Raw genomic sequence first — 56701 nt, 5'->3', positions numbered from 1 at the left:
GCCAGAACCAAACGGGTCTTCTCCTCGGCGCTGACCTTCACCTTCCGCGATCTCGACATCTGACACTCCCTCTGGACGTGTCACCATCATTCTCCGGCGACCCTGCCAGAAAGTTTGAGTCAGTGGACCCGAGTAGACTCGAACACGTGTTCGATGATTGGTCCGATGGCGATCTGGTTGCCGTGGTCGATGATGCGCATCGTCAGGAGGCGGTGCTGATGGCCCGCAAGCTGGCCGCGATCGCTGAGCTGCTGGGCCGCCGCACCGAAGAGGAGCTGGCCGTCGAGGAGGACGCCGCCTCGGTGATGAGCGGGTTCCACCGCACGGCCGCCGAGGTGTCGGCCGCGCTGAACATGACCGCCGCGGGCGCCCGGGTCCTGGTCGGCCACGCCGAGACTCTCGCCGTGCGGCTCCCCGCTGTCGCCGCCGAGCTGGCCGCCGGTCACATCGACTGGCGCGCCACCGAATTGATCTGCACGCGCACCGCCCTGGTCACCGACGACGTGATCGGCGCGGTGGATGCCGCGCTGGCCGAGCAGATCGGCAGCTGGCGGTGCTGGTCGCGGGAGAAGCTGATCACCACGATCGACGCAGTGGTGACCTCGATGGACGCCGCTGCCGCCAAGGAACGCCGTACCGCGGCCTATGACCAGCGCCGGGTCGACGTGCGCCCTGACCTGGACGGGATGGCCCGGGTGCGGGCGAGTCTGTCACGCGCCGACGGCGCGGTGCTCGATCGACGCCTGGCGGCGATGGCCGACTCGGTGTGCCCGCGCGATCCGCGCACGCTGATGCAGCGTCGCGCGGATGCCCTCACCGCGCTCGGGCACGGTCGCCTCGAGTTGGCGTGTGCCTGCGGGACACCCGACTGCCCGGCCCGTGGCCGGGCGCCCGCCCCGGTCGTGCCAGTGGTGGTCAATATTGTGGCAGCCGCCGACACCGTCACCGGACGCAGTGATCAGCCCGGCTACCTCGCCGGGCACGGCATCATCGACGCCGAACTGGTGCGCGAACTGGCCCGCGACGCCACCCGCCGCCTGGTCGGCCTACCGCAGGTCAGCGCCGAGCAGGCGCTCCGGTACCGACCCGGCGCTGCGCTGGCCCGCTACATCCGCACCCGCGATCTGACCTGCCGGTTTCCCGGCTGCACCGTTCCCGCCGCGCGCTGCGACATCGACCACACCGAACCCTTCGACCACGCCGACCCCGCGGCCGGGGGGCAGACCGTGGCCGAGAATCTGGCCTGTTACTGCCGAGAACACCACCGCCGCAAGACCTTCGACGAGGGTTGGCGCGATCGGCAGGTGGCCGGCGGAGTCATCGTGTGGACCTCACCGAGCGGCCACACCTACACCACCTTCCCCGGCGGGGGCGCTCTGTTCCCCGATCTCACCGGTCGCCACCGCACCCCCGACCCGCACGCCCTCGTGGTGGCCCGCGAGCAGATGTGCACCACCCGTCACGCCAACACGATCAATCGCCACCGCAATCGCGCCGCCCGAGAAGAGATCCGAGTCCGGTGCTGGCGCAACCAATTCCGCCGATTCCGGGAGTTCTTCCACGGCGAACCCACCAGCGTGAAACCCAGCACCAGCCCGTTCGCCCGCTTCGTCAACGACCCCATCGAACGCGAAGAACTGGAACCGAATTGGCAGCCACCGCCACTACCCGCCACCGACCCCGAGCAACCACCGCCGTTCTAGGCGCACTCCTCGCGGCGGGTCAGCCGAACAGCGGGAAGGCACGCTTGCGCGCCAACGCGTCCATTCCGCTTTGGATGCTGTCCTGCACCTCGCGGTACTTCTTCTCGACGTAGGCCTCGTCGTCGGCGCGTGCGGGGTCGTGGTCCAGCTCGATCGCGGGCATCAGCCGGGTGCGGATCTTCGCCGGGAGCGGGAATTGCGGTAGCGCCGCGGGTGCGATGCCCCAGGGCAAGGACACCGCGAGCGGAAAGACCTTGAGCCGCAGCAGTTTGTCCAGCCGCAGGGCACGCGACAGCCCGTCCCCGCGGATCAGCACCGGCATCGCGTCCGCACCACCGACAGTGGCTATCGGCACGATCGGTACTCCCGCCTTGATAGCCATCTTCACAAACCCCGTGCGCCCGGCCAGATTGGCCTCATCGCGCTCCTTCCACGGCCGCAGCGAATCCACCTCACCGCCGGGCCACAACGCGACGTCACGGCCCTCCGCCAGAGCCGTCGCGATGGAGTCCGGGGCGGCGGGCAGCACGCCCATCGCGCGGAAGTACCTGCCGATCACCGGTATGGCCATCAGGGCGTCGTGCGCGGTGCCGTGCAATGGACGAGCCTGGCCGAAACGTCGCCACCACTGGACGCCCACGGTCCAGGCATCCCAGACGAACGGAGCGCCGGAGTGGATGCCGACGAGGAGCACCGGCGCCTCGGGAAGGTTCTCCCACCCGTCGAACTCCATCCGGAACCAGTGATCCACCAACGTGTTCCAGACGTACTTCTGGCGCTGCATCGTGGTCTCGTCCTGGCCGCTGAGATCCCAGTCTCCAGCGCGCTGGGCCACCCAACCGGACAACCCACCATCGTGTTCAGCCCGTTTGGCTGCCATCGCCTCACGAGCGCCGTCGGCGTGCTCGTGTGCTCGCCGACGTATGTCGTCGGGACGAGAATCGGAAGTCGCGGCCATCTCGCGGGGGTACCCGCAGAGTGTGCCGCGTCACACGCCGATTTCTAGGCGCGATCCTCGGCGTAACGGCCGGGATTGAACATCGAGGCGACGGCACCGATCAACATCATCGCCGCGGCCGCGAGGAACACCACCGTCAAACCGGAGTGGAAGGGCTCGGTGATGAGCTCCGGGAAGAACGTCTTGCCCGTCAACACGTCGGCGTTGACGCCCGGCTGCTGCAGCGCGTGCGATGGCTCGAGGAGTTCGGCGATCGGGTTGTAGCCGAGGAACGCGGCGAACAGACTGCCCACCGGCGGCAGGTTGGCCACGTCGTGGGCCACCGACGACGAGACGCCCTGCGCCTGCAGGCCATTGCTCAACGCCGACGGCAGGGTGTTGGCGAGCCCGACGATCATCAGCGAGAAGAACACCCCGATCGACAACGACGAGCCGGCGTTGAAGAACGTCGCGCGGACACCGGATGCAGCGCCTCGTTCGGACGACGGAACGCTCGACATGATCGCCGCGGTGTTGGGCGCGGTGAAGATGCCGCCGCCCAGCCCGTTGAGGAACACCAGCGCGGCGAACAACCAGTAGTCGAAGTTCACCGGGATCATCACCAGCGCCACGAACGTCGCCGCCATCAGCAGCATGCCGCCCACGGTGAACGGCCGGGCACCGAATCGGTCGGACAGCGATCCGGCCAGCGGGCCGGCGACCAGGAACCCGACCGTCATCGGCAGCATGTAGATGCCCGCCCACAACGGTGTGGATTCGAAGCTGTAGCCGTGCAGCGGCAGCCAGATGCCCTGCAGCCAGATGATCAGCATGAACTGCAGGCCGCCGCGGCCGACCGAGGACATCAACCCCGCGAGGTTGCCCATGCCGAACGACGCGGAGCGGAACAGCCGGATGTTGACCATCGGCTGCTTGACGCGTAACTCCACGATGCAGAACACGACGAGCAGCGCGAGCCCCAGCCCGATGGCGCCGAGAACGGCGGGACTGGTCCAGCCCGTCGTGGAGTCGCCGTAGGGCTGGATGCCGTAGGTGATGCCGATCAGCAGCACGGTCAGGCCGATGCCGAATGTCAGCGTGCCGGCCCAGTCGAGCCTGCCCGGGCTGCGCACACCCAGTTCCTTCAGCGAGCGCACGCTCCAGATGGTGCCCAGAATGCCGATCGGCACGCCGACCCAGAAGATCGCCTTCCAGTGCCACTCGGACAGGAAGCCACCGATCAACAGCCCGAGGAACGAGCCGGCGACGGCGGCCACCATGTTCACCCCGAGCGCCATGCCCCGCTGGTTGGCCGGGAACGCGTCGGTGAGGATCGCCGATGACGACGACATCAGCATCGCGCCGCCGACGCCCTGCACCACGCGCCACGCGATCAGCCAGATCGCCCCGCCGCCGAGCTGGAACGGGTCGAACGACAGCGCGATGGCCGCGACGGTGAACACCGCGAAACCCATGTTGTAGATCCGGACCCGGCCGAGCATGTCGCCGAGCCGGCCGAACGGCACCACGAGCACGGCGGTGACGACGAGGTAGCCCATCAGCATCCACAGCAGGTAGCTGACGTTGCCCGGGGCGAGCGGATTCAACCCGATACCGCGAAAGATCGCAGGCAGGGAGATCAGCACGATCGACGCGTTGATGGTGGCCAGCAGGACGCCCAACGTGGTGTTGGACAGCACGATCCACTTGTAGAAGGGGTGATCGTGATCCATCCGGGTGCGCCGGATCGTGGTCTCGCTCATGCCAGTCGTCGTCATGTCCAGCCGTCTTTTCGCAATCGGTTTCGTATCCCCAGCGTCGGCGCAGCACTGCGCCGAAAACGCATATGTTAGCTATATAAATCATCGTGGCCAAACCGTATTCCCCGTCCGGCTGCGTCAGGGGTTGGGCTATGTTGGGAACGTCCCCACGGGAGCACGCACCGAGCGCGCTGAGAGGACGGGTAGGCCCGTCGACCGTACGAACCTGACCGGGTAATGCCGGCGTAGGGAGTAGCGAAGATGGCTCATTTGTCGACCCCCGACCACCTGACCGTCACCACCGGGCCGATCACCGGGAGCAGCAAGGTCTACCTCGAGCAACCCGACGGGGCGCGGGTGCCGTTCCGCCGCGTGCACCTGAGCACCGGCGGCCACCTCGACCTCTACGACACCTCCGGGCCCTACACCGACCCCTCGGCCGTCGTCGATCTCGAGGCCGGGTTACCGGCGCGGGCCGGCGTGGTCACCGATCGCGGTACGCAAGTGCAGCGCGCCCGAGCCGGGGAGACCACCGCGGAGATGGCGTTCATCGCCGCGCGCGAAGGCGTGAGCCCTGAGCTGGTCCGCGCGGAGGTGGCGCGCGGCCGCGCCGTCATCCCCGCCAACCACCGCCATCCCGAGGCCGAGCCCATGATCATCGGCAAGGCGTTCGCGGTGAAAGTCAATGCCAATATCGGGAACTCGGCCGTCAGCTCGTCCATCGCGGAGGAAGTCGACAAGATGGTGTGGGCCACCCGCTGGGGCGCCGACACCATCATGGATCTGTCCACCGGCCGCGACATCCACACCACCCGCGAATGGATCCTCCGCAACTCGCCGGTGCCCGTCGGAACGGTGCCGATCTATCAGGCGCTCGAGAAGGTCGACGGCGATCCGACGCGGCTGACGTGGGAGTGCTACCGCGACACCGTGATCGAACAATGCGAACAGGGTGTCGATTACATGACGGTGCACGCCGGGGTGCTGGCTCGCCACATCCCGCTGACCGTGGACCGCGTCACCGGGATCGTGTCGCGGGGCGGGTCCATCATGGCGGCCTGGTGCCTGGCCCATCAGCGAGAGTCGTTCCTGTACACCAACTTCGACGAGCTGTGCGAGATCCTGGCCCGCTACGACGTGACGTTCTCCCTCGGCGACGGGCTGCGGCCGGGGTCGATCGCCGATGCCAACGATGCCGCCCAGTTCGCCGAGCTGCGCACCCTCGGCGAGCTCACCCAGGTGGCCCGCGGGTACGGCGTGCAGGTGATGATCGAGGGGCCCGGCCATGTGCCGATGCACAAGATCGTAGAGAACGTCCGCCTCGAGGAGGAGGTGTGCGACGAGGCGCCGTTCTACACGCTGGGACCATTGACCACCGACATCGCGCCCGCCTACGACCACATCACCTCTGCGATCGGCGCGGCGATCATCGCCCAGGCCGGCACCGCGATGCTGTGCTACGTGACGCCCAAGGAGCACCTCGGATTGCCGAACCGCCGAGACGTCAAGGACGGCGTGATCGCGTACAAGATCGCTGCCCACGCAGCTGACCTGGCCAAGGGGCACCCCCGCGCCCAGCAGCGCGACGACGCACTGTCGACGGCGCGCTTCGAGTTCCGGTGGGAGGACCAGTTCAACCTGTCACTGGATCCGGACACCGCGCGGGAGTATCACGACGAGACCCTGCCCGCGACGCCGGCGAAGACGGCACACTTCTGTTCCATGTGTGGCCCGAAGTTCTGCTCGATGCGCATCAGCCATGACGTGCGAGAGGCCCACCGCGACGCGATCCAGCTGCCGGTGGTGGGCGCGTGAACTTCCTGCCGCTGACGCCGCCGGGGCAGACCCCGCTCCGGGTGCTGACCATCGCCGGTTCCGACTCCGGCGGCGGCGCCGGTATCCAGGCCGACATGCGCACGCTCGCGCTGCTCGGCCTGCACAGTCTGGTCGCCGTGACGGCGGTGACGGTGCAGAACTCCGTCGGCGTCCAGGGATTCCACGAGATCCCGCTCGACGTCATCGCCGGACAGATCGACGCGGTGGTCACCGACATCGGCGCCCACGCCGCCAAGACCGGCATGCTCGCGTCGACGGAGATCATCGACACCGTCGCCGACACCTGGGTGCGGCTCGGGCTCGACGGCGCGGTGCCGCTGGTCGTGGACCCGGTCTGCGCGTCGATGCACGGGGACCCGCTGCTGCACCCCAGCGCGCTCGGCTCGCTGAAGGACCGGTTGTTCCCGCTGGCCACGCTCGTCACGCCGAACCTCGACGAGGTCCGGTTGATCACCGGCATCGACGTCGTCGACCCGGACAGCCAGCGGACCGCCGCGCGTGCGCTGCACGCCCTGGGACCACGGTGGGCGCTGGTCAAGGGCGGGCACCTGCGCGGCTCGTCGCACAGCCCCGACCTGCTGTTCGACGGCACCGACTTCCACGAGTACGACTCCACCCGCATCGACACTCCCCATGACCACGGCGCGGGCGACACCCTGGCCGCGACGACGGCCGCGGCGCTCGCGCACGGCTACCCGATGCCCGAGGCGGTGGCATTCGCCAAGGCATGGATCACCGAGTGCCTGCGCGCGGCCTACCCGCTGGGTCACGGCCACGGCCCGGTGTCCCCGCTGTTCCGGCTGACCGATGGATGAGATCGACGGCATCGCCCACTGGCCGCCGGGCACCCCTGCCGGCACCGTTGCCCTCACGCACGGCGCGGGCGGCAATCGGGACTCTCCGATGCTCGTCGCGGTCTGTGAGGAGTGGGCCCGGCGCGGCTGGCTGGCGGTTCGCTACAACCTGCCCTACCGGCGCCGCCGCCCCAAGGGTCCCCCGTCGGGGTCGGCGGCTGCCGATCTCGCCGGGATCGTCGAGGCGGTCGGCGCGGTGCGGGCACTGGCCGACGGCCCGGTGCTCGCCGGCGGCCACTCCTACGGCGGCCGGCTCACCTCGATGGCCGTCGCCGATCACGGGCTGACGCTGGACGTGCTGACCCTGTTCTCCTATCCCTTGCATCCGCCGGGCAAGCCCGAGAAGGCCCGCACCGAACACCTGCCGCGTATCACCATGCCGACGGTGTTCACCCACGGCAGCGCCGACCCGTTCGGCACGCTCGTCGAGCTCCGCTCGGCGGCCGCGTTGATCGCCGCACCGACGGCGATCGTGGAGGTCACCGGCGCCCGTCACGACCTGAGATCGAAGACGCTCGATGTGCCCGTTCTCGCTGTTGAAGCGGCACTGCGCCTGCTCGGCTGAGCTATCGTCGGCACGGTGAGCACTCCGCCCGGGCCGCCGCCGCCACCCCCGCCACCTCCGCCGTACGGCCCGCCACCGCAGGGCCCGGGCGAATACCAGCAGTACCCCCAATATCCGCAGTACCCGCCGCCGCCACCCATGCCCTACCAGGGCTATCCCGGCCAGTACCCGCCGCCGCAGAAGAAGAGCCGCGCGAAGTGGTGGTTGCTGGGCGGCCTCGCCGCGGTGCTGCTGCTCGTGGTCGTCGGTGGCGTGATCGTGTGGGGTGTGGCCAATTCGGGCAACGTCACGGCCACCGACGTCAAGGTCGGGGACTGCCTGTCGGAGATCCCCGCCGGGGACAAGGTGATGCGGGTGCAGACCACCGACTGCGCGCAGACCCACGCGGGCGAGGTGTTCGCGGTGCTGAACATGCCGGACGGAGATTTCCCGGGCCAGGCCGCCGTCGAGGCCTACAGCGAGAGGTGCGCTCCCGCGCTGGCCAGCTACTCCCCCGCCTCGATCACCGACAACAGTGTGCAGCTGTACGTGCTGTACCCCACGTCCGAGACGTGGGCGAGCGGCGATCGAGCGGTGACGTGCGTGGCGACGCTGAACCCGCCCCGCGCCGGTTCCATCAAGGGCTGATCCGGCGTTTGCCGGGACCTCTAGTACCGTCTAGCGCATGACTTCGGTGCAGTACGACGCGGTCATCGTAGGGGCCGGATTCGCTGGAATCGGGGCCGCCATCCAACTCAAGCGGATGGGCTACGAGAACTTCGTGATCCTCGACCGGGAAGACGACCTGGGCGGTACCTGGTACGTCAACCACTATCCCGGGCTGGCGGTCGACGTCCCGACCACCACCTACTCGTATTTCTTCGAGCCGAACCCGAACTGGTCGCGGCTGTTCTCCACGGGTGCGGAGATCAAGCAGTACGCCGACGACGTCGCCGACAAGTACGACGTGCGCCGCCACATGCGGTTCAACGTGGTGGTCGCGGGAGCCCGGTGGGACGAGGAAGCCGCGTGCTGGCAGGTGGCGCTGGCCGACGGAGAGACGATGTCGGCGCGCTACCTGTTCACCGCGACGGGGTTCCTGTCCCAGCCGCGCCTGCCCGAGATCCCCGGCATCGAGACGTTCGAGGGACGGGTGCTGCACACCACCGACTGGGACGACTCCTTCGACCCGGCCGGTCAGCGGGTCGCGGTGATCGGCACCGGTGCGACCGCGGTGCAGCTGATCCCCGAGCTGGCGAAGTCCGCCGCCGACCTGACCGTCTACCAGCGCACCCCGATCTGGGTGGCCCCCAAGCTCGACTTCCACATCTCCGAGCGCACCAAGCGGGTGTTCGCGCGAATCCCGTTGGCGCAGCGCATCGTCCGGGCGATCACCGACACCATCTACGAGATGATGATCAACGTCGGTGTGGTGCATTACAAGGTGCCGCTGTTCCGCCGGCTGAACATCTCCGCCATGGACCTGTGCAAGATCAACCAGTTCATCCAGGTGCGCGACAAGGAGTTGCGCCGCCGGCTCACCCCCGACTACGACATCGGCTGCAAGCGGCCGACGTTCTCCAACAGCTACTTCCGGACGTTCACCAAACCGCATGTGCACCTGCAGAGCGACGGAATCGACCATGTCACCGCCGACGGGATCGTCAACGCCGACGGCACCGAGACCGTCATCGACACCCTCGTGCTGGCCACCGGGTTCGACCTGTGGGAAGCCAACTTCCCCGCCATCGAAGTGATCGGCCGCGACGGTCGCAACCTCGGAAAGTGGTGGCGGGAGAACAGGTTCCAGGCCTACCAGGGCGTGTCGATGCCCTACTTCCCGAACTATCTGTCGCTGGCGAGCCCGTACGCGTTCCTCGGATTGAACTTCTTCAACACGATGGAATACCAGATGCGACTGATGGACCGGCTGTTCGGTGAGCTGAAGCGCCGCGGCGCCACGACGTTCGAGGTCACCGAGACCGCAAACGCCGAGTACCTGGACCGGATGACCGAGCTGCTGGGCGATTCGCTCTGGAAGCTGGGCAACTGCGCGAGCTCGCGCTCGTACTACTTCAACCCGCACGGCGAACCGAGCCTGCTGCGGCCGATGTCGACGCGCACCGCGATCCGGGAAGCGTCGGAATTCCCCTTGAGCGACTACCAGATCAGTTAGGACTGCTGTGCCGCAACAGAATTCCCCCGCCGCCAAGACCGCGGGCCTCGCCTTGGCTGCAACCGGCCTGTCACACTTCGTCGCCCCGCAGATCTACGAGGGCATGACCAAGGCCGCGTTCCCCGACAACACCCGCACTCACGTGTTCATCGACGGCGGCATCGAGACCGCCCTCGGACTGGGTATTGCCGCGCCCAAGACGCGCAAGCTCGCGCTGGTCGGGGCGCTCGTTTACCTGGCCTATCTGGCCGGGAATGTCATCCGCAAGAAGTAACGAGCCCGCGCTGCAGCGACGGCTCGGCACTCTCGACACCGTCGTGCTCGGGCTGGGCGCCATGATCGGCGCGGGCATCTTCGTCGCGCTCGCACCCGCCGCGGCCGTCGCCGGCACCGGGCTGCTGATCGGGCTGGCCATCGCCGCGGTCGTCGCGTGTTGCAATGCGCTGTCCTCGGCGTGGCTGGCCGCGCGCCATCCGCAGTCCGGCGGCACCTACGTGTACGGCCGCGAACGCCTGAGCCCGTTCTGGGGGCACACGGCCGGCTGGAGTTTCGTGGTCGGTAAGACGGCGTCGTGCGCCGCCATGGCGTTGACGGTGGGCCACTACGCGTGGCCCGCGCATGCGACCGCGGTGGCGGTGGCCTCGGTGGTGGCACTGACCGCGATCGGCTATGCGGGAGTGCAGAAGTCGGCGCTTCTGACCCGTGTGATCGTCGCCGCGGTGCTGGCGGTGCTGGTGCTCGTCGTCGTGCTGATCGTCAGCGGCGGCGATCCGCAGGCAGGCCGCCTGGCCGGTGACGATCCGTCGCCGTACGGCGTCCTGCAGGCCGCCGGGTTGTTGTTCTTCGCGTTCGCCGGGTACGCCCGGATCGCGACTTTGGGCGAGGAGGTGCGCGACCCGGCCCGCACCATTCCGCGGGCGGTGATGATCGCGCTGGGCATCACGCTGGTCGTGTACGCGGTGGTGGCCGTCGCGGTGCTCGCCGAGCTCGGCAGCGAACGGTTGGCCGCCGCGGATGCGCCGCTGTCGGAAGCGATCCGGTCGGCGGGCTTCGGTTCCCTGGCCCCGGTCGTCAGCGTCGCCGCGGCGATCAGCGCGCTGGGTGCACTGCTGGCCCTGATGCTCGGGGTGTCGCGCACGACGTTGGCGATGGCCCGCGACCGGCACCTGCCGCACGCGCTCGCCGCGGTGCATCCGCGCCACGGCACGCCGCACCGCGCCGAGTTGGCGGTCGGCGCCGTGGTCGCGGTCGTCACCGCGCTGGTCGATGTGCGCGGCGCGATCGGCTTCTCGTCGTTCGGCGTCCTGCTCTACTACGCGATCGCGAATGCGTCGGCGTTCACCCTGGGGCGGCGCCTGGTGCCGGCGGTCGGCCTGATCGGTTGTCTCACACTGGCTTTCACCCTGCCCCTGAGCTCGGTGGCGGCGGGCGCCGCGGTCGTGGCCGCCGGCATGGGCACCTACGCCGTGCAGCGGCTCAGGGCCGGAAGCGGTGACCCATCCCGGCTTCGGTGACCAGGTGCACCGGGTGCGCCGGGTCGTCTTCGAGTTTGCGGCGCAGCTGCGCCAGGTAGACCCGAAGATAGTGACTGGACTTCGCATACGTCGGTCCCCACACCTCGGTCAGGAGCTGCTCACGGGTGACGAGCTTGCCGCTGTTGCGGACCAGCAGTTCCAGAATCCCCCACTCAGTCGGTGTCAGATGTACCACCGCACCGTTCTTGGTGACTTCCTTAGTGGCCAGATCGACGGTGAACGAGGATGTCTCGACGACAGGATCGCTTCCGGGGCCCGTCGACGAGGAACGGCGGACAGCAGCCCGCAGCCTGGCCAGGAATTCGTCCATGCCGAAGGGTTTGGTGACGTAGTCGTCGGCGCCGGCGTCGAGTGCAGCCACCTTGTCCGACGAATCCGTACGCGCCGAGAGCACGATCACCGGCGCGGACAGCCAGCCGCGCAGCCCGCCGAGCACGTCGATGCCACTCATGTCGGGCAGGCCGAGGTCCAGCACGACGACGTCGGGCCGGAAGTCGGCGGCGGCGCGCAACGCTTCGGCTCCGGTAGCCGCGGTCCTGACGTCATATCCCCGTACCGACAGGTTGATTCGCAGCGCCCGCAGGATCTGGGGCTCGTCGTCGACGACGAGTACGCGGGTCACCGTGTCTCCTCCTGCGGGGCAGGGAGATCGATCTCGACGGTCAGACCGCCTCCGGGGGTGTCCGCGACGGAGATCGATCCGCCCATCGCCTCGACGAATCCCCGCGCGACCGAGAGGCCGAGGCCGACCCCGCTGCTGTTGTCCTGGTCCCCGAGGCGCTGGAAGGCGTCGAAGATCTGTTCCTCGCTGCCCCGGGAGATGCCCGGTCCTTCGTCGGCGACCGCGATCAGCACGCGATCGCCCACCTGGCCGGCGGTGATCCGGACCGGACCGTCGGGCGCGTAGCGCAGCGCGTTGTCGATCAGGTTCGCGAGCACACGTTCGAGCAGCCCGCCATCGGCCACCACGACCTGGTGTCCCACATCCACTTTCACCCGGTCGAGCTGCTCGGCCCGGCCGTATCCGGTCACCCCGCGGCTGATACCGACCAGCGCCCGCTGGACGGTCTCTTCCAGGTACACCCGGCTCAGCTGAGGGCGCACGACTCCGGCCGCGAGCCGGGACGAGTCGAGCAGATTCCCGACGAGCGCGGTGAGCTGATCGGTCGATTCCTCGATGGTGGCCAGGAGTTCGGCCGTGTCGTCCTCCGAGAACGCGATGTCGGTGCTGCGCAGACTGGACACCGCGGCCTTGGCGGCGGCCAGGGGCGTGCGCAGGTCGTGGCTGACGGCCGAGAGCAGCGAGCGGCGCAATTCGTCCGCGCGCGCGATAGATTCGGCCTCGCCCGCCTCTGCGGCCAGCTCGCGCTGCCGGACCAGGCCGGCGGCCTGTTTGGCGACGGCGGTCAGCACGCGTCGATCGCGGGCCGGCAGCGTCGCACCCGTGAGCATCAACCAGAACTCGTCGTCACCGACCTCGATCGCGGTGTCCGCACGTTCGACGTCGGCGCACGGGTCCGGACCGACACAGCCGACGATCTCGTCGACGCCGTCGCGCCGGCGCAGCAGACTGACCGACCGCTGCGAGTAGGTCTCCCGCACCTTGTCCAGCAGCGCGTCCAGGTCGGCGCCCCGCAGCACCGAGCCCGCGAACAGCGCCAACAGCTCGGCCTCCTGGGACGCGCGCCGGGCTTCTCGCCGGCGGTTGACCGAACTGTCCACCAGCGCAGCCACCGCGACGGCGACCAGCAACATGACCACCACGGTGACGGCGCTGTCGGGTTGGGCGATCGTGAAGGTGTGGCGGGGGGTGACCAGGAAGTAGTTCAGCAGCAAGCCCGACAGTGCCGCCGACAGCGCGGCCGGCAGGATGCCGCCGAGCAGCGCGACGATCAGCACCCCGATGAAGAACAGCGCGCTCTCACCGCCGACCTCGAGAAACGGGTCGAGGACACCGACGATCAGCGCACAGATGCTCGACGGGACGATCAGCGCGGCGAGCCAGGACGTGCCGTACCGGTTCCTCGGTGCGAGCGCCGACCACCGGAACCCCCGCGACGCCTCCGGGTGGGTCACCATGTGGACATCGATCTTCTCGGAGTCCTGAACCACCGTGGCGCCGATGCCCTCGTCGAAGATGCGCGCCCACCGGGACCGTCGGGAAGTGCCGAGCACGAGCTGGGTGGCGTTCATCTCGCGGGCGAAATCGAGCAGCGCGGCGGGCACGTCGTCGCCGACCACTGTGTGCAGCGTCGCGCCCAGGCTGGCCACGAGGTCGCGGACCTTGCCCATGTGCGAGGCCGACACCCCCGAGAGTCCGTCGCCGCGCACCACGTGCACGACCATCAGCTCCGCACTCGATTTCGAGGCGATCCGAGATGCCCTGCGCACCAACGTCTCCGACTCCGGACCGCCGGTCACCGCGACCACGACGCGCTCGCGCGCCTCCCAGGTCGCAGTGATGTCGTTCTCTTCGCGGTACTTCGCGAGCGCGGCATCGACCTGGTCGGCCAGCCACAGCAGCGCGAGCTCCCGCAGGGCCGTGAGATTTCCGCGGCGGAAGTAGTTGCTCAGCGCGGCGTCGATGCGTTCGGGGGCGTAGACGTTGCCGTGAGACAGCCGGCGCCGCAATGCTTCCGGGGTGATGTCGACGAGCTCGATCTGGTCGGCGGCGCGCACCACCTCGTCGGGCACCTTCTCCTGCTGTTCGATACCGGTGATCTGGGTGACGACGTCGTTGAGGCTCTCCAGGTGCTGCACGTTCACGGTGGTGACCACGGTGATCCCGGCGTCGAGGAGCTCCTGGATGTCCTGCCAGCGCTTGGTGTTCTTGCTGCCGGGGGTGTTGGTGTGCGCCATCTCGTCGACGAGCACCACCTGGGGTTTGCGCTCGAGGATCGCCGGGACGTCGAGTTCGGGGAATCGGCCGCCGCGGTACTCGACGTAGCGGGGCGGGACGACCTCGATGCCGTCGAGCAACTCGGCGGTCTTCTTGCGGCCGTGCGTCTCGACCACGCCGGCCACCAGGTCGGTGCCCCGTTCGAGGCGCCTATGGGCTTCGCCCAGCATCGCGAACGTCTTGCCGACGCCGGGAGCTGCGCCCAGATAGATGCGCAGCTCCCCGCGTTTCGGCTTGTGGCCGGGTGGAGTGGACGACTCCGGCACGCTGTCATCAGCTCCTGGCGGGATATTGCTCGTCGAGGGCCAGATTCAGTTCCAGCACGTTGACCCGCGGCTCACCGAGGAAACCGAGCGTACGCCCGGAGGTGTGCTCGGCGACCAGAGTCCGGATCTGACCGGCCGACACGCCTCGCGCCTGGGCGACCCGGTCGATCTGCAGGTCGGCGTAGGCCGGCGAGATGTGGGGGTCCAATCCGCTGCCACTGGCGGTCACCGCGTCGGCGGGCACCGCCGGGTCGGCGGGGGCGTCTCCACGGATCGGCACGATCTGGCCCGCGGCATAGTCCTCCCCGGGCTTTGCGCACTCGACGCGCACGCCCTCGTAGGTGTCGACGAACGGAGCGTCGACACTGCCACACCGCTCGTTGACGCTGACCACACGGGTCGGGTTCACGACGGTGCCGGTCAGGTCCCGCGGGCCGAACACCGACAGCACGGCGCCGACCCCACCGCTGGTGCAGAACGGGCGCGAGCCGTCGACGCCGTCGAGTTCACCGATGGCCTTGCTGCGCGAGCACACCCTGGTCAGCAGGCTCGGCGTGTCGGCGGCGTCCACGATGCTCTCCGGCCCGAGGTTGCTGGCGCCACTGCTCATCGGGTCGTAACCGTCACCGGCCGCTGAAGCTCGGCTCTGGAAGTACTGCGGCAGAGGGTTTCCGTCGGAGTCGGTGAACGACTGGCCGATGAGGCTGCTGCCGACCTGGCGGCCGTCGACGGTGAGGATCGAGCCGTCGGCCTTGCCGGACAGGCCGGGAATCTGGGCTACCAGCCAGATGACCACCGGGTAGACGAGGCCGAGGACCACCGTCAGGACGAGCAGCGCGCGGAGGGCCGCCCAGTGTTGCCGTACGAGGTTGGAGAGGGTCATGTCACATTCCTGGGAAGAGTTGGACGACGAGATCGATCAGCTTGATGCCGATGAACGGCGCGATGATCCCACCGAGCCCGTACAGGGACAGGTTGCGGCTCAACAGTTTCGATGCGCTACTCGGTGTGTAGCGCACGCCGCGCAAGGCCAGCGGAATCAGCGCGACGATCACGAGCGCGTTGAAGATCACCGCCGACAGGATCGCCGACTGCGGGCTGTGCAGCCGCATGATGTTGAGCAGGTCGAGTCCGGGGAACAGACCCACGAACAAGGCCGGGATGATCGCGAAGTACTTCGCGATGTCGTTGGCGATGGAGAACGTCGTGAGTGCACCGCGGGTGATGAGCAGCTGTTTGCCGATCTCGACGATCTCGATCAGCTTCGTCGGGTCCGAGTCGAGATCGACCATGTTGCCGGCCTCTTTGGCCGCTGACGTGCCGCTGTTCATCGCGACGCCGACGTCGGCCTGCGCCAGCGCGGGCGCGTCGTTGGTTCCGTCTCCGGTCATCGCGACCAGCTTGCCGCCGGCCTGCTCCTTCTTGATCAGCGCCATCTTGTCCTCGGGCGTGGCTTCGGCGAGGAAGTCGTCCACGCCCGCTTCATCGGCAATCGCTTTGGCGGTCAACGGGTTGTCGCCGGTGATCATGACCGTGCGGATGCCCATGCGACGCATCTCGTCGAAGCGCTCGCGCATGCCCTCCTTCACGACGTCCTTGAGATGGATGACGCCGAGCACGCGTGGGGTGCCGTCGCGGACCTCGCCGACGACCAGCGGCGTGCCACCGGCCGCGGAGATGCCGTCGACGGTGTCGCCGAGCTGCGTGGGCACCGAGCCGCCCTGTTCGCGGACCCACGCCGCGACCGAGCCGGCCGCACCCTTGCGGAGCTGATGCGCGTCGGTCCCGTCTTTCAGGTCGACGCCGGACATCCTTGTGGTGGCGGAGAATTCGATCCACGTGGCGTGGGTCAGCTCCCCCGGCGTGCGGGCGCGCAGGCCGTACTGCTGCTTGGCGAACACGACGATCGACCGGCCTTCCGGTGTCTCGTCGGCCAGGCTGGACAGCTGCGCCGCGTCGGCGAGTTCCTGCTCGTCGATCCCGCCGATCGGCACGAACGCTGCCGCCTGCCGGTTGCCGAGCGTGATGGTGCCGGTCTTGTCGAGCAGCAGCGTGTTGACGTCACCGGCCGCCTCGACGGCGCGGCCGGACATGGCCAGCACGTTGCGCTGTACCAGCCGATCCATGCCGGCGATGCCGATGGCCGACAGCAGCGCACCGATCGTGGTCGGGATCAGACAGACGAGCAGCGACACCATCACGACGCCGGTCACGCCATTGCTGTTCAGCGCCAGGCTGTCCGGGACACCGGGGTTGTTGGCCTTCGAGTAGATGGCCAACGGCTGCAGGGTCGCGACGGCGAAGACGAAGATGATGGTCAGCGACGCGAGCAGGATGTTCAGCGCGATCTCGTTGGGTGTCTTCTGCCGGTTGGCACCCTCCACCAGGGAGATCATCCGGTCGATGAAGCTCTCGCCCGGCTTCTGCGTGATGCGCACGACGATGCGGTCGGACAGCACCGTGGTGCCACCGGTGACCGCCGAGCGGTCGCCACCGGATTCCCGGATGACCGGAGCGGACTCCCCGGTGATGGCCGATTCGTCCACCGACGCAATGCCTTCCACCACGTCACCATCACCGGGGATCACCTGACCGGCTTCCACGACGACGACGTCGCCCTGCTGCAGCAGCGGTGCGGCGACAGGTTCCTCCCGCAGCGCGGCACCCGGCTGCCAGTCGACCAGCCGGCGGGCCATGGTCGAGGTCTTGGTCTTGCGCAGCGACTCCGCCTGCGCCTTGCCCCGCCCCTCGGCCACCGCCTCGGCGAGGTTTGCGAAAACCACCGTCAGCCAGAGCCATACGACGATCAGCCAGCCGAACCAGGTGGGATCGACGATGGCGAGCACCGTGGTCCATACCGCGCCGACCTCGACGATGAACATGACCGGGTTGCGCCACAGCGTGCGGGGATCGAGCTTTTTCACTGCGTCGGGCAGCGACGTCCACAGCATCGCCGGATCGAGCAGGCCGCCAGGGGCCGTGGTGACGGACATCAGTGGATTCCTTCAGCGAGGGGCCCGAGCGCGAGCGCGGGCAGGAAGGTCAGTGCGACCAGGATCAGGGTGACGCCGACGACCATGCCGACGAACTGCGGCCGATGGGTCGGCAACGTGCCGATCGACTCCGGTGTCCTGCCTTGCCGGGCGAACGAAGCGGCCAGTGCGAGGGCGACGATGATCGGCAGGAAGCGCCCGAAGACCATCGCCAGGCCGAGGGCGGTGTTGTACCACTCGGTGTTGACGCTGATGCCGGCGAACGCCGAGCCGTTGTTGTTGCCCGCCGAGGTGAACGCGTAGAGCACCTCGGACAGTCCGTGCGGTCCGGCGTTCAGCATGCCGGCACGCTGGCCGGGCATGGCCATCGCGACGGCGGTGCCGGTCAGCACGATCAACGGCGTGATGAGGAAATACGTTGCTGCGAGCTTGATCTCGCGCGGCGTGATCTTCTTGCCCAGGTACTCCGGCGTGCGCCCGACCATCAGGCCGGCGATGAACACGGTGATGACGGCGAGGATCAGCATGCCGTAGAGGCCCGAACCGACACCGCCGGGCGCCACTTCGCCGAGCTGCATGTTGAACAGCGTCATCATTCCGCCGAGGCTGGTGTAGGAGTCGTGGAACGAGTCCACCGCACCGGTGGACGTCAACGTCGTGGACGCGGCGAAGATCGCCGAATCGGCCACGCCGAAGCGTTGTTCGACGCCCTCCATCGCGCCGCCGACGGCGGTGGGTACGGTGCCGTGGGCCTGCAGCTGGAAGAACATCGTCAGGTTCCAGCTGAAGGTGGCGATGACGCCCATCACGGCCACGATCGCGTAGCCCTGCTTGCGGCTGTCGACCATCCGGCCGAACGTGCGCGGCAGCGAGAACGCGATCACCAGCAGCAAGAAGATCTCGACCCAGTTGGTCCAGCTGGTGGGGTTCTCGAATGGATGCGAGGAATTGGCGTTGTAGAAGCCACCGCCATTGGTGCCGAGTTCCTTGATGGCTTCCTGGCTGGCAACCGGTCCGCCCGGGATGGTCTGCTGGGCGCCGGCGACGGTGGTGACGACCTGGTCGTGCAGCGCGAAGTTCTGGATGGCGCCGCCCGCGATCAGCACGATCGCGGCGACGACCGACAGTGGCAGCAGAATCCGCAGCGAGCCGCGCACCAGGTCGACCCAGAAGTTGCCGAGTTCACCGGTGTTGCGGCGGGCGAGCCCGCGCACGAAGGCCATCGCGACGGCCATGCCGACCGCGGCGGAGACGAAGTTCTGCACCGCGAGCCCGGCCATCTGCACCAGATGGCCCTGCGTGGATTCGCCGGAGTACGCCTGCCAGTTGGTGTTGGTGACGAAGCTGACGGCGGTGTTCCAGGCCAGCGCCGGAGTCATCGGCGTGGCGGGATCGTCGAGGTGCAACGGCAGCCGGCCCTGGAGCAGCTGCAAGGTGAACAGGAACAGGATGCTGACCGCTGAGAAGGCGAGCACACTTCGCGCGTAGGCGCCCCAGGTCTGCTCGGACTTCGGGTCGGCACCGATGAGCCGGTAGACGACACGCTCCGCGCCGAGGTGCTTCTCGGACGAGTAGACGCGGTACATGTAATCGCCCAGCGGCACGTGAACGGCCGCCAGGGCGGCGACGAGCGAGACGAGGAAGACGATCCCCGCGGCGGTACCACTCACTAGAACCTCTCGGGAAACAGCAGGGCGGCGAACACGAAGAGCGCGATCAGGATCGCCAGCACCAGGCCGACGACGTTCTCGTAGCTCATAACTTCTCGACCAGCTTCTGCACCAGGCCGAGCGCGGCGAAGACCGCCACCGTCAGCGCGGCGAAGACGACTACAGACACGGGGTTTCTCCCACACGAGTGCGAGCCCATGGATTTCACAGGCCTTTCACACCATCGGCCTGGCCGCAGACCCCTCGCCACTGTCTTTACGGTCTTTTGACGCTCCCGAGCGGAACCTTTACGGCGTCATTAGAGTCTCGGGAATGCCAGTCGCCTGGAAGCGTGTCGACTCACGAGCTGACCCGACCTTCGTGGTCGCGCCCGACGAGCGCCTGAGCTGGCCCCGCACTCTCGGGTTGGGGGCCCAGCACGTCGTCGCGATGTTCGGCGCGACGTTCCTGGTGCCGGTCCTGACCGGGTTCCCGCCCGCCACCACGCTGCTGTTCTCCGGTGTCGGCACGGTGCTGTTCCTGCTGATCACCGGTAACCGGCTGCCCAGCTATCTGGGCTCGAGCTTCTCGGTGATCGCACCGATCACCGCGGCAGTGGCCTCCGACGGCGCGGGCAGCGCGCTGGGCGGCATCATCGCCGTCGGTGTGCTGCTGATGGTCGTCGGTGCCGTGGTGCACCTCGCGGGTACGCGGTGGATCGACCTGACCCTGCCACCGGTGGTCACCGGCGCGATAGTCGCGCTGATCGGGCTGAACCTGGCGCCGGTGGCCAAGGCGAACTTCGAGAAGGGTCCGGTCCTCGGGATCGTGACGCTGGTGCTGCTGGTCGCAGTGCTCGCGTTCTTCCGGGGCATGATCGGCCGGCTCGCGATCTTCCTCGCGGTCGCGGCGGGCTACGTGCTGGCGCTGATCCTCGGCGAGATCGACACCGCGGGCATCGCGGCTGCGCCGTGGATCGGGTTGCCGCAGTTCCAGACTCCGACGTTCTCGCTGTCAGTGCTGCCGCTGTTCCTGCCGGCCGTGGTCGCGCTGATCGCCGAGAACATCGGGCATGTCAAGTCGGTGGGTCAGATGACCCAGCGGGACATGGATCCGCTGATGGGCCGTGCGCTCGCGGCCGACGGGGTGGCGACCACTCTCGCCGGCTTCGGCGGTGGCTCGGCCACCACGACCTATGCCGAGAACATCGGCGTGATGGCCGCCACCCGGGTCTACTCGACGGCGCCGTACTGGGTCGCTGCGGGCGTGGCGATCCTGCTGTCGTTGTGCCCCAAGGTGGGAGCGGCGATCTCCGCGGTACCGGCAGGAGTGTTGGGCGGCGCGACCGTGGTGCTCTACGGCCTGGTCGGCATTCTCGGTGTGCGGATCTGGCTGACCAACCACGTGGACTTCTCGCTACCCGTCAACCAGATGACCGCGGCCATCCCGCTGATCATCGGCATCGCCGACTTCACCTGGACTGCGGGGAATCTGCAGTTCACCGGAATCGCGCTGGGCTCGATCGCCGCGCTGATCATCTATCACGGGATGCGGCTCCTGGGGTACAGGTCGAGCCCTAGGGCGTCCGCCGAGTCCGCTGATCCCGCGCCGGAACCCCGTTAGCGCCCTCGATCGACTGCGCATAGCTGCCGACCGCGGCCGCCGCGGCCGAAGCCATGACGCCCAACGCCTTTCGGTCGACGTTGTCGATGGTGTCACCGCGCCGGTGATAGTCGGGGTCGAACGCGACACCGGCGCGACCACCCCAGATGCGGGCCTGCACTTCTGATTTGATCTGCGATGTCCCGGTGGTCAGGCCGCCGACCGGTACGCCTGCGGCGACGAACGGCGCGTAGTCGGTACCGCTCGTCATCGGCATGTCGGCCGGCCGCACACCCGTGTCGTAGAGTCGCGCGGCCAGAGTGCGCTCGATGCCCGCAGATCCGTCCGGCAGCGGGCGCACGTTCGCCGCTGTCTGCGCCGACTGATCGCCGTCGAGGGTGAAGTAACCCGCATTCGGGGACCCGATGACGTCGAGATCCAGATAGAGCGCGATGGCGGCGAGTTCGTCGGGCTCCATCGCGCGCAGGTACGCCGCGGAGCCGTCGGCCGACACCTCGCCCCCGCCCCAGAATGCGAACCGAACAGCGTTGTCGGCGTTCGGTGTCGGGCCCAGTTGCAGCGCGGTCTCCAACACCGCTGCGACGCCCGAGCCGTTGTCGTCGATACCGGGCCCGCCCGCCACGCTGTCGAGATGGGCACCGACGACCACGACGTTGTCCGGGTCACCCGACGACGTCTGGGCGATCACGCTGCGCGACGTCGTCATCACCGGCTTGTTGTCGAGCACCAGCGTGACGGGGTCGGCGGTGCGCCGCAGCGCGGCATCCGCGGCCGGGTCGATGATGCCGACGGGAATCGACATGTGCTGGTAGTAGCCAGGAGTGAACAGACCGGCGGGGGCCCCGACCGGTCGGGACGGGGTGGCCTCGCTGACCACGAGTACACCGACTGCGCCGGCGGCGGCGGCCGCATCGTGTTTGGCCACCACCGAGCATCGGCTGTCGTCGACCACCGCGATGGCCCCCTTGATGGCGACGCCGGCGTAGTCGGCGGCGGTGCAGCCGGCGGCCGAGCGGGGCCGCCAGGTGAGCGCCTTCACCCCACCCGGCGCGGTGGTGAGCAGCAACGACGCCTGGTCGACGCGGAACCTGCGTCCGGCGACGGTCAGCGCGGGCGCACCGCCGCGGGAACCCGACAGCCGTTGGAACTCCGGCGTCTGTACATCGAAGCCCTTGTCCCGCAATGCCTTCGCGACGTAGTCGACACTCGCCTGATAGCCCGGCGTGCCGTCGGCACGGGTGCCGTCGTGCTCGTCGGCGATCGTCTGCAGCTCGCTCAGGTGGCGGTGCACACCGTCGACGGTGACGCGCTCGGCCATCTCGTCGGCCAGATCCGCGGGCGGCGCAGCGGACTGCGAGGAGCACGCAGTCAGGAGGGCGGCCAGCGCGACGACAGCCCGCGGCCACCGCGTCATGAGTCGCGCAGGGTGTGCCGAGTGCGGTCGTCGCGCACCGGAATGCCGTTGCGGCCACGCTGATCCTGCGCGTAGAGCCCCACGGCGTAGCCGACACCGCTGCCGTTGATCTGCATCGCCGTGCGATCGATCTTGTCGAAGGTGTCCGAGGCCTTGTGGTAGTTCGGATCGAACGGCTGATCGGCCTTTCCACCCCAGAGCTCGGCCTCCTCGGCGGTCATCTTGTCCTCCGCCCCCGAGAAGAGTCCGCCCGACGGTACGCCGGCGCGGGTGAAGGCGTCGTAGTCGGAGCGGCCGTCGAACGACGTGTCCTCGGCCTGCTTTCCGGCACTGTCGAGGTAGGCGACGAGGGACCGCTCGATTCCGGCCGATCCTTCGGGCACCCGCGGGACAGGCTGGTTGCCCAGGGCGGCGGACTGGTCACCGTCATAGGTGAAGTAGCCCGGGTTCGGCGACCCCAGCATGTCGAAGTTCAGGTAGAGCGCGATGTCGGTGAGCTGGTCGACATCGAGGGAGTTGACGTAGTTGTAGGAACCGAGCAGGCCCTCTTCCTCGGCGCCCCAGAATGCGAACCGCACCGCGTTGGCGACCTGCGGCGAACTGCCCAGTTGCAGAGCCGTTTCCAGGACCGCGGCCGTTCCCGAGCCGTTGTCGTTGATCCCGGGGCCTTCGGGCACGCTGTCCAGATGAGCACCGACGACCACGACGTCTGAGGTGGAACCGGTCTTGGTCTGTGCGATCACGTTGCGGGTCTTCTCGGTTCGCACCCCGGCGTTCATCCGGATCGTGGCCTGCTCGCCGGCTGCCTCGCGCAGTCGCGGCCCCTCGGCCTTGGCGACGCTGACGACCGGGATCGTGACCTCGGTGTCCTCGCCGAGCGTCCCGCCGGTCATCTCGCCGTCGGAGTTGTTGACCACGATCAGCGCGACGGCGCCGCGGGAGGCAGCGGCGGTCTGCTTCTCCCCGAACGGGCAGGAGCCGCGGTCGACGACCACGACGGCACCCTGGGTCGGCAGCCCGTCGTAGTCCTGCGCCGTACACCCGGGGGTGTCCTCGACGCGGGCCGCCACGATGGGCCCGGACACGCCCGCGCCGGGCGCACCGGCGGTGTACTGGAGCGGCCGGGCGGTGACGTCAGCGCCGTCGACGGTGAGTTTCGGCGCGTCGGCAAACGGCAACCGGACCTCGAACTCCGGGATGTCGACGTCGAACCCCTTGTCCCGCAGCGCTTTTGCCACATAGTCCACGCTGGCTGCGTATCCGCCGGTGCCCAGCGCCCGGTTCCCGCCGTTGGCGTCGGCGATGTCCTGCAGCGCCCGCATGTGAGCCATCGTCGCGTCGACGGTGACCTTGCGGGCCAGGGAATCGGCGAACTGCCCTGCCGCGCCCGCGTCGACCGAGGGCGTGGGGGACGGAGCAGGCTGGTTGTCGCGGCTGCATCCGCCGGCGACGAGCAGTGCGACGACGAGCAGGACCGCCGGTCGCAGTCGGGTGTGGATCACCCGCACCACGTTAGCGCGCGCCCAGATGCTCCAGCACTGCCTCAGCTGCCAGCTGCGGTTCCTCGATCTGGAGGAAGTGACCGGCCGACGGAAGCGTGACGACGGTGCTCCCGGTGGGCAGCACGTCTCGGATGGCCTCGGCGTAGTCGACCAGCATCGCGCCGTCCTGCACGCCCTGCAGGTGCAGGATCGGGACGCGCGGCAGGTCGAAGCGGTACCGGTGGAGGTCGGCGTAGCGCGCCTGCGGTGCGCCCGGGCGGACGAGCGCCCGGTAGTAGCCGAGTGCGGCGCGCCGATGCACAGGGCTGGGCAGCGCGGCCAGCGCGGCGTCCAGCTCGGCGCCGGTGTCGAAACCGGCGGGCCCCCAATCGCGCCAGAGCCGGCGGATGACGCGCGGCAGCACGCGTTCAGGTGCGCCGGGCAGCTGGAAGAAGATGATGTACCAGCTCTTGCGCAGCTGCCGCGGCAGCTGCTGCAGCTGCCGGGCGACGTCCCCGCGCGCCCGGTTGACCGCGCCGATCGGCGCGACCGCCATCGTGATGTGCGCGGCGAACGGGGACTCGGGATGGGCGGCGAGCGCGGCCGCCGTGAACGCCCCCCAGTCGTGGCCGATCACGACCGCGTCGTCGGGCGCGCCGAGCGCGGCGTGCACGGCCAGGGCGTCGTACACCAGCGCCCCGATGTTGTAGTCCCCGTCGGGCGCCGGACCCGTCGGCGCGTAGCCGCGGGAAAACGGGGCGACCACGCGCATTCCGCGCGCGGCGAGCAGCCGCGCGAACTTCTGCCAGCCCCAGGCGCTGTCGGGGAAGCCGTGCAGACACAACACCAGCCGGCCGTCGGCCGGACCCCACGCCAGCGCACTGACCTTCAGATGGTCGAGCTCGAAGGTCAGCCGCTGCGCGTCGGTCACGCCATGGAACTTACGCGCTGGCCAGAGCCCGCTGCTTGCTGAACTCCAGCGTGCCGTCGTCGATCTTGCCGTTGCGGATGACCCGCAGGTCCACGAGATAGTTCTGCTTGAGCCGCCACGGTGCCTTCGACCCCGATTTCGGCAGCCGGTCCAGCGCACGCTTGATGTAGCCCGACGTCAGGTCGACGAACGGGAGTTCCTCGACGTCGGGGCCCGGGTCCCGGGGCACCACGGTGTCGTAGCCGCGGCTGTCCATGTACTGCAGTAGCCGGCTGACGTACTCGGAGGTGAGGTCGGCCTTCAGTGTCCACGACGCGTTGGTGTAGCCGAAGGTGAACGCCACGTTGGGCAGACCCGACAGCATCAGCCCCTTGTAGGCCACCGACGTCGACAGGTCCTGCGGTTCTCCGTTGCGCAGCACCTCCGCACCGCCGAAGAACTGCACGTTCAATCCCGTTGCGGTGATGATGATGTCGGCCTTGATCTGCTGGCCGGACTTCAGCGCGATGCCGTCTTCGGTGAAGTGGTCGATCACATCGGTGACCACGTCGGCCTTGCCCTTGCGGATCGTCTTGAACAGATCACCGTTGGGCGCCAGGCACACGCGCTGATCCCACGGCTTGTAGTCGGGGGCGAAGTGCTTGTCGTAGTCGAAGCCATCGGGCAGCCGACGTTCGGCCATGGTGCGCAACGCTTTCCGGAAGACGTTGGGCAGGGTGCGGGCCAGCTGGTACTGCGCCGTGGCCTGCAGGATGGCCTTCCAGCGCACCGCGGTGTAGGCGGCCTTCTCCGGTAGCAGCCGGTAGGCGCGCGCGGCGAAGGGGTCCTTGTCGGGCAGTGAGCCGATGTAGGTGGGGGTGCGCTGCAGCATCGTCACGTGGCCTGCGCCGCTGTCGACGAGGGCGGGGATCAGCGTGATCGCGGTGGCCCCGCTCCCGATGACGACGACGTTCTTGCCCTGGTAGTCCAGGTCCTCCGGCCAGTGCTGGGGATGCACGATCGTGCCGGTGAAGTTCTCGGCGCCGGGGAATTCGGGTGAGAAGCCCTGGTCGTAGTTGTAATAGCCGCTGCAGGCCCACAGGAACTGGGCGTGCAGTTCGACCGTCTCGCCGTCTCGCTCGATGGTCAGCTCCCACCGGCTGTGCTCGTCGGACCAGTTGGCCGCGGTCACGCGCTGGCCGTAACGGATGTGCTCGGCGATGCCGTTCTCGGTGGCGGCCTCGTTGAGGTAGTTCCAGATCGACGGGCCGTCGGCGATCATCTGGTCGGTCGCCCACGGCTTGAAGTGGAAGCCGAGGGTGTACATGTCGGAGTCCGACCGGATACCGGGGTACTTGAACAGGTCCCAGGTACCGCCGAGCTTTTCCCGGCGCTCCAGGATCACATAGTCCTTGTCCGGGCAGTTCTGCTGGAGATGCCATGCGGCGCTGATGCCGGAGATCCCGGCTCCGACGATGACGACGTCGACAAATTCGGTCATGATGTAAAGCTATCAACATCGTGTCGACATGGTCAACACTGTGTTGAGAGATTCGACATCATGTCAACAGCAGACTGTCAACGCAGGGTGTCGACGATGAGGTTCGCGACGGCACGCATGCCGGCCTCGTTCGGATGCAGCGGCGCCGGCCTACGCGGCACCGGCCAGCCGAACCGTGTGGTCCACGGATCCGCCGACCACGCATGATGCTCACGGCTGGCGGCACCGGCCCGCACCAGCCCACATCCGGTGGCTGCGGCGGCCTCGGCGGTCAACCGCTCCAGCTCACCGGCGACGTGGCGGCCCAGCGTCACGTCCTGATCATCCAGAGGCGGGGCGGCGTCACCGGCGGGCGGCAGGAGCGTCAGGTAGTCGACGAACAGCACCGTCGCCGCGGGGGCTCGCTGTCGCACCGATCGGCCCACATCCACGAGCGCGGCGCCGACGGCGTCGAGCGCGAGGTACCGCTCGGCCGGGTTCAGCAGATGCCGGAGCTTGCCGCCCAGCAGCGGAATCGCGCGCGTCGCACGGGGCAGGCCGGCCGCGAAGAGCATCGGCACGTAGCCCACGTCGTTGCCGCCGATCGTGATCGTGACCAGCGCTTCGGACCCGTCGAGCGCCGCGATCTGCGGTGGCGCACCCCGCTGGGACTCCGTCAGGATGTGCTCGGTCGTCGCTCCCGAATAGGTGACGTCGACGAGGTCGGCGAGGTCACAGCCACGGGCTTCGGCGACCAGATGCGCGTAGTTGCGTGCCGAGCGGCCGGCGGCGCGCGGCGAGCCGGGCACCCTGGGCGAGATGCCGGGCCCTGCGGCCATCGAAGAGCCCAGCGCCACGTACCTCGTGGCCGTGGTTGTCACAGCGCGGGGCTCGAGGCCTGCGCCCAGAACCGCTTCGGGATGCGGCCGGCGCGCCGCGCCAGGTAACCGGCCTGCACCGCCGCCGACATCGCCGACGCCATCATCGCCGGATCCGCAGCCCGGGTGACCGCCGTCGCCAACAGCACGGCGTCACACCCCAACTCCATGGCCAGCGTGGCGTCGCTGGCCGTCCCGATGCCCGCGTCGAGGATCACCGGGACCGAGGCGCGGTCGACGATCATCTCGATGTGGTGCGGGTTGGCGATCCCCAGCCCGGTCCCGATCGGCGACCCCAGCGGCATCACCGCGGCACAGCCGGTGTCCTCCAGCCGGCGCGCCAGCACCGGATCGTCGTTGGTGTAGGGCAGCACGATGAAGCCGTCGTCGACCAATTGCTCTGCCGCCCTGACCAATTCGATGGCATCGGGGAGCAGGGTCCGCTCGTCGGCGATCACCTCGAGCTTGACCCAGTCGGTCTGCAGTGCCTCCCGGGCCAGCTGCGCGGTCATCACCGCCTCGGCGGCGCCGCGACAGCCCGCGGTGTTCGGCAACGGCGTGATGCCGAGCCGGGTGAGCAGATCGAGCACTCCCGTGCCGCCGTCGGCGTCGACCCGGCGCATCGCGACCGTGGTCAGCTCCGTTCCCGACGCCACGAGCGCGTCCTCGAGGACCGCGAGATTGGCCGCCCCGCCGGTGCCCAGAACCAGCCGCGAGCCGAACTCGCGGCCCGCGATGGTCAGCTTTCCCGTATCAACCACCCTGCACCGCCGTCACCACGTCGATCTTCGCTCCCTCGCTCAGTTCGATGTCCCACTGCGACCGCGGGATCACCGCCCAGTCCACGGCCACCGCAATGCCCTTCTCCGGGTAGCCCAAACGATCCAGCAGCGCAGCGACGGTGACCTGACCGTCGATCTCCACCGCTTTGTCGTTGACCGTCAGCTTCACGTCGTGACTCCTTCCCGCACACGCAGTTCGGCGGCGATCGTGTCGGCGGTCCACGGCGCGAGCAGGAAGCCCGATCTACCGTGGCCGGCGGCCACCAGGGTCCGGTCGTCGAGCCTCTCGACGATCGGCACGTTGTCCTCGGTCATCGGTCGCAGGCCCGCCGCGCACTCGGCGAGCTCGTACTCGCCCAGCGCCGGCATCACCTCGCAGGCGTCGTCGAGCAGTTCCCGCACACCGGTCACCGTCGGCGCGGTGTCGCGTCCGTGCTCGTACTGGGTGGCACCCACCACCACGCCGTCGGCGCGGGGAACCAGGTAGACCTGCCGGCCGTGCACGCGGGCGCGCACCACCCGCGACGGGATCGGCAGACAACCGCGCCGCCAGCGCAACCGCAGCACCTCGCCCTTGACCGGCCGGATCGGCAGACCCGGCCACAGCGTGGGCGCGTCGATGCCGTTGGCGATCACGACCGTGTCGGCGTCGCCCACCTCGGAAAGGGAAGTGACCGGCGTCGCCCACTCGACACCGAGGCGTTCGCAGTGCGCGGCCAGCCCGTCGACCACGGCCCGGTTGTCCACCGCGAGTTCGGTTTCGGCGATGAACCCGTGCCGAATCGTCTGCGCCAGAAGGGGCTCGATGTCACGAGCGGAGGTGGTCGGCGTGACGGGGTGCCCCTGCGCCGACAGCCATTCCCCGACCGTGCGCAGGTCGGCGGCATCACCACGATCGACCGCGACGACGAGGGACTCCCGCGCGGTGACGACCTCGGGCGGCAGACCGTCGAGGAAGCCGTCGCGCCAGAGTGCGAGGGAGGTGAGGCCGATCTGGAGCAGCCGCTCCTCGCCGGGCCAGCCCTCACTGTGCGGGGCGAGCATCCCGCCGGCCACCCAGGAGGCGCCCGGGGTGCCGGTCCGGTGCACGCGCACCCGCCAGCCGTCCTGGGCGGCGCGGCGTGCGATCGCCAGGCCGATGACGCCGCCGCCGATGACGGCGAGCCGGTTCAGGTGCGGGTTCACTGCTGCTACTCCCTTCGCCGGCATGACCCGGATCAGGTGCGACGGTCAGAGCCGGCGGGCTCACTCTCAGTCCCCGTACCCGGGACTCCCGTGTGGACGGTCTTGTCGCCGTCCAGCCTACGTCGCGCGGACGCTACGGTTCGCAGTGTGCGTGACGCCCACCTCTACCTGTGCACCGACGCCCGCCGAGAGCGCGGCGATCTCGCCGAGTTCGCCGACGCCGCACTGGCCGGCGGGGTCGACATCATCCAGCTGCGCGACAAGGGATCGCCGGGGGAACGGCAATTCGGTCCGCTGGAAGCCCGCGACGAACTCGCGGCCCTGGAGGTGCTCGCCGACGCCGCACGACGCCACGGCGCGCTGGTCGCGGTCAACGATCGCGCCGACGTCGCGTACGCGGCGCACGCCGACGTGCTGCACCTCGGTCAAGACGACCTGCCGCTGCCGATGGCCCGGCACATCTTCTCCGGGACCCTCGGGCGCTCCACGCACGACCTCGACCAGGTGCGGGCGGCGCTCGACGAACCCGTCGACTATTTCTGTGTGGGCCCCTGCTGGCCGACACCGACCAAGCCCGGCCGGCCGGCGCCCGGGCTCGACCTGGTGCGCGCGACCGCCGCGCTGAATCCCGACAAGCCGTGGTTCGCGATCGGCGGCATCGACGCCGACCGGCTGCCCGAGGTCCTCGACGCGGGGGCACGCCGCATCGTCGTCGTGCGCGCCATCACCGCCGCCGACGATCCGCGGGCTGCGGCCGCGCAGTTGAAAGCGGCGCTCAGCGCGGCGGGTTGACGAGCGGCGGAATACCGGCGGCGACCTCCCGCAGCCGGTTCCAGCTGGCTGCGAACCCGGGGTGCAGCGGCAGGTCGGCCACCTCGTCCTCGGCCACCCAGCGCAGCTCGGCGCTCTCCCGGTTCGGCACGGTCTCGAGGACCGCTTCGGCGTCGGCGATCACGGTCGTGTAGGTCCATCCGGACACCTCGGCCGTGACCACGGTCGTACGGACCACCACCTGCTCGGCGGGCAGACCCGCTTCTTCGTGCGCCTCACGGATCGCGGCCTGCTCGGCGGTCTCGTGGCTGTCGCGGGCGCCTCCCGGCAGTCCCCACGTCCCGCCCTGATGACTCCACGGCGCACGGTGCTGCAGCAGCACCGCCAGCGATCCGTCCGAGAGCGGGGCCCGCAGGAGCAGACCGGCGGCGCCGTGCCTGCCCCAGTAGGCGGTCCCGCCGGCCGATACCACCCACCCGTCACCGTCACCTCGCACCCGTCCAGCTTAAGGAACCCGATGACATCGGGGGCGAGTCGCGACCTCGAATACGCACGCGCCGGACCCGAATCTCTTAGAATTCCCTCAGAGATTTGGCACCGATAGAATCTTCACCGTCGTTGAGATCGAGACCGGGATGAGGTCCGCGCACACGTGACTGTCGAGTTGGCGCATCCGTCGACCGAGCCTCTTGCCTCGCGGTCACCGACGGTCACGGCTCACCCGCGGTGGTGGTTCCTGTGGACCACACCGGGCCGCATCCTGACCATCGGCCTGATCCTCGCCGCCCTCGTCATCGCCAGCGCCTTCGCCACGTCGACCACCATCAACGACCGCCAGCAGGCGCTCACCACGGTGCTGAACCGGACAGAACCGCTGGCCTTCGCCGCAGGCCAGCTCTACACCACGCTGTCGGTCGCCGACGCCGCCGCCGCCACCGCATTCATCGCCGGAGCGGAACCGCGGGCCGTGCGGCAACGCTACGAGCAGGCCATCACCGACGCCTCGGTGGCCGTCGCGCGGGCATCCAGCGGGCTCACCGACGAACCGCTGGTGCAGCTGCTCGGCCGCATCAACGCCCGGCTGGCCGTCTACACCGGGCTGGTCGAGACCGCACGCACCAACAACCGGGCGGGCAACCCCGTCGGGTCGTCCTATCTGTCCGAGGCGTCCTCGCTGATGCAGCAGCAGATCCTGCCCGACGCCCAGCGGCTCTACGAACAGACCTCGGCACGCGTCGACGCCGAGACCACCGCGTCGACCCGCATCCCCGGCCCCGTCATCCTGATCGTCGTCGGCACGCTGCTGTTCGGGGCGTTCGCCAACCGGTGGCTGGCCAAACGCACACGCCGCCGGGTGAACATCGGCTTCGTGGCCGGCGGGATGGCGGTGCTGATCATGCTGATCTGGGTGGGGACGGCGCTGATCATCTCGACCTCCGACAGCCGCAGCGCCAAGGAGACGGCGGCCGAGTCCCTCAAGACCGTCACCACGCTCGCGATCACCGCCCAGCAGGCCCGCGCCGACGAGACACTGTCGCTGATCCGGCGCGGCGACGAGAACGTCCGCAAGCAGTCCTACTACCAGCGCATCGACCAGATGAAGCAGCAGCTCACCCGCTATCTGAGCACGGACAACTCCATCGACAAGACGAACCTGGCCGACGCAGGGGCGTTGCTCGACCGGTGGCGTGCCGCCGACGATCGCATCACCGCCTACATCGCCGTCGGCAACTACCAGGCCGCGACACAGGTCGCCCTCGGTATCGGCGAGGACGATGCGACGCCCGCCTTCGACAAACTCGACGAGGCCTTGACCAACGGCATCGAGCAGAGCCGGGCCCAACTGCGCAACGAGATCGTCAACGCGCGCCGGGTGCTCTCCGGGGCCACGGTCGGCGCCGCGGTGCTGTCGGTGATGGCGGCGATCGCGGTGGCCCTGGGCATCTGGCCGCGACTGAGCGAGTACCGGTAGACCATGAAGAGACTGGCAGCGATTCTCGGGGCGGGTGCCGTGCTGCTCGCCGGCTGCGGGCAGAGTGCGCCGGTGGTGCCGACGCCGACGGTCACGCTCGCCCCGCCGTCCCCGTCGGGGATGGTCGAGCTGCCACCCGGGCCGGCCCAGCCGCCGTCGCTGCCCGACGACCAGTGCGATCGCACGGCGAGCCTGCGTCCGTTCGACACCGAGGCCGAGGCCGAGGCCGCGGTGGCCAACATCAAGGCCCGCGGCCGGTTGATCGTCGGCCTGGACATCGGCAGCAACCTGTTCAGCTTCCGCGACCCGATCACCGGCGAGATCACCGGCTTCGACGTCGACATCGCCGGGGAGATCGCCCGCGACATCTTCGGCACCCCCTCGCAGGTCGAGTACCGCATCCTGTCCTCCGCCGACCGGATCGCGGCGCTGCGCAACAACGAGGTGGACGTCGTGGTCAAGACGATGACGATCACCTGCGAGCGCAAGAAGCTGGTCAACTTCTCCACCGCGTATCTCTCCGCCGACCAGCGCATCCTGGCTCCGCGCGACTCGACGATCCGCAGGGCGGCCGACCTCTCGGGCAAGCGGGTGTGCGTCGCCAAGGGCACGACGTCGCTGCAGCGCATCCAGGAGATCTCGCCACCGCCGATCATCGTCGGCGTGGTGACGTGGGCGGACTGCCTGGTGGCGCTGCAGCAACGCCAGGTCGACGCGGTGAGCACCGACAACTCGATCCTGGCCGGGCTGGTGTCCCAGGATCCGTACCTGCACATCGTCGGACCCTCGATGAACCAGGAGCCCTACGGCATCGGAATCAGCCTCGACAACCCAGGCCTGGTGCGATTCGTCAACGGGACGCTGGAACGCATCCGGCGTGACGGCACGTGGAACACGTTGTACCGCAAGTGGTTGACCGTACTGGGACCCGCACCCTCCCCACCGCCGGCGAGGTACTCGGACTGATGACAGACCAGCGCACCGACGACACCGACGACAACGCCGAGGACCCCGGCACCCAGCCCGCCTCGTTCGCCGATCTGGCCGAGCTGAACGACGATTCGATCTCGACGATGCGGCCGATGGCCACCCAGGCGGTGTTCCGGCCCGACTTCGACGACGACGATGACGACGACACCTTTTTCCACACCGGGGACACCGAACCGCAGGATCAGGCGACGACGCTGACGCGGACCCTCTCCCCCACCCGGCGCCTCGGCGGCGGTCTGGTCGAGATCCCGCGGGTTCCGGCGCGAGATCCGTTGGCCGCCTTGATGACCGACCCGGTGGTCGCCGAATCCAAACGGTTCTGCTGGAACTGCGGCCGACCGGTGGGACGCTCGTCGAAGGACGGCAAGGCGCTGTCGGAGGGCTGGTGCCCGCACTGCGGCAGCGCGTATTCGTTCCTGCCCCAGCTGTCGGCCGGCGACATCGTCGCCGACCAGTACGAGATCAAGGGGTGCATCGCACACGGCGGCCTGGGCTGGGTGTACCTCGCCTTCGACAAGAACGTCAACGACCGGCCGGTGGTGTTGAAGGGCCTGGTGCATTCCGGCGATGCCGAAGCCCAGGCGATCGCGATGGCCGAGCGTCAATTCCTGGCGCAGGTCACCCATCCCGGCATCGTGAAGATCTACAACTTCGTCGAGCACGAGGACAAGCACGGCAATCCGGTCGGCTACATCGTGATGGAGTACGTCGGCGGCACCTCGCTCAAGCAGGCCACCCATCTGAAGTCCAGCGAGCGGACCCGGCTGCCCGTGGCCGAGGCGATCGGCTTCATGCTCGAGATCCTGCCCGCGCTGGGCTATCTGCACTCGATCGGTCTGGTCTACAACGACCTCAAGCCCGAGAACATCATGGTCACCGAAGACCAGCTCAAGCTGATCGACCTGGGCGCGGTGTCGCGCATCAACTCGTTCGGATACCTGTACGGCACACCGGGTTACCAGGCTCCCGAGATCGTCCGGACCGGACCCACGGTGGCCACCGACATCTACACGGTGGGCCGCACGCTGGCCGCGCTGACACTGCGGATGCGCACCCGCAAAGGCCGATACGCCGACGGGCTGCCCGAGGACGACCCGGTGCTCGCCGAGTACGACTCGTTCGGCCGGTTGCTGCGCCGTGCGATCGATCCCGATCCGCGGCGACGGTTCGGCACCGCCGAGGAGATGTCCAGCCAGCTGATGGGTGTGCTGCGCGAGGTGGTGGCCCAGGACACCGGGTTGCCGCGGCCGGGTCTGTCCACCACCTTCAGCCGGTCCCGGTCGACGTTCGGGGTGGATCTGCTGGTCGCCCACACCGACGTCTACCTCGACGGGCAGGTGCACTCGGAAAAGCTGACCGCCCAGGAGATCGTGCGGGCGCTGCAGGTGCCGCTCGTCGACCCCACCGACGTCGGCGCCACCATCCTGAGCGCGACGGTGCTCAGTCAGCCCGTGCAGACACTGGATTCGCTACGGGCGGCGCGGCACGGCGCACTGGATTCCGAGGGGATCGACCTGTCGCAGTCGATCGAGCTGCCGCTGATGGAGGTGCGCGCACTGTTGGACCTCGGCGACGTCGCCAAGGCCACCCGCAAACTCGACGAGCTCGCCGAACGAGTCGGCTGGCGGTGGCGACTGCTCTGGTTCCGTGCGGTCGCCTCCCTGCTGACCGCCGACTACGACTCGGCGACCAAATATTTCACCGAGGTGCTGGACACCCTGCCTGGCGAGCTCGCCCCCAAGCTGGCGCTCGCGGCCACCGCCGAGCTCGCCGGCTCGGCCGGTGAAATGGCCCCCGAGCAGAAGTTCTACAAGACCGTGTGGGGCACCGACAACGGCGTGATCTCCGCCGGGTTCGGGTTGGCGCGGGCCCAGTCGGCAGTCGGCGAACGCGACGCCGCGGTCCGCACCCTCGACGAGGTACCCGCCACGTCACGGCATTTCACGACGGCGCGGCTGACCAGCGCGGTGACGCTGCTGTCGGGCCGGTCCAGCGGCGAGATCACCGAACAGCACATCCGCGACGCCGCCCGCCGGGTCGAGGCGCTCCCCGACACCGAGCCCCGGGTACTGCAGATCCGCGCGCTGGTGCTGGGCACCGCGATGGACTGGCTGGCCGACCACACCGCGAGCACCAACCACATCCTCGGGTTCCCGTTCACCGAGCACGGCCTGCAGCTGGGGGTGGAGGCCTCACTGCGCAGTCTCGCCCGGGTGGCGCCGACGCAGGCGCACCGCTACGCGCTGATCGACCTCGCCAACAGTGTGCGGCCCATGTCGACGTTCTGACGACGAAATCCGTAGCCTTAGCGTCTATACCTTTACCGGCGATCGAGGGCGGGGCCCTGCCACCTCGGTGAATTGCGGCGAGATTATGGTCAACCTACGAAATCCGTAGTATCGTCAGCGCCACGCTTTGAGACCTAGGGCTGTCCCCCACATTCCGGCATCCTCGCCCAGGGAGGCTCGCATGAGCACACAGCGCGTGTTCCGACCGGACCCGACGTCGTTCGATCTACGCGAGGAACAGCACCGTGCGACGTTCTCGGCGTGCGAACTGCCGCCCTACACCGTGCTCGTCACCATCCACGGCGAGATCGACGCCGCCAACGCCACGGCTCTGGCCCTCTACATCGAGAAACGACTGGGCCAGTCGCGCAAGCTGATCCTCGACCTGCAGACCGTGGAGTTCTTCGGCGCAGCCGGGTTCGCCGCGCTGACCCACATCGACGTGCTGTGCAGCCGGGCCGGGGTGCGCTGGTCGTTGCTCGCCGGCTCACACGTGCTCCGGCTCCTGCGTATCTGCGATCCGGACCGTGAGCTACCCGTCGCCGCCGGCTCCGCCAAGTACGTCCGTGCACGCCCGCGCGATCGCAAGCTCCTCGTCGGTCGGGATCACTAGCACCGTCGTCGCCGCGCCCGCCGCCGAAATCCGTCGCGGCGCGCGAGACGGGCTCTCGTTGAGATGCTCGTCGACCTCGATGCCGAACGCCGTCAACCCCGACAGCGCGTCACGTCGCACGAGCGCGTCGTTCTCCCCCACCCCGGCGGTGAACGTGATGACATCGGCAGCACCGAGGACCGCCAGGTACGCGCCGATGTACTTGCGCAGTCGATGGATGTAGACGTCGTAGGCCAGCCGTGCCGCATCGTCACCGGCGTCGATCCGCCGGTGCAGCTCCCGGAAGTCGATCTCCCCACCCAGGCCGCGCACACCGGACCGGCGGTTGAGCATGGTCTCGACGTCCTCCACGCTCATCCCCGCCTCGCGGACCAGATAGGTGAGGATGCCGGGGTCCACATCTCCCGAGCGGGTGCCCATCACCAGGCCTTCCATCGGGGTCAGCCCCATCGACGTCTCGACCGGCCTGCCGCCGACGATCGCCGACGCCGACGCGCCGTTGCCCAGGTGCAGCACGATCTGGCGCAGCGAATCCAGCGGGGCGCCGAGGTAGCGGGCAGCCTGCTCGCTGACGTACTGATGCGAGGTGCCGTGGAAGCCGTAGCGGCGGATGCGCCACTGCTGGGCCACCTCGCTGTCGATCGCGTAGGTGGCCGCCGCGGGGGGGAGATCGTGGAAGAACGAGGTGTCGAACACCGCGACGTGCGGCAGGTCGGGCAGGGCTGCGCGCGCGACCTCGATACCGAGGAGGGCGGGCGGGTTGTGCAGGGGTGCGAGAGGCGAAAGGCGTTCCAACTGTTCGATGGTGTCGTCGTCGATGACGGTCGGCCGGTACAGGTCGGGCCCGCCGTGCACGACCCGGTGACCCACCGCCACCAGGCCGAGCTCGTCGAGCTTGCGACCGTCACCGGAGAGCGCCTCGTGAACCACGTCGAGCGCGGCGCGGTGATCGGGCACCTTCGGGTCGTCGCCGATGCGCTCGACGATTCCGTCGGCGACCGTCGATCCGGAATCCGGCTGCACCACCGAGTATTTCAGCGAGGACGAGCCGGAATTGAGGACCAGGACGGTATCAGTCATCAGCTGCGCCCCTGCGCCTGGATCGCTGTGATCGCGACCGTGTTGACGATGTCCGCGACGAGCGCACCGCGGGACAGGTCGTTGACGGGCTTGTTCAACCCCTGCAGCACCGGACCGATCGCGATCGCACCGGCGCTGCGCTGTACCGCCTTGTAGGTGTTGTTTCCGGTGTTGAGATCCGGGAAGATCAGCACGGTCGCGCGCCCGGCGACCGGCGAGTCGGGCATCTTGGTGGCCGCGACCGACGGCTCGACCGCCGCGTCGTACTGGATCGGCCCTTCCACGAGTAGCTCGGGGTCCCGCGCTCGGACCAATTCCGTTGCCTTCCTGACTTTCTCGACGTCCACTCCGCTGCCGGAGGTGCCGGTGGAGTAGGACAGCATCGCCACCCGCGGCTCGATCCCGAACTGGGCGGCGGTGCGCGCCGAGGACAGCGCGATGTCGGCGAGCTGCTCGTCGGTGGGATCGGGCACGATCGCGCAGTCGCCGTAGGCGAGCACCTGGTCGGCCAGGCACATGAAGAAGATGCTCGACACCGTGGAGGTGTCCGGCAGCGTCTTGATGATCTCGAACGCCGGCCGCACCGTGTGCGCTGTCGTGTGCCGGGCGCCGGACACCATGCCGTCGACCATGTCGTTGTGCACCAGCATGGTGCCGAAATAGGAGACGTCGTGCATGGTTTCGCGGGCCTGCTCGACGGTGACCCCCTTGTGCTTGCGCATCTCGGCGTACTGTTCGGCGAACCGGTCGCACAGCTCACTGCGCTGCGGATCGAGGATGTCGGCGGCGCCGAGGTCCACGCCCAGCTCGGCCGCCCGGGCGCGCACCTGCTGCTCCTCGCCGAGGATCGTCAGGTCCGCGACGTTGCGTTTGAGCAGCCGCCCGGCCGCCTGCAGGATGCGGTCGTCGTCTCCTTCCGGGAGCACGATACGGCGCCGGTCGCTGCGCGCCTTCTCGAGCAGCTGGTGGGTGAACATCTGCGGGGTGATCACCGACGGTATCTGGATGGTCAAGCGGGACAACAGGTCTGCGGTGTCGACGTAGGTGTCCATCAGGGCCAGCGCCGTGTCGACCTTGCGAGGCGATTCCGTGGTCACGCGACCGCGGGTCGCCGCGACCCGGCTCGCGGTCTCGAAGGTGCCGAACCGTGTCTGCAGGATCGGCACCCGCAGCCCGAGCCCGCTGACCAACGCATCGATGGCTGGGTGCAGTGGCAGCCCGCCGTTGAGGATCACGCACGACAACGACGGAAACCCCTCGGCGGCATGGGCGCTGAGGACAGCCAGCACCACGTCGGAGCGATCACCGGGGGTGATCACCGCGACGCCTTCGGTCAGCCGTTCCAGGACGTGCTCGGCGGTCATTCCCGCGACCAGCACGTCCTCCGCCTCCCGCACCAGCAGCGCGCGGTCGCCCTTGACCACGGAACCCTCGACGGCAGTTTGCAATTCGGCCACCGAGGGGGCCACCAGCAGCGGCTCCTCGGGCAGCACATAGCTCGGCGGGTCGAGGGCGGCGAGTGCGTCGGCGACCGCGCCGAGCTGGGCGGGATCGCACCGGTTGACCACCACGGCGGCGGTGTGCGCGTGCTGCGCGGCGATCTCGTCGATGCACAGCTCGGCGACCTGGGCGATTTGTTCGGGGGTGCGACCGAGCCCTTTGACGGCCAGCACGACCGGGGCGCCGAGGTTGGCGGCGATGCGCGCGTTGGTCGAGAGCTCGCTGGGGGTGGCGACGTCGGTGTAGTCACTGCCGACGATCAGCACCGCGTCACAGTTGTCGGCGACGTGGTGGAACCGGTCGACAATGTCGGCCAGCGCGCCGTCGGGGTCGTCGTGCAGCTGCTCGTAGCTGACCCCGACACATTCCTCGTAGGGCAGCTCGGCCGTGGTGTGGGTCAGCAGCAGCTCGAGGATGTAGTCGCGGCCCTCGCTGATGCGAGTGATCGGCCGGAAGACCCCGACGCGGGCGACGGTCGCGGCGAGCCGGTGCAGGACGCCCAGCGCGATGGTCGATTTTCCGGTGTCCCCTTCGGGCGAGGCGACGTAGATCGCGGTGGCGGTCGCAGAGGCGTCAGGCACATCGAAAGCCTGCCCGATGCGGCCCACGATGGCCAGCGCCACGCATTACGGAACCGTGAGGATCGAATTTACTCGACAGTAAGTTGTCTGAGTTTGCTGAACATGGTTCACTGCGTACAACGTGCTGACAGCCGCGTTAATTAGCTTTTTGAGATACATCGCTGAAATCGCACGTGTCGACGTTTTTCCGACAGAGCTCGTCATCAGGGGGTCCCATGTCCGTTCTGGATCTGCCCGGCACGGCGGTTCCGGCAGCGCTGCCCGGCACGGGTGAGATCGTCACCGGGGCCATTCGGTTGAGCCCGTTCGCGGTCCGCATGTTCGCCGCCACCGCACTCGCTGCGCCGGGTTGGGCGCCTCTCTACCTGGGCGCATTCCGGGATCTCCCCCACGAATCGCGCTGTGCGTATCTGCTGGTCGTCCCCGTGCTGCTCGCCGTGCTCGCGTACGGCTACCGGACCCCGCCCTGCGGCGTCGGCGACGCCGAGTCGGACTGGATCATCGCAGTCCTCCTCGGCGTCGCCGGCGTTGCAGGGATCGCGGTCCTCGCCGAGCGGCTGCCCACCCTGGCCGGGCTGTGGCGACTGCCCGCGCTCACTGGCGTGATCTGGTCGGTGTGTGTGCTGACGGTGCTGTTCGGGGTGCGGCACGTGGTGCGGATGTGGGCCGTGTGGGTGTTCGCGCTGGCCACTGCCACCCCGCTGCCGTTCCTCCTGCTCACCGCGGAGTTCGGCGGCAGCGATCACGCAGCGGTCATCGTGTCCGCGGGGATCGGCGCCGTAGCGGTGGCGATCGGGACCCCGGGGACACCGTGGCGGCGGCGGACGCTCGGCATGCTGACCTGCCTGTGCCTCGGCGTGGTGATCGCGGGGGTGACGCCGCACAGCCATCTGATCGCCGCCACCGTTCTGGTCACCGGCGTCGCACCGGCCCTGGCCATCCTGGCGCTCCGGCGCACCCAGCGGATCGCCACCGTCGAGTTTCCGCTTCCTGCGCGGTCTGCCCGGACCATGGCGATCCTGGCGCTGCTGGCCGCGCTGCTGCCGCTGCTCGCGGTGCCGACCACGCCGGCACGTGCGGCCGGTTCGACGGTCGACCCCGACTGGATCGAGCACACCGCCTGGGGATCGCCACGCGACTTCGGCTTCATCACCCGCTACCTGGGTCCCGGCAGCACGCTGCGGCGCTACTCGATGCTCCCGGTGGACGGGCTGCCCGCCGCCGCCGTCGACGTGATGAGCACACCCGACACCGCCACGCTGCACGACGTGGCCGACGCGGTCTGGTATCCGTCGGCCCGCCCCCTGGATTACCGCCCCGCAACACATCCCCTGCCCGACGGGGCACAGATCCTGCACAGCAACGCCGATGCCGTCACCACCGGCGTCGACGCCCCCTGGTACGCGGTGACGTGGACCTGGACCAGCGGGACGTTGCACCAACGGATCACCGTGATCGTCAGTCAGTCGTTGAGCGGGACGATCCCGCCCCCGGCTCCCGCTCCCCTGTCCCTGCCCGACACCTCGGTGCGCCCGCTGCTGTGGCTCGCGCGCCAACAGCCCGACGACAGCGGCGGAATCGACGAGCTGGTACAGATGCGAGCCCGCGCCGTCATCGACCAGGTGACCGCAGCGGCCCATGTCTGATCACCCTGTGGAAACCATGCTGGCGGCGCACCTGTCCGCCCGCACGCTGCTCGGCCGCCGCACCCTGGTACGCGCCGGTCTGGCGACCGTACCCGTCGTGGCCGCGATGCTCTGCTGGCCGCACGTCATCCTGCCGGCGGTGACCGGACTGGTGGCACTGCTGTACCTGATGTCCAGCCTGGATCGAAACATCCTTCTGCTCAGGGGACTTCACGCGTCGGCTCTGATCCGCATCGACGCCGCCGAGGCGCTGGCGATCCCGGACGAGGACCTGCCCGTCTACACCGTGCTGCTGCCGGTCTACGACGAACCCTCGATCGTGACCAACCTGATCAACGGTGTCGGCAAGCTCGACTATCCGGCCGACCGGCTCGAGATCCTGCTGCTGGTCGAGGAAGACGACATCGCAACGCAAACCGCACTTCTGGATGCGGATCTGACCTCGGTGCGGGTGGTGATCGTTCCGCACAGCCTGCCCAAGACCAAACCCAAAGCCTGCAACTACGGCATGTCCCTGCCGGATCTGCGCGGAGAACTGCTCACCATCTACGACGCGGAAGACATCCCCGATCCGCTGCAATTGCGTCGCGCAGCAGCAGCTTTCCGGAGTCTGCCGAACGACATCGGATGCCTGCAGGCGCGGCTGGGCTACTTCAACGAACGACAGAATCTGCTCACCCGGTTCTTCTCGCTCGAATACGACCAGTGGTTCGGCGTGGTGTTGCCCGCGGTCGAGCAGGCTCGCTGCGTGGTGCCTCTAGGTGGGACGTCGAACCACATGCGCGCCTCGGTCTGGCGGGAGATCGGTGGCTGGGACGAGTTCAACGTGACCGAGGACGCCGACCTCGGCGTGCGGCTGGCGCGGCATGGCTACCGCACACTGATCCTGGATTCGATCACGTTGGAAGAGGCCAACTCCGATGTCGTGAACTGGATCCGGCAACGGTCCCGCTGGTACAAGGGCTACCTGCAGACGATGCTCGTGGCGTTGCGTGACCCCATCGGACTGCACCGCACGATCGGCACCAAGGCCACCCTGCGCCTGATCAACATGACCGGAGGCGTCCCGCTCACGAGCGCGGTGAACATCGTCTTCTGGTTCGCGCTGCTGGTCTGGGTGCTGGGCCGCCCCCCGTTCATCGAGGTGCTGTTCCCACCGGTCACCTACTACGTGTGCCTGACGCTGTTCCTCGTCGGCTCTCCGCTGTCGGTCTACTCCGGGGTGATCGTCACGCGGGCGCTCGGCAAACCGCACCTCACCTGGGCCGCGCTGCTGACCCCGCTCTACTGGGTGCTGCAGTCGATCGCAGCGCTGAAAGCGATCTACCAGTTGGTGTTTCGGCCGTCCTTCTGGGAGAAGACGGTGCACGGACTGAGCAATCCCCATTCCATCCCCACGGAAGGCTCCCCCCGATGATGCTCGAGCTCCCTCGACAGCTCGCCCGCCTCGCCACTGCCCTGGCGGTGACGGCCGCCATCGCCGTGCTGCCCGGCGTCACGCCGGCCCTCGCACCCGCCTGGGCCGACCCGTACGTCGAGGCCGTGGCCGGACCGTCGGTGACCCCGGCCATCGGCTGGGCACAGCTCGGACTCTCCGACCGGATGGACATCGTCGGCGCGAATGTTCCCGCCGACACGTCGGTTCCGGTGCCCGCCGGGGTGGTTCCGAGCGTCCTCACCGGCGAGGTGGGCTCCATCGTCAACGTCACCGACGGGCGCGTCGACGTGCTCGACGGCCGCGGAGTGGTCCTCGGTACCATCGCCCTGCCGGCGGGCGCCATCAGTGTTCCGTTCACGATCGACACCTCGGCCGCGCAGGTGGTCGACGGGCGGGCGAGGCTGAGCTTCGTCGTCCGCGACGCCGGACCCGTCGCGACAGCGTGCACGCAACCGCCCGCGATAACGTTGAGCCGCTTGGCCACGACGTTCTCCGGGCCCGCTCCGGATCCCACCACCGTCGCCGGCTTCCTGCCGGGCTACCTCGATCACGTGGTGATCCGCGTCGACCGCACCCCCTCCCCCGCCGTCGCCCAGGCCGCGCTCGACCTTGTCGCCAAGCTCACCCGGCTCTACCGGCCGATGCCGGTCCGCATCGACGTGACAACCGGCGAAGAGCCCGGTGTCGTCTCGCTGCAGTCCCTGTCGGGCACCACCCGGGTGATCGACATCCGTGACGGCGGCCGTCCCGCCGTCACGGTGGAGAACCCGGGCACACCGGCAGCCGTCCTCGCGATCACGGGCACCGGTGAGCAGCTCGCCACGCAGGTCAGCCTGTTCACCGACCGTCGAATCGGCCTGGCGCAGGGGAACTCGGCGACGCTCGTGTCGAGTCGGGAACCCACCGATGTGTCCACGACCATGAAGACGTTCGGCCAGTTGGGCATTTCCGCACAGACCTCAGTGGCCGGAACCACCACCCTCTACACCGGTTTCGACGCCGCCGCGTTCGGCGTCGGCGCGATCAACGGCGCCACGGTGCACCTGAAAGCGCACTACACCCCGGTCGTCGGCGGGGAGGGATCCGTGCTGGTGCGTTCGGGAGAGACCGTCCTGGCCACGCACAGCCTCGACGGCTCCGGCACCCTCGACATCACCGGTGAGATCCCGGCCGAATCGATCGCCTCCAATGTGGGTCTGGCCATGGAACTGCGCTACATTCCCCGCCAGGACTGCCCGCCGCTGAGCGATCGCGTCACGTTCTCGATCGATCCTCAGTCCACCGTGACGGTCCGGCCGGGCGCGGGCAATCGCGGTGGCTTCGCCGCCCTGCCGATGGCGTTCACACCGGACTTCGAGGTCGCGATCGACAGCCCGGAGCACCTGCGCTATGCCGCCGCCGCGCTGAACCTGATCGCTCAGCAGACACAGATCACGTTGCGGCCCAGAGTGGCTCACCTGTCCGACGCGGCAGCGTCGGGGTCGAGCGCGCTCGTGGTGAGCGGCGGACGCGAGCTGGCCGACGCCGGTCTACATCCGCCGCTGCTGCCTGGCATGGCCGAGACTGTCGACGTCGGCGGCGCCGAGTCATCGGCGGCCGCCACACTGGTGGATCTGCACGCGCCACTGGGCATGGTCCAGGCGTTCACCGACAGCGGCCGAGCGGTGGTCGCCGTCACCGGCACGGGTGACTGGACGCTGGTCGACGCCACGCTCGATCATGTGCGCGGTCTGCCGGACCGGTGGGGATCACTGGCCGGCGACGTGGTCGCCACCGGGATCGCCGGCGAGACGGTGACACTCTCGGTGAACGAAGGGGATGCCATGCCTCACCAACCCGCGCCGGGCGCCGGATGGCACTGGTGGGCCTGGGCGAGCATCGCCGCCGTCGGTGCCGCTGCGGTGGCCGCCGGGGCGACAGTGCTGATCCGCCGCCGCGCGTGACCCCGTCGCGCCGGTGGCCCGGCGTCGCGCTCTTCGGCGCGCTCTGCCTTCTCTACACCGTCGTCGGATCCATCCTGGTGTTGCGGTACAACATCTTCGAGCCCGACGCACCGAACCGAGTGGCCAACGCCGGCTTCGCGCTGCAATCCCGGCATCCCCACCTGTCGGCGATCGGCTTCGTGTGGAACCCCCTGCCCAGCCTGGTGGAACTCCCGCTCGTGTGGCTCAGCCAGTGGCCCGGGTTGTCCGCGCTGAAGCATGCAGGTCTGGCCGGCGTGCTCCAGAGCGCGCTGTTCATGTCGGGTGCGGCACTGATGATCCGGCGAATCGCATTCGACGTCGGGGCGTCCACGCTCCTGCGGCGCGTGGCCACCGCGGGATTCGCGCTGCATCCGGTGATCGTCATCTACGGCGCGTCGGGGTTGAGCGAGGCGGCGCAGATGTTCTGTCTGCTGTGGTGCGTTCGCTACCTGATGCGCTGGTACACCACCCGGTGGGTGGGCGATCTCGGATGGGCCGGAATGGCATTGGGAGTCGGGTATCTCGCGCGCTACGAGGTGATCCCGGCGGCCGCTGCGGCCGTCGCGATGGTCGCGGTGCTGACGTGGCGGCGATCCGCGCGTGAGACGCGGTGGTCGGCCACGGTGACCGACGTCGTGATCGTCGCCTTCCCGGTCGTGACAGCGTTTTTCGTGTGGGCGGTCACGGGCTGGATCATCAACGACGAGTTCTTCGCCACGATGTCCTCGCAGTACGGCAATGCCAGTCAGGTCGCGGGCCGGCTCGCCCGCGGCACCGTCGACGCGGGAGCGCAGTGGTCGGTGGTGGCCTCCCGGCTGTTCGGCATGCAGCCGCTGGTCGGGGTTGCCGTCGCGGTGGCCGTGGTCGTCGCCGTGGCATGTCGGCGGACGGCACCGTTGGTGCCGGTCGTCGTGTTCGGTGCCACGCTCACGTTTGCAGCTGTGGCACAGCACGAGTCGATGACGTTCGGCTGGTTCCGTTTCTACCTGCTGGCCATCCCGCTGGTGATCTGCGTCGGACTGGCGTGCTGGCAGAAGCGAACCGCTGTGCGGGCGGCGGCCGCCGCGCTGGTGGCCGCCTCGGTGGTGGTGGCCATACCGGTGACCACGCCGTTGATCGTGGATCAGGACATCGCCTACGGTCAGCTGGAAGCGGGCTTCGCATCGCTGATCGATCCCGAGACCCACCCGCCGAGCGAGGACCCTGCTCGGCGTCGGCTCCTCAGCGAGCGGCGCCTGGCGCAGTGGTTCGACGACAAGGACCTGCCGGAGGGCTCGGTGTTGATGGACACGTTCCTCACCTGGGGCATCTGGCTGTCCTCCGAGCATCCGAAGCAGTTCGTGATCACCAGTGACTACGATTTCGTCGCCGCACTGAATCGACCGTGGGACTTCGGGATTCGGTACATCGTCGCCACCAACCCGAAGCGCAACGTCCCCGATGCGCTGAACCGCCGCTACCCGTCGCTCTGGGATGACGGCGCCGGCATCGCGGCGCTCGGGTACACCACCGACGGCCCCACCTCCGACGAGATGTTCCGGGTGTACCGGACCACGGGCCGCCCGGTGCCGCCCGCTCAGCTCGACGTCATGTCGACCGGCACGCTCACAGTGGCCACCAGCCCGAGGTGATCGCTGCCCGCCACGTCCACCGTCGACACCGCCGTCGCGTCGGCGTTCTTCGTCAGGATGTGGTCGATGCCGAGAAGCGGTGGGAAGAAACGATTCTGCGGATACGTCCGAAGCAGGCCACTCCCGGCGACCGCGTTGGCGTATCCGCCGGTGAGCAACGCCCGGAACGGCGCCATGTCCGCGGTGGCGTTGAAGTCGCCGCCGACGATCACCGCGCCTGCCCCGGCCGTGCGGCCGATCTCCGCCATTGTGGCGGGCAGCCGGGTGATATCGCCGCGCCAGTGGCTGATGTCCTGCGGCCACGGCGCAGCCAGGTGCACCGACAGCACGGTCGCGTCGACGGTCACGCCGGGGATGCGCACGCGGGTGCCGATCATCGGCAGCGAGTACCCGTCGATCCGCCCGGAGTCGACGATCGGGTAGCGACTCCAGATCCCGATGCCGGAGGCCAGCTCGGCGGGCACGATCACCCGGTAGGGGAACACGGTGTCCATACCTGCGGTGGACAGCCCGGCGGCCGCCTGCGGCGTCATCTCCTGCACCGTCACGATGTCGGCGCGTTCACCGGCCAGGGCGACGAACGCACGCGGATCCGCCTGCCCCATCGCCAGATTGGTGGTGAGTACGCGGACATCGACGCCCTGCTGCACCGGCGGGGTGGCAGGCCGATACCGCGGTACGTACACCAGAACCGCGGCCGCGGCGGTCACCGCGACGGCCAGGATGACCAGCACCCATCGCCGGCCGACCAGCAACAGCAGGGCAGAGACAGGCGCCGCGAGCAAAAGGTAGGGCGACGCCGCCGCGACGATCAACAGCGGTTGATTGGGCAGCGGAAGGTAACGGGCGGCCATGCCGGCCGCGGCGACGGCGAGGCCCAGCAGGCCGAACACCGCCGCGAGGACGCGGATCATCCCAGGCGGCGCAACCGCGGTTCGAGATCGCGCTGGAACAGTTCCAGGAAACGCTTCTGGTCGTGTCCGGGAGCGTGGAACACCAGATGGTTGAGGCCCCAGTCCACGTAGTCTTTGACCTTCTCGACGGCCTCGTCCGGGTCGGAGGCGACGATCCAGCGCTTGGCGACCTGCTCGATCGGCAGCTCGTCGGCCGCCTTCTCCATCTCCATCGGATCGTCGATGGAGTGCTTCTGCTCCGCGGTCAGCGACAGCGGCGCCCAGAAGCGGGTGTTCTCCAGCGCCAGTTCGGGATCTGTGTCGTAGGAGATCTTGATCTCGATCATGCGGTCGACGTCCTCGGGGTTCTTGTCCGCGGCCTCGGCACCTTCGCGCATCGCGGGGATCAGCTTCTCCTTGTAGAGCTCCTCGCCCTTGCCCGAGGTGCAGATGAAGCCGTCACCGGCGCGGCCCGCGTACTTGGCCACCTGCGGTCCGCCCGCGGCGATGTAGATCGGGATGCCGCCCTCGGGGACGTCGTAGATCGAGGCGCCCTTGGTCTTGTAGTACTCGCCGTCGAAATCCACCCGATCGCCGAGCCACAGTTCCCGCATCAGGCGGACCGACTCGCGCAGCCGCGCATAGCGCTCCTTGAACTCCGGCCATTCGCCCTCGTAGCCGGTGGCGATCTCGTTGAGGGCCTCGCCGGTGCCGACGCCGAGGAAGATCCGATCGGGGTACAGGCAGCCCATCGTCGCGAAAGCCTGCGCGATGACGGCGGGGTTGTAGCGGAATGTCGGGGTGAGCACCGACGTGCCGAGCACCAGCCGCTTCGTCCGCTCACCGACGGCCGTCATCCAGGCCAGCGAGAACGGGGCGTGCCCGCCTTCGTGGCGCCACGGCTGAAAGTGGTCGCTGACGGTGGCGCTGTCCATGCCGTGTTCCTCGGCCAGCACCGCGAGTTCGACGAGTTCGCGGGGCGCGAACTGCTCCGCCGACGCCTTGTAGCCCAGTTTCAGTTCAGCCATACCTATGTTTCTACACTCGCGACATGACCCTGGCTGTCGCGGCCGTCACCGACCGCGTGCACTTCGCCCAAACCGATCTCGTGAACTGGACGCTGGTGGCCGGCGACGGTGGGGTGATCCTGATCGACGCGGGCTATCCGGGCGACCGCGACGACGTCCTGAGGTCGTTGGCCGGACTCGGTTTCGGGCCGTCCGATGTGCGGGCGATCCTGCTGACGCACGCCCATGTCGATCACCTCGGCTCTGCGATCTGGTTCGCCCGCGAGCACGGCACGCCGGTGTTCTGCGACGGCCCGGAGGTGGGGCACGTCCGGCGCGAGTACCTCGAGCAGGCGTCGCCACGGGATGTCCTCGCCCGGGCCTGGCGTCCGGCGTACCTGCTCTGGTCGTTGGCGCTCGTGCGCAACGGCGGCTTGACCCACGAGGGCATTCCGACGGCGCAACCGCTCACCGAGGAGGTGGCGGCCGGGCTGCCGGGAACGCCGCAGGTGATCGCGACGCCCGGACACACGGGCGGGCACTGCTCGTATCTGGTGGATGGCGTGCTTGTCAGCGGCGACGCGTTGGTGACCGATCATCCGGTGGCACCGCGCCCCGGTCCGCAGCTGCTGCCGTCGCTGTTCAACCACGACGAGCAGGCGTGCCGGCGCAGCCTCGACGTGCTGTCGGGAGTGCAGTCGGAGGTGCTGCTGCCCGGTCACGGCCCGGTGTGGCGGGGTCCCATCGCAGAGGCGGCGCGGGCTGCTCAAGCCAGGGTGTCGTAGCCCAACAGGAAGATGGCGGTCAGAGCCAGGCCGCAGGCGAGGACGATCGCGGGCATCAGGATCATCGTGTCGAGCTCGTCGTCGTTGAGCACGTCGTCGTCGAAGCGGCCGAACAGCACCCGGGCGATGCCGGTGCGGCGGAACACGTGAACCATCCGCTGGACACCCGCGGAGTGCCGACGACGCCCGACGAAGACTCGGGAGAGCCCGCCGAAGACGAACGTCAGCGCAGCAGCGGCCAGCATCAACCAGCCCACGGTCGCCTGCGACACATCGGCAAGCCTATAGGGCGCTCCTAGGAGAGATCTTTGAGAAAGGCCACCGCGTACGACTCACCGTCATAGGGCAGTGGCTCGTCCAGCCGGGTGTACCCCATCGAGTGATACAGCGCTTCCGCCTCGGGTTGGCGGTCCCCGGTGGTGAGGTACACGCGGGTGTAACCGCGCGCCGCGATGGCCGATTCGAGCTGGGCCATCAGCGTTTTGGCATGGCCGCGTCGGCGATGGCGACTGTCGGTCCAGATCCGTTTGAGCTCGGCGGTGGCGTCGTCGAAACGGCGGAACGCACCGCCGGTCACGGGACGTCCGTCGAGCAGCCCGATCAGCAGGCCGCCCGACGGTGGCTCGAACTCGGCGTGCGGATAGCTGCGCAGCCAGGCGTGGACACGATCGCGCTGGCCGCCGTAGCGGTCGGCGTACTCGACGGCCAGTTCGTCGATCAGCGGCGTGGCCAGCGGATCGTCCTGATTGACGGGGACGAAGCGCAACCGTCGGTTCACCCGCGACTGCAGCTGGTCCGCGGTGACGGCCCAGCCGTGGTCGTGGTCGTCGAACCCTTCGGCGGGAAGCAAGGTGTGCTCGATCGACATCAGGGTGTCGTGGGCACCGTGGGGCTCGAAGGTGACGTCGACGACGCTGGCGGCCGTCGGATCGGCCCAGCCCGAGTGGCTCCACGTGAATCTGAGGTGGCGGGGTCGGTCGACGACGAGGAACTGCCCGCAGATCAGGACCGAGTGGCCCCCGTCGTCGATGTCGAAGCGCACGCGTCCGCCGACGCGAGGGTCGACGGTGACGGCGACGCAGTGGGTCGGCCGGGGACACATCCAAGCCATCAGGGCGTCGGGGTCGAGCCATTCGTCGAAGACGTCCTCGGGGACAGCGGGCATCACGCGGCGCACCCGCACGACGGGTCCGGTCATCGGGTCTTGGCTTTCGCGCGGAGCCGCTCGGAGAGCGCGTCGGCGCGGGCGGACCAGAACTCGGCCTGCTCGTCGATCCACTGCCGGGCCGGCGAGAGTCCGTCGGAATCCAGCGAGAGCCAGTGTTCGCGGCCGCGGATCTCCCGGCGGACGAGCCCGGCGGACTCGAGGACGGCGACGTGCCGGGACACCCCGGCGAAGCTCATCGGAAGCGGCGCGGCCAGGTCGGTGATGCGCGCGTCGCCGTGTCGCAGGGCCTCGAGGAGCTGCCGCCGTGTCGGATCGGCGAGTGCGGCGTAGGCGCGATCGAGAAGATCTTCAACCACATTGTTGACTATAGCGACGGGTGATGGTGTGCTGACATTCAACTAGAGTGTTGAACGTTTCGGGATGGAGTGGCGATGGAGCCTCGGGTCGTGTCGGCAGCGGAGTGGCATAAGGCGTTGGCGGAGATGCTGATTCGAGAGAAGGCGTTCACCCGGGAGCGCGACGACTTGGCCGCGATGCGCAGGCGGATGCCGTGGACTCCGGTAGACAAGGAGTATTGGTTCTCGGGCCCCGACGGGCCGGTCACGCTCCGGGACCTGTTCGCGGGCAGGCGCCAGTTGATCGTGTATCGGGCGTTCATGGATCCCAGCGTCAACGGATGGCCCGAGCGCGGCTGCGTGGGCTGTTCGCTGATGGCCGACCACGTGCCGGACCTGTCGCATCTGCACGCACGCGACACGACGCTCGTGTACGTGTCGCGTGGCACGCAGGCCGACATCGCGGGGGTCAAGGACCGGATGGGCTGGAACATGCCGTGGTTCACCATGATCGAGGCCGAGGACGGCGTCTTCGATGTGGATTTCGACGTCGACGAATGGCACGGCACGAACGCGTTCATCCGGCACCCGGACACCGACGAGGTGTTCCGCACGTACTTCGTCGACAACCGCGGGGACGAAGCGTTCGTGAGCACGTGGAACCTCCTCGACATCACCGCACTGGGACGGCAGGAGACGTGGGAGGACTCCCCGCCGGGATACCCGCAGTCGCCGCCGTATCAGTGGTGGCGGCACCACGACCTGTACGAGCCTTGTGGTCAAAACGGTGGGGGGTCGGCGCCGGTGGGTGGGGTGGAGTAGGTGCTCCAGTTGTGTTGTGGTGGGGTGGTTTCGGTGTGTTCTCGGGTGCGTTCGCGGTGGTTGAGTGCGCGTTCTCTTCGGATGTAGGCGGTGTGGTTTTGGGTGCGGCTGCGGTGGCGGGTGGGCATCTTGAGGTGGCGGCCCGGGGTGGGTCGCTGCGTGGTGTTCGTGGGGGTTGGTGGGGGTTCGGTGCGGGTGTTCCAGGACGGGAACAGCAGCGCTGATAGCGGGGTGGTGGTGTAGGTGTGGCCGGTGGGGCTGATCAGGTGTAGGCGCCCGTCGGGGGTTTGTTGTTCGGTCCAGCCGTCCCAGAACGTTTTCAGCAGATGATGGTGGCGGCACAAGCATTTGGTGTTGGCCGGATGGGTCGCCCCGGCGGGGTAGGGCACGGTGTGGTCGATGTCGGCGTGGGTGGCGAGGCGGTCGCAGCCGGGGAAGCGGCATGTCAGATCGCGGGTGCGCACGAACCGGTCCAGCGCCGTCGACGGGCGGTAGCCCGCGGTGGCCAGGCCGTCGGGGTCGCCGACGACGCGGACCGTGGCGCCGTGGGCGATCAGGTCGGCCAGCAGCGGCGCGGGCACGATCCCACCCCCGGGGCCCACGATCAGCGCCGCCCGACGCGGCTGTGTGGTGATGGGCTTGGTCGGTTGGGTAGGTTCGGCGGCCTCGGCGGGTGTGGTGTTTCGTGGCGTGGAGGTGGGTGGGGGTGCTTCGCCATGCAGCTCCGGGTCGGGTTGAGCGTCGAGGGAAGCTTGGTCGGCGATCACGGTGACCGTGATGGACGAGGCGCGCCCGTCATCGATCCGGGCGGCCGCGCAGTCGGGGCGTCCGCAGCGGCACGCCAACGCGGTGGCTCCGGCGGCGATCGCGCCGACCGCATCGGCGCGTTTCTGATCCCGGGTGCGGGGATCGTGGTCGCACACCGAGGCGATCGTCATCGCCAACCGGGTGGCCAGCAGGGCCGCATCGGGGGTGGCCAGTCGCCCGTACACCTCGGTGATGCCCGAGCTGTCGTGGCGGTCCCCGATGGTGAACGACCGATCCCGTGAGCGCTGACGCACCCGACGTACCGCGTCGGGGTCGTAGGTCTGGATCCACACGTCGATGGCGGCTTCGAGCTTTTTCTGCGACAACACTCCCCACCCCGCCACAGCCTCGGCGAAATGGTGGTCGAGCAGCCGCAGGGTCGACGGGTCGAGCACCAGCGCGGTCCGCGAGACGACCGCCCTGACCACATCGAGGCTGACCTGCCCGTCGGCCAGCAGTGCCCCCAGTCGGGGGAAGCGGTCACGCATCGCCACCGCCAGGTCCATCTGCACCGACGCCCGCCCCGCACTGATCCCCAGCGCGGCGCCGACCTCGGCGGCCGCGGCATCCCAGTCCGCGCATACCCAGCGCTCCCGCTCGGGGCGGCGGCGCCGCCGCCACAGTTCGGCGATCGCGGCCAGCTTCATCGCCTCCGCCCGCGCGGCAGCGGCTGCGGAGCTGGTCATCACCTCGACCAGATCCGCCTCCACCACCCGCGCTAAATCGAACACATGTACGAATCTACCGGCGGACCGACCGGCCCGGCAGCACCAAAATCCCAGCCTGGGGATAACCCGGCGGCTGGGGACAACCCCCTTTCCCGCGAAACTTGACACGTGTAAAGTTCGGCGCCATGGACAACATCCGCGGGAAGACGATCGCCATCACCGGTGCCGCGCGGGGCATCGGCTACGCCACTGCCGAGGCGCTGCTCAAGCGCGGCGCGCGAGTCGTGATCGGCGATCGCGACGTCGCCCTCCAGGAGTCGTCGGTCGCCAAGCTCTCGAATCTCGGCCCGGCCTCGGGCTATCCGCTCGACGTCACGGATCGGGAATCCTTCGCCACGTTCCTGGACAAGGCCCGCACCGACGGCGGCGGCCACATCGACGTGTTGATCAACAACGCGGGCGTCATGCCGATCGGACCGTTTCTCGAGCAGTCCGAGCAGTCCATCCGCTCGTCGATCGAGGTGAATCTCTACGGCGTGATCGCCGGCTGTCAGCTGGCCCTGCCCGACATGATCGCCCGCCGTCGCGGACACATCATCAACATCGCATCGCTGTCCGGCGTCATCCCGGTGCCGGGGCAGGTCGTCTACGTGGGCGCGAAATTCGGTGTCGTCGGCCTCTCCGCCGCCTTGGCCGATGAGGTGGCACCGCACGGTGTGCACGTGTCGGTGGTGATGCCGCCGTTCACCAACACCGAGCTGATCTCGGGCACCAAGGAGATGTCCATCAAACCCGCTGAGCCGCAGGACATCGCGGATGCAATCGTCAAGACGCTCAACAAGCCGAAGACGCACGTGTCGGTGCCGCCGTTCCTGCGGTTCACCGCACAGGCCGCGCAGATGCTCGGACCTCGTGGACGTCGCTGGATGAATCGAAAGCTCGGTCTGGACAACGTCTTTCTCGAGTTCGACACCACCAAGCGAGCGGGTTACGAGCAGCGTGCCCAGTCGGCTCTGGGTGTCGTCGAAGGCGCCGACAAGAACTAACGCGCAATGCCGTCGATCAGTCGATCGCAGACTGCATACATGTCGGCCTTCGCCGTGTCCTGATCCGCGGCGCGCGCGATGAACAGCGCCGCCTCGTCGAGTGCGCCCAGCAGCACGTGCGCGGTCGGCCGGACCGGCTGGTCCGGAATCACGCCGTCGGCGACCGCCTGCGCGAGCATCGCCTCCACCACGCCGAGGCCATATCGCATACCCACCTCACGCCAGCGTTGCCAACCGAGCACGGCGGGAGCGTCGATCAGCACGATCCGCTGGACGGCAGGCGCCGAGCACACATCGAGGAACAGCCGCGCACCGATACGCATCGCCGCGAGGTGATCAGCCGGCTCCGCCTCGGCGATGCGCGTCGCTATCTGGGTGACGAGCTCGGCTTCGACGTCCTCGTACACCGCCGCGAACAGCTCGGCTTTGTCCGCGAACTGGTGATACAACGCGCCGCGGGTCACACCCGCCGCAGCGACGATCTCTTGCGTAGACACGTCGGCAAAGCCGTTGACGGCGAACAGCTTCCGCGATGCAGCGAGTAGCTTCGCGCGCGTCGCCGCGGTGCGCTCCGCCTGGGTACGACGAGGCCGGGGGTTGACTTCCATACAGTCTGCACGTAACTTTCGTACTCAGTGTTCGTAAATGTCGACGCAAAGGATATCCGGTATGCCGTCCGTAGACCTGCCTGCCGCCACCATCGAGTTCCGCGAGCCGGGCCCGGCGGACTCGACATTGCCGCCGGTGCTGTTCGTGCACGGCGCCCTCGTCGATTCGCGGTTGTGGGACGCCGTGGCCGCCGACCTCGCGGCGCGCGGGTTTCGTTGTCTCCAGCCCAATCTCCCACTCGGCGCCCACCGCATCCCGGTGCGGGAACGTGCCGCCCTGACACCTGAAGGTGTCGCGGAGATGGTGCACCAGTTCATCGCCCAGCTCGATCTGCATGATGTGACCCTGGTCGGCAACGACACCGGGGGCGGCATCTGCCAGTTCCTCATCGATGCGCACCCTGACCGCATCGGCCGCCTCGTGCTCACCAATTGCGATGCCTTCGACACGTTTCCGCCGTTTCCGTTCAATGCCGTGTTCGCCGCGATGCGCACCAGAATCACGGTCAGCGCGCTGATGGCGCCGATGGGCATCACCGCGCTGCGGCACTCTCCGTTGGGTTTCGGGCTGCTCGCCAGGAGGCTCGACCCCGAGTTGACCGCCTCGTGGCTCACCCCGGCCCGCACTGATCGTCGTATCGCCGGTGACTTCGCCGCGCTGGCCCGCGGGATCGGCCGCACCGACCTGACCGAGGTCGCCCCGCGCCTGCACCGCTTCACCAAACCGGTCACCATCGTTTGGGGCGCCGACGACCGTTGCTTCACACCGAATCTGGGGCACCGATTGGCCGCGCTGTTCCCGAACTCGACGGTCATCGACGTGCCGGACGCCTCCACTTTCGTGCCCCTGGACGCCCCCGCAGCAGTCACCGCAGCGATCCGTCAGGCGAATTCCGGTATCGGATCGCCCAATCGGTAGGCCTCGATGACGTCGAGGTTGGCGAAGAACTCCTCGACGCCGAACTGGTAATCGTCGGCGGTGCCGACGAACACGACGTGCACGATCTCGCCGTCGTCGTCGGGAGTCAGCAGCGCGACCGTCACGTTGACCACTTCGTCCTCATCGGGTACCTCGGCCTCCGAAGGCACCCAGTACCACGCCGCGCCGGCCTCGTCGTCGATGTCCTCGGAGAACTCCCAGCCGCGCTGGGTCAGCTGCTCATCGAAAGCCTCCAGATCAGAGGCGATCTCGAGCTGCTCGAGCACGCGCGCCGGAACCCAACTCTCGTCGCGAACCGCCCGCCGCTTCTTGCGGCGGGCCTTCTTCTGCTCGGAGCGGCGCGACACCTAGGCCAACGCCTGGTCGAGGTCGGCGATCAGATCCTCGGTACCCTCCAGGCCCACCGAGATCCGGACGACGCCGTCGCCCAAGCCGATCGCGGCACGCCCCTCGGGACCCATCGCGCGGTGGGTGGTGGTCGCCGGATGCGTGATCAACGATTTGGAGTCGCCGAGATTGTTGGAGATGTCGACGATGCGCAACTTGTCGAGCACCTCGAAAGCACGTTCCTTCGTGCCGCCGGAGAGTTCGAACGTGATGACGGTGCCACCACCGGTCATCTGCCTCTTGGCCAGGTCGTACTGCGGATGCGACTCCAGCAGCGGGTACTTCGTCCAACTCACCGACGGGTGGGACTCCAGGAACTCGGCGATACGGTGCGCCGACGAATTCTGGTGCTGCACACGCAGAGCCAGCGTCTCCAAGCCTTTGAGCAACGTCCAGGCGTTGAACGGGCTCAACGCAGGTCCCGTGTGGCGCATCAGCTTCTGCACCGGACCGTCGATGTAGTCCGTGCTGCCGAGGATCGCGCCGCCGAGGACTCTGCCCTGCCCGTCGATGTGTTTGGTGCCCGAATAGATCACCACGTCGACGCCGAGGGGGAAGCCCTGCTGCAGGATGGGTGTGGCGAAGACGTTGTCCAGCACCACTTTTGCGCCCGCGGCGTGGGCGAGATCGCACACCGCGGCGATGTCGACCAGAGACTGCATCGGGTTCGACGGCGTCTCGAAGAACACCGCCTGCGTGGGCACCGACAGCGCCTCCTCCCACTGCGACAGATCATCGCCGTCGACGAAGACCGTCTCCACACCCCAGCGGGGCAGGATCTCGCTGCACACCACGAAACACGAGCCGAACAGACTGCGCGCGGCCACCAGACGATCACCGGCACCCAGCAGCGCGCCCAGCGCGGTGAACACCGCGGACATGCCCGTGGCCGTCGCGAAGCAGGCCGGCGCGCCCTCGAGCAGCCGCAGCCGCTCCTCGAACATCGAGATCGTCGGGTTGCCGTAGCGGGAGTACACATACCGGTCGATCTCGCCGGTGAACGCCTTCTCCGCATCAGCCGCGCTCTCGTACACGTAGCCCGACGTCAGGTACAGCGCTTCGGCGGTCTCCTCGAATCCGGACCGCAGCAGGCCGCCGCGCACGCCGACCGTGGCCTGGCTGACGCCCTCCGGCAGTTCGGCAGGCGTACGTACCGATTCGGTCACGACTGCCTCCACGGCAGGCCCACGGCCTTCCAGCCGGTGGCACCGCGATGGCCGTGCTCGTCCAGGTTGCCCTCGAAGCCGTCCAGGATGTTGTACGACGGCCCGATGCCCGCCTGGGTGGCCGCTTCGGCCGCCCCGATCGACCGGTTGCCGGACCGGCACAGAAACGCGACCGGTCGCTCGCCCGGGGTGATACCGGCGGCCAGCAGATCGTCGACGAACCCGTCGTTGCGGGAGCCGTCGGTGCGGTTCCACTCGATGAACACCGTCTCGCGCTGCAGCGGCGTCAGATCCGGGACCCCCACGAAGCGCCATTCGGCATCGGTGCGGCAATCGACCAGCACGGCATCGGGGTTCTCACTCAGGAGCTTCCAGGCCTCCTCCGGCGAGATGTCTCCGGCATAACTCACGGTCGTGAGTGTCGCACAGCTAGCTGGGACCGGTCGAACAGACCTTCCACGCCCCGTCCTCCTTCGCGAACGGGATGTCGACCGTCTGCTTGGCATCCGGGGCATTGGCGAAGTGGTAGGTGACCGATGCGGTGGCGCGGTTTCCATCGATCTCGACGTCGGTCACCCCGTCGAGGAACCTCTCGCCCTGCGCGGCCTTCGAATCTCGTTGCCGGTCAAGGATCTCCGCCTCGGTGCCGACCTGCGCGGCGCAGGTGTAGCTGCGGAAGTCCGCGTAGTC

The 56701-nt window shown here is 68.6% G+C and carries 52 protein-coding genes, 1 pseudogene and 2 riboswitches (1 of these 55 running past the window's edge); of the genes and pseudogenes, 22 read left to right on the top strand and 31 right to left on the bottom strand.

The features are described from left to right. The first annotated feature begins 146 nt into the window (after positions 1-146). Entirely contained in the window at positions 147-1703 is a 1557-nt protein-coding gene (locus MHN84_RS16720) for an HNH endonuclease signature motif containing protein (RefSeq protein ID WP_241205643.1), read from the top strand. A 19-nt stretch (positions 1704-1722) separates the two neighbouring features. On the opposite strand, the gene MHN84_RS16715 is transcribed toward MHN84_RS16720, so the two are convergent. Beyond that, positions 1723-2661 (bottom strand): lysophospholipid acyltransferase family protein, encoded by a 939-nt coding sequence (locus tag MHN84_RS16715; protein WP_241205642.1) that lies wholly within the window; start codon positions 2659-2661, stop codon positions 1723-1725. Positions 2662-2705: 44 nt separating this feature from the next. After that, a complete protein-coding gene (locus MHN84_RS16710) occupies positions 2706-4418 on the bottom strand; it encodes an MFS transporter (RefSeq protein ID WP_241205641.1) in 1713 nt (570 codons plus the stop codon). 141 nt (positions 4419-4559) lie between these two features. Further along, positions 4560-4671: riboswitch (TPP riboswitch) on the top strand. Between MHN84_RS16710 and thiC the strand changes: the two genes are divergently transcribed. The 7 genes from thiC to MHN84_RS16675 all read left to right on the top strand — a co-directional run bounded on the left by thiC (position 4662) and on the right by MHN84_RS16675 (position 11324). Further along, positions 4662-6215: a phosphomethylpyrimidine synthase ThiC gene (gene thiC / locus MHN84_RS16705; RefSeq protein ID WP_241205640.1), complete on the top strand. Its 1554-nt coding sequence runs from the start codon at positions 4662-4664 to the stop codon at positions 6213-6215. (Overlaps the previous riboswitch by 10 nt.) Further along, positions 6212-7051: a bifunctional hydroxymethylpyrimidine kinase/phosphomethylpyrimidine kinase gene (gene thiD / locus MHN84_RS16700; protein ID WP_241205639.1), complete on the top strand. Its 840-nt coding sequence runs from the start codon at positions 6212-6214 to the stop codon at positions 7049-7051. The genes thiC and thiD overlap by 4 nt, the downstream gene beginning before the upstream one ends. Continuing rightward, on the top strand, positions 7044-7655 hold the full coding sequence (locus tag MHN84_RS16695; RefSeq protein WP_241205638.1) for an alpha/beta family hydrolase: 612 nt from the start codon (positions 7044-7046) through the stop codon (positions 7653-7655). The genes thiD and MHN84_RS16695 overlap by 8 nt, the downstream gene beginning before the upstream one ends. 15 nt (positions 7656-7670) lie before the next feature. After that, entirely contained in the window at positions 7671-8282 is a 612-nt protein-coding gene (locus MHN84_RS16690) for a septum formation family protein (RefSeq protein WP_241205637.1), read from the top strand. Positions 8283-8319: 37 nt separating this feature from the next. After that, a complete protein-coding gene (locus tag MHN84_RS16685) occupies positions 8320-9810 on the top strand; it encodes an NAD(P)/FAD-dependent oxidoreductase (protein ID WP_241205636.1) in 1491 nt (496 codons plus the stop codon). A 7-nt stretch (positions 9811-9817) separates the two neighbouring features. Then, positions 9818-10084, top strand: a complete 267-nt coding sequence (locus MHN84_RS16680; protein WP_241205635.1) for a hypothetical protein — start codon at positions 9818-9820, stop codon at positions 10082-10084. Continuing rightward, entirely contained in the window at positions 10065-11324 is a 1260-nt protein-coding gene (locus tag MHN84_RS16675) for an APC family permease (RefSeq protein ID WP_241205634.1), read from the top strand. Before MHN84_RS16680 ends, MHN84_RS16675 begins: the two co-directional genes overlap by 20 nt. On the opposite strand, the gene MHN84_RS16670 is transcribed toward MHN84_RS16675, so the two are convergent. Genes MHN84_RS16670 through MHN84_RS16645 form a run of 6 tightly spaced genes read right to left on the bottom strand, consistent with a single transcriptional unit; the run spans position 11287 to position 19262 of the window. Further along, the gene (locus MHN84_RS16670) at positions 11287-11967 is read right to left on the bottom strand and encodes a response regulator (protein WP_241205633.1); all 681 of its coding nucleotides are present in this window, start codon (positions 11965-11967) and stop codon (positions 11287-11289) included. The two genes, MHN84_RS16675 and MHN84_RS16670, sit on opposite strands and share 38 nt — an antisense overlap. Continuing rightward, entirely contained in the window at positions 11964-14510 is a 2547-nt protein-coding gene (locus tag MHN84_RS16665) for a sensor histidine kinase KdpD (protein ID WP_241205632.1), read from the bottom strand. Before MHN84_RS16665 ends, MHN84_RS16670 begins: the two co-directional genes overlap by 4 nt. Before the next feature lie 7 nt (positions 14511-14517). After that, positions 14518-15393 carry a potassium-transporting ATPase subunit C gene (locus MHN84_RS16660; protein WP_241205631.1) on the bottom strand — a complete coding sequence of 292 codons (876 nt, stop codon included), beginning with the start codon at positions 15391-15393 and terminating at the stop codon, positions 14518-14520. A 1-nt stretch (position 15394) separates the two neighbouring features. Beyond that, positions 15395-17503 (bottom strand): potassium-transporting ATPase subunit KdpB, encoded by a 2109-nt coding sequence (gene kdpB, locus MHN84_RS16655; RefSeq protein WP_241205630.1) that lies wholly within the window; start codon positions 17501-17503, stop codon positions 15395-15397. Continuing rightward, complete coding sequence (gene kdpA, locus MHN84_RS16650; RefSeq protein WP_241205629.1) at positions 17503-19173, bottom strand: potassium-transporting ATPase subunit KdpA; 1671 nt, start codon at positions 19171-19173, stop codon at positions 17503-17505. Before kdpA ends, kdpB begins: the two co-directional genes overlap by 1 nt. After that, on the bottom strand, positions 19173-19262 hold the full coding sequence (locus MHN84_RS16645; protein WP_241205628.1) for a potassium-transporting ATPase subunit F: 90 nt from the start codon (positions 19260-19262) through the stop codon (positions 19173-19175). Before MHN84_RS16645 ends, kdpA begins: the two co-directional genes overlap by 1 nt. A gap of 223 nt (positions 19263-19485) precedes the next feature. On the opposite strand from MHN84_RS16645, the gene MHN84_RS16640 reads away from it, so the two are divergent. Further along, a complete protein-coding gene (locus tag MHN84_RS16640; RefSeq protein ID WP_241205627.1) occupies positions 19486-20775 on the top strand; it encodes a uracil-xanthine permease family protein in 1290 nt (429 codons plus the stop codon). Here the strand turns inward: MHN84_RS16640 and MHN84_RS16635 are convergent. From MHN84_RS16635 to thiO, 8 genes are all read right to left on the bottom strand, one after another. Beyond that, positions 20729-22189 (bottom strand): M28 family peptidase, encoded by a 1461-nt coding sequence (locus tag MHN84_RS16635; RefSeq protein WP_241205626.1) that lies wholly within the window; start codon positions 22187-22189, stop codon positions 20729-20731. The two genes, MHN84_RS16640 and MHN84_RS16635, sit on opposite strands and share 47 nt — an antisense overlap. Continuing rightward, positions 22186-23700 (bottom strand): M28 family metallopeptidase, encoded by a 1515-nt coding sequence (locus MHN84_RS16630; RefSeq protein ID WP_241205625.1) that lies wholly within the window; start codon positions 23698-23700, stop codon positions 22186-22188. Before MHN84_RS16630 ends, MHN84_RS16635 begins: the two co-directional genes overlap by 4 nt. A 1-nt stretch (position 23701) precedes the next feature. Beyond that, positions 23702-24601 (bottom strand): alpha/beta fold hydrolase, encoded by a 900-nt coding sequence (locus MHN84_RS16625; RefSeq protein ID WP_241205624.1) that lies wholly within the window; start codon positions 24599-24601, stop codon positions 23702-23704. Positions 24602-24611: 10 nt separating this feature from the next. Further along, the gene (locus tag MHN84_RS16620) at positions 24612-26081 is read right to left on the bottom strand and encodes an NAD(P)/FAD-dependent oxidoreductase (RefSeq protein WP_241205623.1); all 1470 of its coding nucleotides are present in this window, start codon (positions 26079-26081) and stop codon (positions 24612-24614) included. 77 nt (positions 26082-26158) lie between these two features. Continuing rightward, the gene (locus tag MHN84_RS16615) at positions 26159-26941 is read right to left on the bottom strand and encodes an SGNH/GDSL hydrolase family protein (RefSeq protein WP_308192954.1); all 783 of its coding nucleotides are present in this window, start codon (positions 26939-26941) and stop codon (positions 26159-26161) included. Continuing rightward, on the bottom strand, positions 26938-27699 hold the full coding sequence (locus MHN84_RS16610; RefSeq protein ID WP_374238377.1) for a thiazole synthase: 762 nt from the start codon (positions 27697-27699) through the stop codon (positions 26938-26940). The genes MHN84_RS16615 and MHN84_RS16610 overlap by 4 nt, the downstream gene beginning before the upstream one ends. After that, positions 27692-27889: a sulfur carrier protein ThiS gene (thiS, locus tag MHN84_RS16605; RefSeq protein WP_241205621.1), complete on the bottom strand. Its 198-nt coding sequence runs from the start codon at positions 27887-27889 to the stop codon at positions 27692-27694. Before thiS ends, MHN84_RS16610 begins: the two co-directional genes overlap by 8 nt. Then, a complete protein-coding gene (gene thiO, locus MHN84_RS16600) occupies positions 27886-28905 on the bottom strand; it encodes a glycine oxidase ThiO (protein ID WP_241205620.1) in 1020 nt (339 codons plus the stop codon). The genes thiS and thiO overlap by 4 nt, the downstream gene beginning before the upstream one ends. After that, positions 28898-29007, bottom strand: a riboswitch (TPP riboswitch). (Overlaps the previous gene by 8 nt.) 45 nt (positions 29008-29052) lie before the next feature. On the opposite strand from thiO, the gene thiE reads away from it, so the two are divergent. Then, complete coding sequence (gene thiE, locus MHN84_RS16595) at positions 29053-29697, top strand: thiamine phosphate synthase (protein ID WP_241205619.1); 645 nt, start codon at positions 29053-29055, stop codon at positions 29695-29697. Here thiE and MHN84_RS16590 read toward each other — a convergent pair. Continuing rightward, positions 29681-30172, bottom strand: a complete 492-nt coding sequence (locus tag MHN84_RS16590) for an NUDIX domain-containing protein (protein WP_241205618.1) — start codon at positions 30170-30172, stop codon at positions 29681-29683. The two genes, thiE and MHN84_RS16590, sit on opposite strands and share 17 nt — an antisense overlap. Before the next feature lie 156 nt (positions 30173-30328). On the opposite strand from MHN84_RS16590, the gene glnX reads away from it, so the two are divergent. From glnX to MHN84_RS16570, 4 genes are all read left to right on the top strand, one after another. Continuing rightward, on the top strand, positions 30329-31648 hold the full coding sequence (glnX, locus tag MHN84_RS16585; RefSeq protein ID WP_241205617.1) for a protein kinase G-activating protein GlnX: 1320 nt from the start codon (positions 30329-30331) through the stop codon (positions 31646-31648). A 3-nt stretch (positions 31649-31651) separates the two neighbouring features. After that, positions 31652-32614, top strand: coding sequence for a glutamate ABC transporter substrate-binding protein (locus tag MHN84_RS16580; RefSeq protein WP_241205616.1), 963 nt, complete (start codon positions 31652-31654; stop codon positions 32612-32614). Beyond that, positions 32614-34926: a serine/threonine-protein kinase PknG gene (locus MHN84_RS16575; protein WP_241205615.1), complete on the top strand. Its 2313-nt coding sequence runs from the start codon at positions 32614-32616 to the stop codon at positions 34924-34926. Before MHN84_RS16580 ends, MHN84_RS16575 begins: the two co-directional genes overlap by 1 nt. A gap of 181 nt (positions 34927-35107) precedes the next feature. Then, positions 35108-35539, top strand: coding sequence for an STAS domain-containing protein (locus MHN84_RS16570; RefSeq protein ID WP_241205614.1), 432 nt, complete (start codon positions 35108-35110; stop codon positions 35537-35539). Here the strand turns inward: MHN84_RS16570 and MHN84_RS16565 are convergent. Both MHN84_RS16565 and pta read right to left on the bottom strand, forming a co-directional pair. Next, complete coding sequence (locus MHN84_RS16565) at positions 35459-36619, bottom strand: acetate kinase (protein WP_241205613.1); 1161 nt, start codon at positions 36617-36619, stop codon at positions 35459-35461. The genes MHN84_RS16570 and MHN84_RS16565 overlap by 81 nt on opposite strands. Then, positions 36619-38700: a phosphate acetyltransferase gene (gene pta, locus MHN84_RS16560; RefSeq protein WP_241205653.1), complete on the bottom strand. Its 2082-nt coding sequence runs from the start codon at positions 38698-38700 to the stop codon at positions 36619-36621. The genes MHN84_RS16565 and pta overlap by 1 nt, the downstream gene beginning before the upstream one ends. A 215-nt stretch (positions 38701-38915) precedes the next feature. Here pta and MHN84_RS16555 point away from each other — a divergent pair, with 215 nt between their 5' ends. Genes MHN84_RS16555 through MHN84_RS16540 form a run of 4 tightly spaced genes read left to right on the top strand, consistent with a single transcriptional unit; the run spans position 38916 to position 45379 of the window. Further along, a complete protein-coding gene (locus tag MHN84_RS16555; protein ID WP_241205612.1) occupies positions 38916-40346 on the top strand; it encodes a hypothetical protein in 1431 nt (476 codons plus the stop codon). Beyond that, complete coding sequence (locus MHN84_RS16550; protein WP_241205611.1) at positions 40339-41763, top strand: glycosyltransferase family 2 protein; 1425 nt, start codon at positions 40339-40341, stop codon at positions 41761-41763. The genes MHN84_RS16555 and MHN84_RS16550 overlap by 8 nt, the downstream gene beginning before the upstream one ends. Then, positions 41760-43727, top strand: coding sequence for a hypothetical protein (locus MHN84_RS16545; protein ID WP_241205610.1), 1968 nt, complete (start codon positions 41760-41762; stop codon positions 43725-43727). Before MHN84_RS16550 ends, MHN84_RS16545 begins: the two co-directional genes overlap by 4 nt. Beyond that, positions 43724-45379 carry a hypothetical protein gene (locus MHN84_RS16540; protein ID WP_241205609.1) on the top strand — a complete coding sequence of 552 codons (1656 nt, stop codon included), beginning with the start codon at positions 43724-43726 and terminating at the stop codon, positions 45377-45379. The genes MHN84_RS16545 and MHN84_RS16540 overlap by 4 nt, the downstream gene beginning before the upstream one ends. Here MHN84_RS16540 and MHN84_RS16535 read toward each other — a convergent pair. After that, positions 45325-46293, bottom strand: coding sequence for an endonuclease/exonuclease/phosphatase family protein (locus MHN84_RS16535; RefSeq protein ID WP_241205608.1), 969 nt, complete (start codon positions 46291-46293; stop codon positions 45325-45327). The genes MHN84_RS16540 and MHN84_RS16535 overlap by 55 nt on opposite strands. Continuing rightward, positions 46290-47300: a glucose-6-phosphate dehydrogenase (coenzyme-F420) gene (fgd, locus tag MHN84_RS16530; RefSeq protein ID WP_241205607.1), complete on the bottom strand. Its 1011-nt coding sequence runs from the start codon at positions 47298-47300 to the stop codon at positions 46290-46292. The genes MHN84_RS16535 and fgd overlap by 4 nt, the downstream gene beginning before the upstream one ends. A 23-nt stretch (positions 47301-47323) precedes the next feature. Between fgd and MHN84_RS16525 the strand changes: the two genes are divergently transcribed. Next, on the top strand, positions 47324-48064 hold the full coding sequence (locus tag MHN84_RS16525; protein WP_241205606.1) for an MBL fold metallo-hydrolase: 741 nt from the start codon (positions 47324-47326) through the stop codon (positions 48062-48064). Here MHN84_RS16525 and MHN84_RS16520 read toward each other — a convergent pair. From MHN84_RS16520 to MHN84_RS16505, 4 genes and pseudogenes are all read right to left on the bottom strand, one after another. Then, the gene (locus MHN84_RS16520; protein WP_374238376.1) at positions 48046-48336 is read right to left on the bottom strand and encodes a hypothetical protein; all 291 of its coding nucleotides are present in this window, start codon (positions 48334-48336) and stop codon (positions 48046-48048) included. The two genes, MHN84_RS16525 and MHN84_RS16520, sit on opposite strands and share 19 nt — an antisense overlap. Before the next feature lie 23 nt (positions 48337-48359). Then, positions 48360-48854, bottom strand: coding sequence for a GNAT family N-acetyltransferase (locus MHN84_RS16515; protein ID WP_241205651.1), 495 nt, complete (start codon positions 48852-48854; stop codon positions 48360-48362). Further along, a pseudogene (locus tag MHN84_RS16510) lies at positions 48834-49262 on the bottom strand (SRPBCC domain-containing protein); the annotation flags it as partial. The gene MHN84_RS16515 and the pseudogene MHN84_RS16510, both read right to left, overlap by 21 nt. Continuing rightward, positions 49259-49588, bottom strand: coding sequence for a helix-turn-helix transcriptional regulator (locus tag MHN84_RS16505; protein ID WP_241205605.1), 330 nt, complete (start codon positions 49586-49588; stop codon positions 49259-49261). The gene MHN84_RS16505 and the pseudogene MHN84_RS16510, both read right to left, overlap by 4 nt. 75 nt (positions 49589-49663) lie before the next feature. On the opposite strand from MHN84_RS16505, the gene MHN84_RS16500 reads away from it, so the two are divergent. Further along, positions 49664-50389 carry a DUF899 domain-containing protein gene (locus MHN84_RS16500; RefSeq protein WP_241205604.1) on the top strand — a complete coding sequence of 242 codons (726 nt, stop codon included), beginning with the start codon at positions 49664-49666 and terminating at the stop codon, positions 50387-50389. Here MHN84_RS16500 and MHN84_RS16495 read toward each other — a convergent pair. Beyond that, on the bottom strand, positions 50347-51927 hold the full coding sequence (locus MHN84_RS16495; RefSeq protein WP_241205603.1) for an HNH endonuclease signature motif containing protein: 1581 nt from the start codon (positions 51925-51927) through the stop codon (positions 50347-50349). The two genes, MHN84_RS16500 and MHN84_RS16495, sit on opposite strands and share 43 nt — an antisense overlap. 122 nt (positions 51928-52049) lie before the next feature. Between MHN84_RS16495 and MHN84_RS16490 the strand changes: the two genes are divergently transcribed. Continuing rightward, a complete protein-coding gene (locus tag MHN84_RS16490; protein WP_241205602.1) occupies positions 52050-52910 on the top strand; it encodes an SDR family oxidoreductase in 861 nt (286 codons plus the stop codon). Here the strand turns inward: MHN84_RS16490 and MHN84_RS16485 are convergent. Further along, positions 52907-53518: a TetR/AcrR family transcriptional regulator gene (locus MHN84_RS16485; RefSeq protein WP_241205601.1), complete on the bottom strand. Its 612-nt coding sequence runs from the start codon at positions 53516-53518 to the stop codon at positions 52907-52909. The two genes, MHN84_RS16490 and MHN84_RS16485, sit on opposite strands and share 4 nt — an antisense overlap. 61 nt (positions 53519-53579) lie before the next feature. On the opposite strand from MHN84_RS16485, the gene MHN84_RS16480 reads away from it, so the two are divergent. Beyond that, positions 53580-54437, top strand: coding sequence for an alpha/beta fold hydrolase (locus MHN84_RS16480; RefSeq protein ID WP_241205600.1), 858 nt, complete (start codon positions 53580-53582; stop codon positions 54435-54437). On the opposite strand, the gene MHN84_RS16475 is transcribed toward MHN84_RS16480, so the two are convergent. The 4 genes in view from MHN84_RS16475 to MHN84_RS16460 are tightly spaced (at most 19 nt apart) and all read right to left on the bottom strand, a layout consistent with a single transcriptional unit that may run on beyond the window. Beyond that, a complete protein-coding gene (locus tag MHN84_RS16475; RefSeq protein WP_241205599.1) occupies positions 54401-54805 on the bottom strand; it encodes a hypothetical protein in 405 nt (134 codons plus the stop codon). The two genes, MHN84_RS16480 and MHN84_RS16475, sit on opposite strands and share 37 nt — an antisense overlap. Beyond that, positions 54806-56011 (bottom strand): O-succinylhomoserine sulfhydrylase, encoded by a 1206-nt coding sequence (locus MHN84_RS16470; protein WP_241205598.1) that lies wholly within the window; start codon positions 56009-56011, stop codon positions 54806-54808. Further along, the gene (locus MHN84_RS16465; protein ID WP_241205597.1) at positions 56008-56421 is read right to left on the bottom strand and encodes a rhodanese-like domain-containing protein; all 414 of its coding nucleotides are present in this window, start codon (positions 56419-56421) and stop codon (positions 56008-56010) included. Before MHN84_RS16465 ends, MHN84_RS16470 begins: the two co-directional genes overlap by 4 nt. Positions 56422-56440: 19 nt before the next feature. Beyond that, positions 56441-56701: the 3' portion of a lumazine-binding protein gene (locus MHN84_RS16460; RefSeq protein ID WP_241205596.1), read on the bottom strand. It continues 180 nt past the right edge of the window; the window shows 261 of its 441 coding nt (coding positions 181-441); its start codon lies beyond the right edge, outside the window; the stop codon is at positions 56441-56443.

Source organism: Mycobacterium sp. PSTR-4-N (genome assembly GCF_022348085.1).
In the GTDB taxonomy this organism is placed as follows: domain Bacteria; phylum Actinomycetota; class Actinomycetes; order Mycobacteriales; family Mycobacteriaceae; genus Mycobacterium.
This window is presented reverse-complemented; position numbering and strand designations above follow the sequence as displayed.

What these genes read in the sequence shown, in the direction of transcription:
- MHN84_RS16545 (WP_241205610.1), top strand. Translation starts at nt 41,760, where the DNA reads ATGATGCTCGAGCTCCCTCGACAGCTCGCCCGCCTCGCCACTGCCCTG.
- kdpB (WP_241205630.1), bottom strand. Translation starts at nt 17,503, where the DNA reads ATGTCCGTCACCACGGCCCCTGGCGGCCTGCTCGATCCGGCGATGCTG.
- MHN84_RS16500 (WP_241205604.1), top strand. Translation starts at nt 49,664, where the DNA reads ATGGAGCCTCGGGTCGTGTCGGCAGCGGAGTGGCATAAGGCGTTGGCG.
- MHN84_RS16525 (WP_241205606.1), top strand. Translation starts at nt 47,324, where the DNA reads ATGACCCTGGCTGTCGCGGCCGTCACCGACCGCGTGCACTTCGCCCAA.
- MHN84_RS16535 (WP_241205608.1), bottom strand. Translation starts at nt 46,293, where the DNA reads ATGATCCGCGTCCTCGCGGCGGTGTTCGGCCTGCTGGGCCTCGCCGTC.
- MHN84_RS16695 (WP_241205638.1), top strand. Translation starts at nt 7,044, where the DNA reads ATGGATGAGATCGACGGCATCGCCCACTGGCCGCCGGGCACCCCTGCC.
- thiC (WP_241205640.1), top strand. Translation starts at nt 4,662, where the DNA reads ATGGCTCATTTGTCGACCCCCGACCACCTGACCGTCACCACCGGGCCG.
- MHN84_RS16645 (WP_241205628.1), bottom strand. Translation starts at nt 19,262, where the DNA reads ATGAGCTACGAGAACGTCGTCGGCCTGGTGCTGGCGATCCTGATCGCG.
- MHN84_RS16710 (WP_241205641.1), bottom strand. Translation starts at nt 4,418, where the DNA reads ATGACGACGACTGGCATGAGCGAGACCACGATCCGGCGCACCCGGATG.
- MHN84_RS16640 (WP_241205627.1), top strand. Translation starts at nt 19,486, where the DNA reads ATGCCAGTCGCCTGGAAGCGTGTCGACTCACGAGCTGACCCGACCTTC.
- MHN84_RS16675 (WP_241205634.1), top strand. Translation starts at nt 10,065, where the DNA reads ATGTCATCCGCAAGAAGTAACGAGCCCGCGCTGCAGCGACGGCTCGGC.
- MHN84_RS16635 (WP_241205626.1), bottom strand. Translation starts at nt 22,189, where the DNA reads ATGACGCGGTGGCCGCGGGCTGTCGTCGCGCTGGCCGCCCTCCTGACT.
- MHN84_RS16580 (WP_241205616.1), top strand. Translation starts at nt 31,652, where the DNA reads ATGAAGAGACTGGCAGCGATTCTCGGGGCGGGTGCCGTGCTGCTCGCC.
- MHN84_RS16620 (WP_241205623.1), bottom strand. Translation starts at nt 26,081, where the DNA reads ATGACCGAATTTGTCGACGTCGTCATCGTCGGAGCCGGGATCTCCGGC.
- MHN84_RS16685 (WP_241205636.1), top strand. Translation starts at nt 8,320, where the DNA reads ATGACTTCGGTGCAGTACGACGCGGTCATCGTAGGGGCCGGATTCGCT.
- MHN84_RS16555 (WP_241205612.1), top strand. Translation starts at nt 38,916, where the DNA reads ATGTCCGTTCTGGATCTGCCCGGCACGGCGGTTCCGGCAGCGCTGCCC.
- MHN84_RS16485 (WP_241205601.1), bottom strand. Translation starts at nt 53,518, where the DNA reads ATGGAAGTCAACCCCCGGCCTCGTCGTACCCAGGCGGAGCGCACCGCG.
- MHN84_RS16490 (WP_241205602.1), top strand. Translation starts at nt 52,050, where the DNA reads ATGGACAACATCCGCGGGAAGACGATCGCCATCACCGGTGCCGCGCGG.
- MHN84_RS16715 (WP_241205642.1), bottom strand. Translation starts at nt 2,661, where the DNA reads ATGGCCGCGACTTCCGATTCTCGTCCCGACGACATACGTCGGCGAGCA.
- MHN84_RS16660 (WP_241205631.1), bottom strand. Translation starts at nt 15,393, where the DNA reads ATGACCCTCTCCAACCTCGTACGGCAACACTGGGCGGCCCTCCGCGCG.
- MHN84_RS16480 (WP_241205600.1), top strand. Translation starts at nt 53,580, where the DNA reads ATGCCGTCCGTAGACCTGCCTGCCGCCACCATCGAGTTCCGCGAGCCG.
- fgd (WP_241205607.1), bottom strand. Translation starts at nt 47,300, where the DNA reads ATGGCTGAACTGAAACTGGGCTACAAGGCGTCGGCGGAGCAGTTCGCG.
- MHN84_RS16565 (WP_241205613.1), bottom strand. Translation starts at nt 36,619, where the DNA reads ATGACTGATACCGTCCTGGTCCTCAATTCCGGCTCGTCCTCGCTGAAA.
- MHN84_RS16575 (WP_241205615.1), top strand. Translation starts at nt 32,614, where the DNA reads ATGACAGACCAGCGCACCGACGACACCGACGACAACGCCGAGGACCCC.
- MHN84_RS16550 (WP_241205611.1), top strand. Translation starts at nt 40,339, where the DNA reads ATGTCTGATCACCCTGTGGAAACCATGCTGGCGGCGCACCTGTCCGCC.
- MHN84_RS16570 (WP_241205614.1), top strand. Translation starts at nt 35,108, where the DNA reads ATGAGCACACAGCGCGTGTTCCGACCGGACCCGACGTCGTTCGATCTA.